Origin of the sequence: Snuella sedimenti, from assembly GCF_016428595.1 — a bacterium.
In the GTDB taxonomy this organism is placed as follows: Bacteria; Bacteroidota; Bacteroidia; order Flavobacteriales; family Flavobacteriaceae; genus Snuella; species Snuella sedimenti.
Window position 1 is genome coordinate 57,672 of record NZ_JAELVQ010000007.1, and the last position, 57,671, is coordinate 115,342.

52 protein-coding genes (2 of these 52 cut by a window edge) are annotated in these 57,671 nt (G+C 35.5%); 47 read left to right on the top strand and 5 right to left on the bottom strand.

Annotated elements, in window-relative coordinates; genetic code table 11:
- The 12 genes from JF259_RS07190 to JF259_RS07245 all read left to right on the top strand — a co-directional run.
- Window positions 1-549 carry the final stretch of a CTP synthase gene (locus tag JF259_RS07190; RefSeq protein WP_199114635.1) on the top strand. 1,092 nt of this gene lie to the left of the window's left edge, so only the last 549 of its 1,641 coding nucleotides appear in the window; its start codon lies beyond the left edge, outside the window; it ends in the stop codon at window positions 547-549.
- A gap of 127 nt (window positions 550-676) precedes the next feature.
- The gene (yidC, locus tag JF259_RS07195) at window positions 677-2,569 is read left to right on the top strand and encodes a membrane protein insertase YidC (RefSeq protein ID WP_199114636.1); all 1,893 of its coding nucleotides are present in this window, start codon (window positions 677-679) and stop codon (window positions 2,567-2,569) included.
- Between the two features lie 92 nt (window positions 2,570-2,661).
- On the top strand, window positions 2,662-3,330 hold the full coding sequence (locus JF259_RS07200; protein WP_199114637.1) for a toxin-antitoxin system YwqK family antitoxin: 669 nt from the start codon (window positions 2,662-2,664) through the stop codon (window positions 3,328-3,330).
- Between the two features lie 282 nt (window positions 3,331-3,612).
- The gene (gene mnmA / locus JF259_RS07205; RefSeq protein WP_199114638.1) at window positions 3,613-4,800 is read left to right on the top strand and encodes a tRNA 2-thiouridine(34) synthase MnmA; all 1,188 of its coding nucleotides are present in this window, start codon (window positions 3,613-3,615) and stop codon (window positions 4,798-4,800) included.
- A 25-nt stretch (window positions 4,801-4,825) separates the two neighbouring features.
- Window positions 4,826-6,472 (top strand): S8 family serine peptidase, encoded by a 1,647-nt coding sequence (locus JF259_RS07210; RefSeq protein WP_317192069.1) that lies wholly within the window; start codon window positions 4,826-4,828, stop codon window positions 6,470-6,472.
- Window positions 6,472-7,413 (top strand): NAD(P)H-dependent flavin oxidoreductase, encoded by a 942-nt coding sequence (locus tag JF259_RS07215; RefSeq protein WP_199114639.1) that lies wholly within the window; start codon window positions 6,472-6,474, stop codon window positions 7,411-7,413. Before JF259_RS07210 ends, JF259_RS07215 begins: the two co-directional genes overlap by 1 nt.
- Window positions 7,414-7,429: 16 nt before the next feature.
- Complete coding sequence (locus JF259_RS07220) at window positions 7,430-7,744, top strand: Dabb family protein (protein WP_199114640.1); 315 nt, start codon at window positions 7,430-7,432, stop codon at window positions 7,742-7,744.
- 299 nt (window positions 7,745-8,043) lie between these two features.
- Window positions 8,044-9,420: an MATE family efflux transporter gene (locus JF259_RS07225; RefSeq protein WP_199114641.1), complete on the top strand. Its 1,377-nt coding sequence runs from the start codon at window positions 8,044-8,046 to the stop codon at window positions 9,418-9,420.
- A gap of 181 nt (window positions 9,421-9,601) precedes the next feature.
- Window positions 9,602-9,766 carry a four helix bundle protein gene (locus JF259_RS07230; RefSeq protein WP_199114642.1) on the top strand — a complete coding sequence of 55 codons (165 nt, stop codon included), beginning with the start codon at window positions 9,602-9,604 and terminating at the stop codon, window positions 9,764-9,766.
- 240 nt (window positions 9,767-10,006) lie between these two features.
- On the top strand, window positions 10,007-10,234 hold the full coding sequence (locus tag JF259_RS07235) for a hypothetical protein (RefSeq protein ID WP_199114643.1): 228 nt from the start codon (window positions 10,007-10,009) through the stop codon (window positions 10,232-10,234).
- A 34-nt stretch (window positions 10,235-10,268) separates the two neighbouring features.
- Window positions 10,269-10,838: a phosphatase PAP2 family protein gene (locus tag JF259_RS07240; protein ID WP_199114644.1), complete on the top strand. Its 570-nt coding sequence runs from the start codon at window positions 10,269-10,271 to the stop codon at window positions 10,836-10,838.
- A 111-nt stretch (window positions 10,839-10,949) separates the two neighbouring features.
- A complete protein-coding gene (locus JF259_RS07245; protein WP_199114645.1) occupies window positions 10,950-11,891 on the top strand; it encodes an NAD-dependent epimerase/dehydratase family protein in 942 nt (313 codons plus the stop codon).
- On the opposite strand, the gene meaB is transcribed toward JF259_RS07245, so the two are convergent.
- Window positions 11,886-12,956: a methylmalonyl Co-A mutase-associated GTPase MeaB gene (gene meaB, locus JF259_RS07250; protein ID WP_199114646.1), complete on the bottom strand. Its 1,071-nt coding sequence runs from the start codon at window positions 12,954-12,956 to the stop codon at window positions 11,886-11,888. The two genes, JF259_RS07245 and meaB, sit on opposite strands and share 6 nt — an antisense overlap.
- Window positions 12,957-13,025: 69 nt before the next feature.
- A complete protein-coding gene (locus JF259_RS07255; protein WP_199114647.1) occupies window positions 13,026-13,580 on the bottom strand; it encodes a DUF2911 domain-containing protein in 555 nt (184 codons plus the stop codon).
- A gap of 1,229 nt (window positions 13,581-14,809) precedes the next feature.
- Between JF259_RS07255 and JF259_RS07260 the strand changes: the two genes are divergently transcribed.
- From JF259_RS07260 to JF259_RS07370, 23 genes are all read left to right on the top strand, one after another.
- Window positions 14,810-15,604, top strand: coding sequence for a polysaccharide biosynthesis/export family protein (locus JF259_RS07260; RefSeq protein ID WP_199114648.1), 795 nt, complete (start codon window positions 14,810-14,812; stop codon window positions 15,602-15,604).
- Window positions 15,605-15,608: 4 nt separating this feature from the next.
- Complete coding sequence (locus JF259_RS07265; RefSeq protein WP_199114649.1) at window positions 15,609-18,083, top strand: exopolysaccharide transport family protein; 2,475 nt, start codon at window positions 15,609-15,611, stop codon at window positions 18,081-18,083.
- Between the two features lie 723 nt (window positions 18,084-18,806).
- Window positions 18,807-19,670, top strand: a complete 864-nt coding sequence (locus tag JF259_RS07270) for an ABC transporter permease (RefSeq protein WP_199114650.1) — start codon at window positions 18,807-18,809, stop codon at window positions 19,668-19,670.
- A 256-nt stretch (window positions 19,671-19,926) separates the two neighbouring features.
- Window positions 19,927-21,186, top strand: coding sequence for an ABC transporter ATP-binding protein (locus JF259_RS07275; RefSeq protein ID WP_199114651.1), 1,260 nt, complete (start codon window positions 19,927-19,929; stop codon window positions 21,184-21,186).
- The gene (locus tag JF259_RS07280) at window positions 21,187-22,260 is read left to right on the top strand and encodes a DegT/DnrJ/EryC1/StrS family aminotransferase (RefSeq protein WP_199114652.1); all 1,074 of its coding nucleotides are present in this window, start codon (window positions 21,187-21,189) and stop codon (window positions 22,258-22,260) included.
- Window positions 22,260-22,964 (top strand): WbqC family protein, encoded by a 705-nt coding sequence (locus JF259_RS07285; protein WP_199114653.1) that lies wholly within the window; start codon window positions 22,260-22,262, stop codon window positions 22,962-22,964. Before JF259_RS07280 ends, JF259_RS07285 begins: the two co-directional genes overlap by 1 nt.
- Window positions 22,965-23,002: 38 nt before the next feature.
- The gene (locus tag JF259_RS07290) at window positions 23,003-23,560 is read left to right on the top strand and encodes a GNAT family N-acetyltransferase (RefSeq protein WP_199114654.1); all 558 of its coding nucleotides are present in this window, start codon (window positions 23,003-23,005) and stop codon (window positions 23,558-23,560) included.
- On the top strand, window positions 23,557-24,507 hold the full coding sequence (locus tag JF259_RS07295) for a glycosyltransferase (RefSeq protein WP_199114655.1): 951 nt from the start codon (window positions 23,557-23,559) through the stop codon (window positions 24,505-24,507). The genes JF259_RS07290 and JF259_RS07295 overlap by 4 nt, the downstream gene beginning before the upstream one ends.
- A gap of 4 nt (window positions 24,508-24,511) precedes the next feature.
- A complete protein-coding gene (locus JF259_RS07300) occupies window positions 24,512-25,720 on the top strand; it encodes a glycosyltransferase family 4 protein (RefSeq protein ID WP_199114656.1) in 1,209 nt (402 codons plus the stop codon).
- The gene (locus JF259_RS07305; protein ID WP_233164151.1) at window positions 25,717-26,652 is read left to right on the top strand and encodes a glycosyltransferase family 2 protein; all 936 of its coding nucleotides are present in this window, start codon (window positions 25,717-25,719) and stop codon (window positions 26,650-26,652) included. The genes JF259_RS07300 and JF259_RS07305 overlap by 4 nt, the downstream gene beginning before the upstream one ends.
- Before the next feature lie 35 nt (window positions 26,653-26,687).
- Complete coding sequence (locus JF259_RS07310) at window positions 26,688-27,593, top strand: glycosyltransferase family 2 protein (protein WP_199114657.1); 906 nt, start codon at window positions 26,688-26,690, stop codon at window positions 27,591-27,593.
- Window positions 27,590-28,348, top strand: coding sequence for a glycosyltransferase domain-containing protein (locus tag JF259_RS07315; protein ID WP_199114658.1), 759 nt, complete (start codon window positions 27,590-27,592; stop codon window positions 28,346-28,348). Before JF259_RS07310 ends, JF259_RS07315 begins: the two co-directional genes overlap by 4 nt.
- On the top strand, window positions 28,345-29,211 hold the full coding sequence (locus JF259_RS07320) for a glycosyltransferase family 2 protein (protein ID WP_199114659.1): 867 nt from the start codon (window positions 28,345-28,347) through the stop codon (window positions 29,209-29,211). The genes JF259_RS07315 and JF259_RS07320 overlap by 4 nt, the downstream gene beginning before the upstream one ends.
- Window positions 29,204-30,121, top strand: a complete 918-nt coding sequence (locus JF259_RS07325) for a glycosyltransferase family 2 protein (protein WP_199114660.1) — start codon at window positions 29,204-29,206, stop codon at window positions 30,119-30,121. The genes JF259_RS07320 and JF259_RS07325 overlap by 8 nt, the downstream gene beginning before the upstream one ends.
- Window positions 30,122-30,145: 24 nt before the next feature.
- Window positions 30,146-31,447, top strand: coding sequence for an RraA family protein (locus JF259_RS07330; protein WP_199114661.1), 1,302 nt, complete (start codon window positions 30,146-30,148; stop codon window positions 31,445-31,447).
- Window positions 31,448-31,509: 62 nt separating this feature from the next.
- A complete protein-coding gene (locus JF259_RS07335) occupies window positions 31,510-32,883 on the top strand; it encodes a hypothetical protein (RefSeq protein ID WP_199114662.1) in 1,374 nt (457 codons plus the stop codon).
- Window positions 32,884-33,161: 278 nt separating this feature from the next.
- Entirely contained in the window at window positions 33,162-34,256 is a 1,095-nt protein-coding gene (locus JF259_RS07340; protein ID WP_199114663.1) for a glycoside hydrolase family 99-like domain-containing protein, read from the top strand.
- Window positions 34,243-35,193 carry a glycosyltransferase family 2 protein gene (locus JF259_RS07345; RefSeq protein WP_199114664.1) on the top strand — a complete coding sequence of 317 codons (951 nt, stop codon included), beginning with the start codon at window positions 34,243-34,245 and terminating at the stop codon, window positions 35,191-35,193. The genes JF259_RS07340 and JF259_RS07345 overlap by 14 nt, the downstream gene beginning before the upstream one ends.
- The gene (locus JF259_RS07350) at window positions 35,162-36,190 is read left to right on the top strand and encodes a glycosyltransferase family 4 protein (protein WP_199114665.1); all 1,029 of its coding nucleotides are present in this window, start codon (window positions 35,162-35,164) and stop codon (window positions 36,188-36,190) included. The genes JF259_RS07345 and JF259_RS07350 overlap by 32 nt, the downstream gene beginning before the upstream one ends.
- Window positions 36,183-37,127: a glycosyltransferase family 2 protein gene (locus JF259_RS07355; protein WP_199114666.1), complete on the top strand. Its 945-nt coding sequence runs from the start codon at window positions 36,183-36,185 to the stop codon at window positions 37,125-37,127. The genes JF259_RS07350 and JF259_RS07355 overlap by 8 nt, the downstream gene beginning before the upstream one ends.
- Window positions 37,128-38,153, top strand: a complete 1,026-nt coding sequence (locus JF259_RS07360; protein ID WP_199114667.1) for a glycosyltransferase family 4 protein — start codon at window positions 37,128-37,130, stop codon at window positions 38,151-38,153.
- A 1-nt stretch (window position 38,154) separates the two neighbouring features.
- Window positions 38,155-40,005 carry an asparagine synthase (glutamine-hydrolyzing) gene (asnB, locus tag JF259_RS07365; RefSeq protein ID WP_199114668.1) on the top strand — a complete coding sequence of 617 codons (1,851 nt, stop codon included), beginning with the start codon at window positions 38,155-38,157 and terminating at the stop codon, window positions 40,003-40,005.
- Window positions 40,006-40,113: 108 nt separating this feature from the next.
- Complete coding sequence (locus JF259_RS07370) at window positions 40,114-41,292, top strand: glycosyltransferase family 4 protein (RefSeq protein ID WP_199114669.1); 1,179 nt, start codon at window positions 40,114-40,116, stop codon at window positions 41,290-41,292.
- 20 nt (window positions 41,293-41,312) lie between these two features.
- On the opposite strand, the gene JF259_RS07375 is transcribed toward JF259_RS07370, so the two are convergent.
- The 3 genes from JF259_RS07375 to JF259_RS17680 all read right to left on the bottom strand — a co-directional run bounded on the left by JF259_RS07375 (window position 41,313) and on the right by JF259_RS17680 (window position 42,685).
- Window positions 41,313-41,468, bottom strand: coding sequence for a hypothetical protein (locus tag JF259_RS07375; RefSeq protein WP_199114670.1), 156 nt, complete (start codon window positions 41,466-41,468; stop codon window positions 41,313-41,315).
- Window positions 41,469-41,660: 192 nt separating this feature from the next.
- Window positions 41,661-42,038, bottom strand: a complete 378-nt coding sequence (locus tag JF259_RS07380) for an endonuclease domain-containing protein (protein ID WP_199114671.1) — start codon at window positions 42,036-42,038, stop codon at window positions 41,661-41,663.
- A 449-nt stretch (window positions 42,039-42,487) separates the two neighbouring features.
- Window positions 42,488-42,685 (bottom strand): DUF559 domain-containing protein, encoded by a 198-nt coding sequence (locus JF259_RS17680; protein WP_262894886.1) that lies wholly within the window; start codon window positions 42,683-42,685, stop codon window positions 42,488-42,490.
- A gap of 31 nt (window positions 42,686-42,716) precedes the next feature.
- Between JF259_RS17680 and JF259_RS07390 the strand changes: the two genes are divergently transcribed.
- From JF259_RS07390 to JF259_RS07440, 12 genes are all read left to right on the top strand, one after another.
- On the top strand, window positions 42,717-44,114 hold the full coding sequence (locus JF259_RS07390) for an asparagine synthase-related protein (RefSeq protein ID WP_199114672.1): 1,398 nt from the start codon (window positions 42,717-42,719) through the stop codon (window positions 44,112-44,114).
- Entirely contained in the window at window positions 44,098-45,204 is a 1,107-nt protein-coding gene (locus JF259_RS07395; protein WP_199114673.1) for a glycosyltransferase, read from the top strand. The genes JF259_RS07390 and JF259_RS07395 overlap by 17 nt, the downstream gene beginning before the upstream one ends.
- A gap of 4 nt (window positions 45,205-45,208) precedes the next feature.
- Window positions 45,209-46,645 (top strand): MBOAT family O-acyltransferase, encoded by a 1,437-nt coding sequence (locus tag JF259_RS07400; protein ID WP_199114674.1) that lies wholly within the window; start codon window positions 45,209-45,211, stop codon window positions 46,643-46,645.
- A gap of 3 nt (window positions 46,646-46,648) precedes the next feature.
- Window positions 46,649-47,605 carry a hypothetical protein gene (locus JF259_RS07405; RefSeq protein ID WP_199114675.1) on the top strand — a complete coding sequence of 319 codons (957 nt, stop codon included), beginning with the start codon at window positions 46,649-46,651 and terminating at the stop codon, window positions 47,603-47,605.
- Window positions 47,606-47,608: 3 nt separating this feature from the next.
- The gene (locus tag JF259_RS07410; RefSeq protein ID WP_199114676.1) at window positions 47,609-48,784 is read left to right on the top strand and encodes a glycosyltransferase family 4 protein; all 1,176 of its coding nucleotides are present in this window, start codon (window positions 47,609-47,611) and stop codon (window positions 48,782-48,784) included.
- Window positions 48,765-49,619, top strand: coding sequence for an FkbM family methyltransferase (locus JF259_RS07415; protein WP_199114677.1), 855 nt, complete (start codon window positions 48,765-48,767; stop codon window positions 49,617-49,619). The genes JF259_RS07410 and JF259_RS07415 overlap by 20 nt, the downstream gene beginning before the upstream one ends.
- A 186-nt stretch (window positions 49,620-49,805) precedes the next feature.
- The gene (locus JF259_RS07420; RefSeq protein WP_199114678.1) at window positions 49,806-51,134 is read left to right on the top strand and encodes a glycosyltransferase family 2 protein; all 1,329 of its coding nucleotides are present in this window, start codon (window positions 49,806-49,808) and stop codon (window positions 51,132-51,134) included.
- A complete protein-coding gene (locus tag JF259_RS07425; RefSeq protein WP_199114679.1) occupies window positions 51,134-52,249 on the top strand; it encodes a glycosyltransferase family 4 protein in 1,116 nt (371 codons plus the stop codon). The genes JF259_RS07420 and JF259_RS07425 overlap by 1 nt, the downstream gene beginning before the upstream one ends.
- 2,970 nt (window positions 52,250-55,219) lie before the next feature.
- A complete protein-coding gene (locus JF259_RS17685) occupies window positions 55,220-55,342 on the top strand; it encodes a hypothetical protein (protein WP_262894887.1) in 123 nt (40 codons plus the stop codon).
- 315 nt (window positions 55,343-55,657) lie between these two features.
- Window positions 55,658-56,209 (top strand): RNA polymerase sigma factor, encoded by a 552-nt coding sequence (locus JF259_RS07430; protein ID WP_199114680.1) that lies wholly within the window; start codon window positions 55,658-55,660, stop codon window positions 56,207-56,209.
- On the top strand, window positions 56,193-56,771 hold the full coding sequence (locus JF259_RS07435) for a hypothetical protein (protein ID WP_199114681.1): 579 nt from the start codon (window positions 56,193-56,195) through the stop codon (window positions 56,769-56,771). The genes JF259_RS07430 and JF259_RS07435 overlap by 17 nt, the downstream gene beginning before the upstream one ends.
- 12 nt (window positions 56,772-56,783) lie before the next feature.
- Window positions 56,784-57,671, top strand: partial view of a hypothetical protein gene (locus JF259_RS07440; RefSeq protein WP_199114682.1) — the 5' portion only. The gene runs 579 nt beyond the window's last position; 888 of the gene's 1,467 nt are visible here — the first part of the coding sequence; the start codon lies at window positions 56,784-56,786; its stop codon lies off the right edge, out of view.

Sequence of the window (57,671 nt, forward strand, 5' to 3'; positions counted from 1 at the left end):
GGTAAAATTGATGCCGTAAAGTATGTACGTGAAAATAACATTCCATTTTTAGGAATTTGTTTAGGAATGCAAATGGCAGTGATTGAATTTTCTCGTAATGTTTTAGGGATTGAAGATGCCTGCTCAACAGAAATGGATGCAACAACTAAAAATCCGGTGATCGATTTAATGGAAGATCAAAAAACAATCACCGATAAAGGCGGAACAATGCGTTTGGGCGCTTGGACTTGCGATTTAAAAGAAGGTAGTAAGGTGCGAGATATTTACAATGCCGAAAGTATTAAAGAGCGTCACCGCCACCGTTACGAATTTAATAGCAATTATAGAGAGCAAATGGAAGCAGCCGGGATGAAGGCTACGGGCTTAAATCCAGAAACTGGTTTGGTTGAGATTGTTGAAATACCATCACACCCTTGGTTTGTGGGGGTGCAATACCACCCAGAGTATAAAAGTACTGTAGCAAATCCGCATCCTTTATTTGTAGCTTTTGTTAAGGCTGCTTTAAGTCACAAAAAAGCTAAAGGTGTCAGTGTGGCAAAAAATCAATAGTGGATAGTTTTTTGATAATCGAAAACGTATCAATAAAAAGTATAAACAAATAAAGTTGTCACATTTTAGTAAAAGAGAGCATCGTATCAAGACGCCAATATTCATTAAGAGAGACATCAATTAGCATATGGAAGAAAAAAAGTTAGATATTAATTCGATAATAGGATTTGTTCTTATTTTCGGAATATTGATGTATATGCTTTGGCAAAACCAGCCAACGCCCGAAGAGTTAGAAGCCCAGAAAAAGGCACAACAAGAGCAGATAAATGCCGAAAAAAGTAAACAAGTACAGGAGCAGACAATAACAACTACAGCCGAAGATTTTTCAATTGGAGCCGAAGTCGACTCTTTAAAGTTACTTGAGTTAAAGAATAAATTAGGAGCGTTTGCCTATTCGGCTACTAAGGTAGCTTCAAAAGAAACGGTAGTTGAAAGTGACGTATTGGCATTAAAGTTTAATAGTAAAGGGGGCTACCTCTCTGAAGTTAAACTTAAAAAGTTTGTGAATTTTAATGACGAACCTATTTACATTGTTAAGGAAAACAATGCAGAATTCAATATTAATTTTGGAACTAACGACAGTAGAATATTAAATACTAAAGACCTGTATTTTGAGCCTACTGTAACAAAAAATGGGGGTAATATCGTCGTTTCAATGAAACTGAAGGTATCCGAGAATCAGTTTTTAGAATACCGCTACGAATTGAAAGCAGGTGACTATATGATGGATTTTACCATTCGGTCACAAGGTTTAAGCGGCGTTATAAATAGTTCGCAACCCATTAATTTAGACTGGAATCTTAAAACCTATCGCCATGCCAAAAGTATCACGTACGAAAATAGGTATACCGAATTGGTTTACGAATACGAAGGCGGAAAAGACGATTACCTTGGGCAACGGGAATTATCTGAGGATTCTGGAGAGGACGTAACTTATGTAGCCTTTAAACAACATTTTTTTACCTCTATTTTATTGGCCGATTCGCCGTTTAAAACAGGAGCGTTTACATCTGAGAATTTAGTTAGGGATGAAGAAATAGATACCGTTTTCACCAAAGCATTCACGGCTAAATTACCATTAGAACTTAATGGTGGCGAACTAAATAAAACAATGAATTGGTACTACGGACCGAGTGATTATAAAATCTTAAATGCTTACGATCGTAACCTTGACGAAATTGTGCCACTTGGTTGGGGAATTTTTGGATGGATTAACCGTTATGTGTTCATTCCTTTATTCGGATTTTTAGGCGGTATTTTACCTTATGGTTTTGCAATTATAGTAATGACCATTTTGGTTAGAATAGTCATGTCCCCGGTAACCTATAAGTCGTATTTGTCCCAAGCAAAAATGAAGGTTATAAAGCCTGAGATTACTGAGATATCAGAGAAGTATAAGGATAATGCCATGAAGAAGCAACAGGAAACTATGGCTTTATATAGTAAAGCAGGGGTGAGTCCAATGGCAGGGTGTTTACCAGCTTTAATGCAGTTACCTGTATTTTATGCTTTGTTCCAGTTCTTCCCGTCGGCATTCGATTTGCGTCAAAAAAGTTTCCTTTGGGCAGAAGATTTATCATCCTATGATACTATTGCAGAGTTGCCATTTCACATTCCATTTTATGGTGATCACGTGAGTTTATTTCCTATTTTGGCATCGGTAGCCATATTCTTTTACATGCAAATGACTACTGGTCAGCAAGTAGCGTCGCAACCAACGCAGGAAGGTATGCCAGACATGGGCAAGATGATGAAATATATGATGTATTTCTCGCCGTTAATGATGTTGTTCTTCTTTAACAACTATGCTTCTGGTTTAAGTTTGTATTATTTTATATCAAACTTAATTACCATTGGAATAATGTTGGTTATCAAGAATTTTATCATTGATGAAGATAAGATTCATGCTAAGATTCAAGAGAATAAAAAGAAGCCTAAAAAGCAAAATCGTTTTCAGCAAAAAATGGCTGAAATGATGGAACAGGCAGAAAAGCAAAAGCAAACGCAAAAGCGTAAGTAATAGAAAGCTGCCAAATGGCAGCTTTTTTTTATACAATTAGTTTGTCCGTTTTTCGTTTCATTTAGCACATTTAACCTTATAAATAGTCACTTATGAAATTTGTAATAGTTGCAGCTTTTTTACTAACAAGTACTTTGGTCATTTCACAAGATATTAATCAGTTTGATGAAAATGGGAAACGACACGGTATTTGGAAGAAAAACTTTGAAGGTACCAAGATTACAAGGTACGAGGGTGCATTTGTGCATGGTAAGGAAGTTGGATTGTTTAAATTTTATAAGAAAATAAATAACCAGCCGGTACTTGCTGCTACCAAGCAATTCAATGAAAACGATAACAAAGCAGAAGTTAAGTTTTATTCCTCTCAAGGTAAACTAATTAGTGAAGGGGTAATGGACGGGAAAACTTATATAGGCACTTGGAAATATTATCAAAAGAATTCGGATAAATTAATGACCATTGAGCATTACGACGATTCTGGAAATCTTGTAGGTGAACGGTTAGTATACTATCCAAACGGAGCGGTAGCAGAAGAGCAACATTACAAAAAAGGTAAATTGGATGGTGTTTCAAAATGGTACTCAGAAAAGAAGGTAGTTTTAAAAGAGTTTACATATGTAGATGGTAAATTACACGGCCAGTCCAAATACTATAGCCCTAAAGGAGATTTAGTAGTTGAAGGAGCTTATAAACATGGGAAAAAGCATGGTGTTTGGAAATATTATGAAGAGGGAGTGCTGAGAGAAGAAAAGAGCTTTTAACGGAGCCAGAGTAAATTAATAAGCAACAGATTGGGTTTTTTTATTTGTAAATTTGCAACATAAAATAAGCGTAAATAGACGGCTCCGTATGAACTGGAAATATGGAGCAAATAATTTAAAAAAGTTTGAACGTGTGAAACGAACATTAATAAAATTTAAACATTTTTTCACAAAAGGGAATGTTTAAAATTTTTAATGTGAGAACGAGTGCAACAAGAGCTTACATTCGTTCTTAATTTTATAATTAACATATAGTCAAAATAATTACTAAAATTTAAACGAATGAAAAGAGTAATAATCGGACTTTCAGGAGGGGTAGATTCTAGTGTGGCAGCCTTTTTGTTAAAAGAACAAGGCTACGAAGTGATTGGGCTGTTTATGAAAAACTGGCATGATGATTCTGTGACCATTTCTAACGAATGTCCGTGGTTAGACGATAGTAACGATGCCATGTTGGTTGCTGAGAAACTGGGAATACCATTTCAAACGGTCGATTTGAGCGAACAATATAAAGAGCGTATAGTTGATTATATGTTCCACGAATACGAAAAAGGAAGAACACCAAATCCAGATGTACTTTGTAATAGAGAGATCAAGTTCGATGTCTTTATGAAAATTGCTTTAGAGCTTGGGGCCGATTATGTCGCTACCGGACATTATTGTAGAAAAGGTGTTATAGAAAGGGATGGTAAGGAAATTTATCAGTTATTGGCAGGGGTAGATGGAAATAAAGATCAGTCGTATTTTTTATGTCAGTTGTCACAAGAGCAATTGGCCAAATCCTTATTCCCAATAGGAGAGTTAACAAAACCGGAAGTACGTGATATAGCAACTAAGCTAGATTTAGTAACTGCAGAGAAGAAAGATTCGCAAGGACTATGTTTTATAGGAAAGGTAAAATTACCAGACTTTCTTCAGCAACAATTAAAACCAAAAGAAGGCCTTATTGTAGAAGTACCAAAAGACCAGAATATTTATAAGCAAACAGCGCCTGTTTTTGATTCGGAAGAAGACAAGTTAAAATACTTATCTCGTAAAATAGATTATAAAGTCGATTTAGGTAAGGTTGTAGGGAAACATCAAGGAGCACATTATTTCACGAAGGGACAACGTAAAGGCCTTGCTGTTGGCGGAACAGTAGAGCCACTTTTTGTAATAGATACCGATGTTGAGGATAATGTTATATATACCGGACAGGGTAAAGAACATCCAGGGTTGTTAAAAAAAGCCTTGTTTGTTGCTAACGATGAGTTACACTGGATTCGCGAGGATTTGGCTTTGCAATCTGGTCAGACCATGCAGGTAAAAGCTCGTATTAGATATCGCCAGCCCTTACAAACGGCAACATTGCATAAGGTAGAAGGCGGTTTGTACGTAGCGTTTAATGCCTTTCAATCTGCCATTACCGAAGGACAATTTGTTGCGTGGTACATAGATGACGAGTTAATAGGTTCCGGAGTAATTTCGTAACTTGCCATGACCAAATCTGGTTATAGTGAAACGAGCATTAACAAATTTTAAGGATTTCTTCATAAAACGATTGCTATTTGTTGGTCTGCTGTGCTTTCAGTTTTATGCTTCTGCCCAACAAGATGCTTGGGTGTATATGGTTGATAAAGAAAACGTAACAGCTTCCATTGCCAATCCAATTACAATACTTACCCAGAAGGCCATAGATAGAAAAGCAGTTCATAACGTAGCTATTGATGAGCGGGACGTTCCTGTAAACGAAAGTTATATAGCCCAGTTAAAAAATAGTACAGGTATTACCGTTATGGCCAAATCCAAATGGTTTAATGCAGTACACGTTAGAGGAAGCCAACCAGATATTCAGGCTCTTGAGAACCTAGCATTTGTAGAGCATGTAGATTTTGCAAATAAAAGTTTGAACACTTCAAAAGCAGTTAGAAAAGTAAAGGTTTCGAAGTTTAAAGAAACCTACGCCATGTTCAATTACGGTAATGCCTCCAATCAAATAGAAATGTTTAATGGCGATAAATTGCACGAGGCCGGTTATACAGGAACAGGTATGACCGTTGCTGTTTTAGATGCTGGCTTTCCAAATGTAAATACCATGGTCGCTTTTAAGCGCTTAAGAGATGCAGGTAACCTAAAGGGAGGTTATGACTTTGTGAACAGAGAGGATAATGTGTATGCAAATACAACAAGTAACCATGGCACGTTGGTACTAAGTGATATGGCTGGGTATATCGAAAACCAATTTGTAGGAACCGCACCCGATGCATCCTACTATTTGTTTATAACCGAAGATGCCCTTAGTGAAAACCCAGTAGAAGAAAGTTATTGGGTAGAAGCAGCTGAGCGTGCGGATAGCTTAGGGGTAGATGTTATAAACACTTCCTTGGGATATACAACTTTCGACAATCCGAATTATAACTATACAACATCCAATATGGATGGTAAAACAGCCTTTATAACCCGTGGAGCCAATATAGCTTTCGAAAAAGGCATGTTGCTTGTAAATTCTGCAGGAAACTCTGGAAATGATAGTTGGGGGATAGTAGGGGCTCCTGCCGATGCAGCGGGTGTTTTTACTGTTGGAGCGGTTGATGCTAGCGGAAATTATGCAGCATTCAGTTCCAGGGGTAGTGCTTTGCAACCAACCCATAAGCCAGATGTAGTTGCACAAGGACAAGCAAGTTATGTGATATTTGAAAACGGGGCAATTGGGACAGCAAATGGAACATCGTTTAGTTCTCCTATTATGACAGGAGGTATGGTTTGTTTGTGGCAAGCTTTACCAGATAAAACAAATGCAGAGATTATGCAATTGGCAAGAGCATCGGCATCTCAATATGAAATGCCCGATTATAATTTAGGTTTTGGTATTCCTAATTTGGAATTGGCACTTAATATAGCTCTAGATGAAGCCCCAAAAGATGATTCGGATAACCTGCTCATATATCCAAACCCTGTAGAGGCTTCTTTATTTGTTAAAACAGCATCAGATAATTTTCCAATAACTATTAATCTTTTTGATATACTCGGAAAACAGGTGCTACAATCAACACTTTCAGATCCTGAAGATGTGTTGGATGTGTCTACTTTGGCAAACGGAATATATATAGTTAGCGTATTTGCGGCAGATATTACAAAAACCTTTAAGCTTATAAAAAAATAATGACCAATAGAATAACCAAATTATTTGGTATTGAATATCCCATTATTCAGGCTGGTATGGTATGGAATAGTGGATGGCGTTTGGCTTCGGCTTCCAGTAATTCAGGTATTTTAGGACTTATAGGGGCGGGATCTATGTATCCAGATGTGTTACGTGAGCACATTCAAAAATGTAAAAAAGCAACCAATAAGCCTTTTGGTGTTAATGTACCCATGCTGTATCCCAATATCCAGGAGATTATGGATATTATTGTGGAAGAAGGGGTGAAAATCGTGTTTACCTCTGCCGGAAACCCTAATACATGGACTCGTTGGTTACAGGATCACGGTATAACCGTAGTACATGTGGTTAGTAGTGTTAAGTTTGCCCTAAAGGCGCAAGAAGCTGGTGTTGATGCAGTGGTAGCCGAAGGCTTTGAGGCAGGCGGCCACAATGGTAGGGATGAAACAACAACATTAACCTTAATACCTATGGTTAAAGAACAGGTACATGTGCCTGTTATAGCGGCAGGGGGAATAGCTACAGGAAAAGCAATGTTGGCGGCGATGGTTTTGGGCGCCGATGGCGTACAGGTAGGGAGTCGGTTTGTTGCAAGTGAAGAATCATCAGCCCATAAGAATTTCAAACAAATGGTGGTCGATGCTAAAGAAGGTGATACCCAGCTTACATTAAAAGAGTTAGCACCCGTACGATTGATAAAAAATAAATTCTACAAAGACATTGAGGAATTATACAAAACAGCACCTAGCCCAGATGCATTGAAGCAATTGTTGGGACGGTCTAGAGCCAAACGAGGCATGTTTGAAGGCGATTTGGAAGAAGGTGAATTGGAAATTGGACAGGTATCTGGATTAATTCATGATATTAAGCCAGTAGCCCAAATAGTTCATGATATGGTACAAGAATTTGAAAAAGCGAAACAAAATGTGCTTACATTATAATTAATAAAAACTTAAAATGGGAAATTTTAGACACACGGTCTTTTTCTGGTTGAAAAAACCAGATGATCAGTCAGATAGAAATGCTTTCGAAACTTCTTTAAAAAAGTTTATAGACAGTTCGGTATTTGTAAAAACCAAACATTTGGGAACACCGGCCAACACACCACGTGAGGTAGTCGATAATTCCTTTACCTATTGTTTGGTAGTCGACTTTGTAACCAAAGAGGCTCACGATAAATATCAAGAAGAACCAGCACATAAATTGTTTATAGAAGAATCCAGTAATTTATGGGATAAGGTGTTGGTTTACGATTCAGAAAACATATGGTGATCGATTGATAGTTCTACAGTAAGGTTTTAAAAGGAATAAGGGGAAAATTAATTTTCCCCTTACCATTGAAACCAGAAGCCATAATATTTTTAATCCCTATAAAATAAAAGCTAAATGGTTTTATAATGTTTGTTGCGTATTTGTATGCCTAAAAGGGGAACTTAGGTTTTACAAAGATAGAAAATAAAATACTGTATTACAGTTTGTTGTAGCTGTTTGTTAACATTAAATAAGGTCAATGTATCAAATGCCTAGTTTTAAAATTACTTTAAGCAAATTGTAAAGACTATTTTTGCGCCATGAATTTAAGGGACTACACAAAAGAGTTTAAATACAATTGGCAATTAGCTTCTCCTGTAATGTTGGGTATGCTGGGGCATACCTTTGTTAGTTTTATAGATAATATTATGGTAGGCCAATTGGGAACAGCCGAGCTGGCAGCAGTTTCTTTAGGAAATAGCTTTATGTTCATTGCCATGTCCTTGGGGATTGGGTTCTCAACGGCTATAACACCCTTAATTGCTGAAGCAGATGCCGCTAATAATTATTTAAGGGGAAAATCATCCTTTAAGCATGGTTTGTTTTTATGCACGGTTTTGGGTGTGCTGTTGTTTATCATGATACTATTAGCCAAGCCGTTAATGTATTTAATGAAGCAGCCTGTAGAAGTTGTTGAATTGGCTATTCCATATTTAGATTTGGTAGCTTTTTCGTTAATCCCTTTAATTATTTTTCAAGGTTTTAAGCAATTTAGTGATGGCCTATCTATGACTAGGTTGCCTATGTATGCTACATTATTGGCCAATATCATAAATGTTATTCTTAATTATGTGCTCATTTTTGGAAAGTTTGGTTTTCCGCAACTAGGTATTGTTGGAGCAGCTTATGGCACATTAGTCTCCCGAATTGTTATGGTGTGGTATATATGGTATTTATTAAAAGGGAAGGAGAAGTCTAAAGATTATGTGACTAATATTAAAATTTTTGTCTTAGATAAGCTAATGCTTAAAAAGATTATTAATCTAGGAGCACCCAGTGCCATGCAAATGTTCTTTGAAGTCGCTATTTTTACGGCGGCAGTGTGGTTAAGTGGGCTTTTAGGAAAGAATCCACAAGCAGCAAATCAGATTGCTTTAAACTTGTCTTCGATGACCTTTATGGTAGCTATGGGCTTAAGTGTAGCATCAATGATTCGGGTTGGAAATCAAAAGGGATTACATAATTACACCGATTTGCGAAGGATCGCCTTTTCCTTGTTTATGTTGGGAACCATGTTGGCTTGTTGCTTTGCTATACTATTCTTTGCGTTTCATGAAGAGTTACCTAAGCTATATGTCGATTTTGATGATGCTCATAACCTCGCAGATAATACCGAAGTAGTAAACATTGCGTCAAAGTTGTTAATTGCTGCTGCGATTTTTCAAATTAGCGACAGTATTCAGGTTTTGGTATTAGGCGCTTTGCGCGGACTGCAAGATGTTAAGATACCTACGTTTATTACATTTGTATCCTATTGGCTTGTTGGATTTCCAATTAGTTGGTTCTGTGGTAAGGAATCTGCATTTGGAAGTTTTGGAATTTGGATGGGCTTACTGGCCGGTTTAACGACTGCGGCTATTTTGTTGTATATTCGATTTAATTATTTAACTAAAAAACTTATTGTAGGAAGTGCATAAAGTGCTTAAAGAGGCTAAAATGAGTTAGCACTGAAAAGCTTAAATTTGTTTATGACGGATAAAGAGTTTGTGAAAAAAAATAGAAAAAGAACTTTAGAATTTGCTGTTCAGATGCTAAGAGTGTCCTCAAGCATACCTTAGACTCCAGAAGCAAGGAAGATTTTAAAAATAAAATAAAGATTTGCTTGGAGAAGCTAGTGAAATAGATTATTGGTTAGAGATAATAGAAACATTGAACTGGGGAGATAATACTATTTTAAGCGGTTTAAGAAAAGAGGCTAAAGAACTTTTGGCTATATTTACTCAAAAAGAATTCCTCGACGCTCAGCGTCGGGGTTTCCGTTGAAATTGTCATTCCCGCTAAAACGGGAATCTAAATACAGAATTTCGTTTTTTGACCTTGTGAGGTCAAAATGAAACGAGCGAAACCTGTACTGAGCTTGTCGTAGTATACCCCTATGGCTCTGCCTCGGGGATAGTTCGTTTCAAGAAATTCTTTATTTCAATAGCTAATAAATTATAACTTTGACAAAAATAATTTTTAGTGCAATTTAGGCACTTGAAACTTAAAACTTAAGACTTAAAAATGACACTTCCAAAGTTTATTCTTGGTGATAATACCAATTTTCCAAATGCTATTTTTGTAATTCATACCGAATTTCCACGATTCATTATCAATCTTGAAGATGATGAAATAGAATGGTTTGAAGAATTTAGTAAAGAAGACGAAAAAGAGTTGGTTGCAGAAACAGAAACGATGATAAAATTGGCAACCGACTTTTATGATAGTGAAATAGCTAAATATGAAGAATAATAAAGTATTAATTGAGAATTAACTGTTTTTGGAAATGATCGATACCCTTTTAGAATACGATACAGCGTTATTTTTGTTTTTAAATAATTTAGGTTCTGAGCCTTGGGATAATTTGTGGTTACTAATCACTAATAAGTTAACATTTATTCCTTTATATGCGTTTTTGTTGTTTTTATTATATAAAAAATACGGATTAAAGACGCTTCTTGTGCTTGTGGTGCTTATTGCACTCATGATCACTTTTACCGATCAGATAACCAATGTTTTTAAGCGAGGCTTCGAGCGTGCCAGGCCGTGTAGGGCTGAAGGGGTTATGGATCAAATGCGGTTTATAGCGGTACGATGTGGGAAATACGGTTTTTTCTCGGGGCATTCTTCAAATTCGATGGCAACCGCGGTATTTGCGGGTTTACTGCTAAGACCTTATTATAGAAACCTTATTTTTATATTGTTGTTGTGGAGTGCAATAGTTGCTTATAGTAGAATTTATGTAGGGGTACATTATCCGCTGGATATTATTTGTGGTTTGACTTTCGGTGCACTTTCAGGGTTTTTGTTTTATAAGTTGTTTTTTTATATAAAGAACAGGTTTTTGGATACTTAAGAGTAAAAGTTATGCATAGTTGGGTAATTGTAATTGAGAGCAACGAGAGTTAACATGCGTTTCCGATTTTATAATTAACATAAAATAAGGTAATTATTAAAATTTAAACAAATGAAGATCTTGGTAACCGGTGCAGCAGGTTTTATTGGTTCGCATACCGCAGAGCGTTTAAGTAAAATGGGGCATGAAGTAGTCGGGGTTGATAATTTTTCGCCATACTATGATGTAAAACTTAAACGGTCAAATGAAAATGTACTAAAGGATAGCGGTATATATATTATTAACAAAGATTTAAGGGACAGTGATTTAAGAGAGCACTTGCCCAAAGATGTAAATTACATTTATCATTTTGCTGCGCATCCAGGGATTTCATCTCATTCTTCATTTCATGATTATTTAAGTAATAATATTTTAGGAACTAAGAACCTAGTCGATTATGCTTTGCAATTACCAGACTTAAAACTTTTTGTCAACATAGGAACGTCTTCTGTTTATGGCTTGGAAGCTACTTGTTCTGAAATTAGTGAACCCAAACCGGCATCGTATTACGGTGTTACAAAACTGGCAGCCGAGCAGTTGGTGTTGCAAAAAAGTAGGGAACAGAAACTAAATGCCTGTTCTTTGCGTTTGTATTCTGTTATAGGCCCTAGGGAGCGACCAGAAAAACTATATACAAAGTTAATAGCCTCAGGAATAAAAAAGGAAACATTCCCATTGTTTGAAGGAAGCCAAAATCATATAAGAAGTTTTACTTATGTTGGCGACATTGTTGATGGTGTAGTGGGGGTAATAGGGAAAGAAGCACTTGTAAATACCCAGGTTATTAATTTGGGAACGGAGGCAGAGCATACTACTAAGCAAGGAATAGAAGCAGTAGAAGCTGTTTTAGGAACGTCAATAACCATTAAAACACTACCAAAACGTACTGGCGATCAATTACGTACCAAGGCTAATATAGATAAAGCCAAGGCTTTACTTAATTATAATCCGCAAACCACCCTTGCGGAAGCGGTTAAACAACAAGTAGCCTGGTACAAACACCATATTTTATAAATTCAGTAAATAATCGGCTGCAGCAAATGGTGTTGTTTCATTAGCTTTTATAAGTTCTAATTGTTGCTCTAATTCCTTTTTTATATCCGGTCTGTTAAAAAAATGAGATTTTAATTGTGTTTCAATAGTTTGTATAAGCCAAAATTTATTCTGCTCTTGGCGCTTTTTTTCAAAGTAATGGTTTTTGGAAGTAATGGCAATATAGTCAGAAATTAGCTTCCAAACACTGTCTATGCCTTCATTTTGTAATGCACTGCAAAGCATTACCTTAGGCTTCCATCGGGATGCCTTTATGGGGTATAATTGAAGTGCTTTATTAAACTCAACTTTTGCCAATTGGGCATGTTTTAAGGTGTCTCCATCGGCCTTGTTAATAACGACAGCATCTGCCATTTCCATAATACCGCGCTTAATACCTTGTAGCTCATCGCCAGCACCGGCTAATTTCAGTAGCAAAAAGAAATCGACCATACTGTGAACGGTAGTTTCACTCTGCCCAACGCCAACAGTTTCTATAATAATGACATCAAAACCGGCAGCTTCACATAAAATAATGCTTTCCCTTGTTTTTCTTGCAACACCCCCTAAGGAGTCTCCAGAGGACGAAGGGCGAATAAAAGCGTGTTCATCTTTTACGAGAGCTTCCATACGGGTTTTGTCCCCCAAAATACTTCCTTTACTAAGGGAGCTACTGGGGTCTATGGCCAGTACGGCAACACGTTTGCCTTTTGATGTTAGATATTTGCCAAAAGCTTCAATAAAGGTGCTTTTTCCAACTCCGGGAACCCCCGTAACGCCTATACGGATTGACTGATTCGCATAAGGCAAACAAGCTTTAATAATTGCATTGGCCTGTTTTATGTGCGAAGGGTGATTACTTTCAATTAGTGTAATGGCCCTACTTAAAGCAACTGTATCACTTTTTAAAATAGAAGCAACTAGCGCTTTTGTGTTTAGTTTGGTGTTGCGCTTTGTTCGAATATTTTTAATAGCCCGAGTGTTCGTGTCTTTTGGTTGGGACACGCCTTTGTTTTCATGTAAAGCCGATGTTTTTTCTTTAGCCACAAATACGCATTTCTTTATCTAAGTTACAATTTTAATTTGAGACTTAATACAGCGAATGAATAGTGTAGGTTATTTTAATGGAACAGCTATTTTTGTGTCATCCCATGCCATGGTTAGTGATAGATTGTCGGTAGAATTATCAAAAGCAATAGTAAATTGCTCTATGGATGCATTTAATTTTTCTACTGGAACATCAATATTTAATATGTCATAATTTGGATCCCACATAGGTTTCATTTCATTGTCAACACCCCAAGGATATTGTTTAGAATTAAAAATGACGGTCCAGGTACTATCCTTGGGTACCGTCCACAAAGTGTATTTTCCAGCAGGTAAGGAGTTGCCTTCTATGTTAAGAGGTTTGTTGGTTTTAAATGTGGTGGCTTCATTAGCTCCTGTACGCCATACTTGATTATAGGGAACCAAAGCACCAAAAATTTCACGTCCCTTTTTGTAAGGGCGGTTGTAAAAAACCTCTAATTTTAGATCATTAAGCTTAAATTCAACCTTATCCTTTGGACTTAACCGTGAAGAGAAAATATTCTCAACAAAAACAGAATACATAAAAAGTCCTAAAGCAATGAGTGATAAAATAATCAAAGTGCGCTTCAAAAAGGTGTTCATAAAGTGAATTTTTTTAGTGGGTAAATATACTTTAAAAAGTAATGATTTATAAAATGCAAACGTACATTTCTTTAGCTTTGTTATATAGAGTTGGAAAATAATTTGTATATCCGTAATATGTTATAATGCAAAAAACATTGTTTTGTCATTCCCGATATTTCGGCAAGCTCAACACAGGCTTTAGAGGGATCTCTTTAACAATTAAAATATTCTTCACTTCGGCACGCTCCGTTCTGGATGACAGAAGCGGTTTGTTGGGTAGTAAATAACAATAATCAACAATTAATCGTCAATTCATAGGTTCTAGGTTTCAAGTTAAAAGTTAAAAGTTAAAAGTTATGGAGTTATGAGGTTATGTAGTTATGTAGTTGTGGGGTTATGCAGTTGTCAAGTCTTGAAATTAGAGGTCAAAGGCGAAAAGTGAAAAGATCCAAGTTTCAAGCAAAAAGCAAAAAGCAAAAAGTTAAAAGTGAAAAGTTGTGAACCAACAACCACTAGTCAATAGTCAATAGTCAATACCCAATACCCATTACCCAATAATCAATCGTTAATTCATAGGTTTTGGGTTCTAGGTTTCAAGTTTAAAGTTAAAAGTTTAAAGTTATGAGGTTATGAGGTTATGTTGTTATCTAGTTATGTAGTTATGTAGTTATGTAGTTGTGGGGTTATACAGTTGTCAATTCATGAAATTAGAGGTCAAAGGCAAAAAGCAAAAAGTTAAAAGTTAAAAGTTAAAAGTTAAAAGTGAAAAGTTGGAAGAGGGAAGCTGGAAGTTAGGAGACGGGAGACGGAAGGTTAAAAAGTTTAATGTCATTCAGAGGAAGACTAGCAGCCGACCGAAGAATCTGTTATTTGAGAGTGAGATTCTTCACTGCACTGCGTTACGTTCTGAATGACAATTGGAAGTTAGGGGTTAAAAAGTTTAATGTCATTCAGAGGAAGGCTAGCAGGCGACTGAAGAATCTGTTATTTGAGAGTGAGATTCTTCACTGCACTGCGTTACGTTCTGAATGACAATTGGAAGTTAGGGGTTAAAAAGTTTAATGTCATTCAGAGGAAGACTAGTTACCGACTGAAGCATCTGTTGATTGGGAGTTGGTTTTTTCATTGCGTTGGGCTCTTAAAAACAGAATTTAGCATTTTAACCTTGGTTTTTCACCACGCATCGCCCACTACGCCTAATAAATAAAAAAAATATGTAGCTTTGTGAATAATCAATCAGTCTTCTTATGCAAAGGCCCTTTTTAATTGCTATCCTACTTATTAGTGTGTTTTGTGTATCGTGCATTCCATATAAGGACACGCTGTATTTACAGAATAAAGAGCAGGCAACCGATTCAACAAACGTACTGGTAGAACAACAAAAGCCGTATCGGGTACAGATTAACGATATATTGAACATACGTATTAAGGTGACCGACCAGGACAATGTACAAATATTCAATCCTATTGGGGAAGGAAATTTAAACGCTACAGCCGGCGAACGTGCCTATTTCGATGGGTTTACGGTAGATCTGCACGGGAATATCCGTATTCCGGAATTGGGTAAGCTTAATGTATTGGGGTATACCACCGAGGCTATCGAGCAAAAGATCAAGGAGAAACTCCTGGCAGAGCAGTTCAAGGAAACGGCTAATATTTTTGTGACGGTTAAATTAACGGGCTTACGCTTTACAACCTATGGTGAAATAAATGGTAGGGGAACAAAAACATTGTATCAGGATCGTGTCAATATTTTTGAGGCCATTGCCAATGCCGGTGATATACCCGATACGGGCAACAAAAAAGATGTCTTGATTATTAGGCAGTACCCACAGGGACAAAAGATACACCATATTGACCTAACGGATGTTAATGTTATGCAATCGCCTTATTACTATATCCAGCCTAACGATATGATCTATGTAAAGCCTTTAAAGCAAAAGGCTTGGGGCACGGGTACAACGGCCCTACAAAACATAGGCGCTATAGCGACTGTGTTGTCTTTGGTAACGACCTCTATTTTATTATTTCAACGTATCTAAGCCTATGTCGTATAACGAATTTGAAGATCTCGACCATATAGAATCCAAGGGGATGACCTTCGATTTTAAAGGTTTTTTATTTAAGGTCCTACATTTGTGGAAGCTTATCTTTTTAAGTATTGGGGTGGCACTGGTTATTGCTTATTCCATTAATGTTCGGAAGCAAAATGTGTATCGTTTGGGCGCTTTAATCTCCATAGAAAATGACCAGAATCCCTTTTTTACGGCCAATACCAGTATATCTTTTAATTGGGGCGGTGTGTCAGGAAAAGTAGGAAAGATAATAACGACTTTAGGGACTCGCCGTCATAACGAGCTGGTGGTCGATTCGTTGCAGTATTACATGCAGTACCTGGTACAGGGCAAGTACCGCAAAGAGGATATATACAAACGCGCACCTTTTTATGTAGAACTAGACAAGACCAAAGGCCAATTGTTGGGGATGCCTATTGGAATCCGTTTTTTAAATGACAGTATATATGAGGTGTTTGGCGAATTCGAATCGCCTATGGGAACGGTGCAACGTTATGGAGACAAATCGAAAGATCAGGTGGTGTTACCGGTAGGCGCTTTTAAGCAGCAGTTTCGTGTTGGCGATCTGGTACAACTCCCATTTTTAAACCTTCACTTGTATAAACGCCCTGGGTGTACTATTGTTCCCGAATCTGAGTATTACCTGCAGTTCTTAAATTTTGACGGCATGGTCCATTCGTATTCGCGGGCGGTGAGTGCTGCTCCCAGTTCTAGGACCAGTTCGGTACTTCACTTGGGTATGAATGGAACTAACAAAGCCAAGATTGTCGATTATTTAAATACAACGGTTGCTATACTAAGTCAAACCGAATTGCGGCTTAAGAATTTGTACGCGACCAATACCATTAAATTTATTGATAGTAGTTTGGCGGCAGTGAATGTGAAGTTAAAAGATGTAAACGATGAGATGAATAGTTTTAGGAAGCAAAGCCGGGTATTTGATGTGGATGCGGAAGTTGCAAATGTTTCATCAAAACTTAAGGATTTTGATGTCGATAAGGAAGGCATTCAAAACAAACTCAAATATTTGGATCTTTTAGATAATTATTTGCGTACCAAAACCGATTATAGCCATATTGCAGCGCCTACCTCGGTGGGTATTGAGGAAGGGAATATTCTAGCTAGTGTCGGTAAAATTACTGCGTTAGCAATAGAACGGCAAAATCTAGAAGCGACCACCAAAGAGGGATCCAGTTTGTTTAAGGAATTGGACAGCCGGATCGATGCCGAAAAGAATGTGTTGTTTGAGATTATTGCTGCTACTACAAATACTTTGGGAATTCAGTTACAGACCATCAACCGTCAAATCGCGAAAATGGAAGCTAAACTAAGTGATTTGCCAGAAGAGCAACAGCAATACCTTAAGATTCAACGTAAATTAGATTTAAGTCAGGAAGCTTATAATGTGTATTTGGCCAAGCGCAGTGAAGCGGCTATAGTGAAAGCAGCTAATGTGTCGGATATTTCGATTATCGATGAGGCTAAAGACATAGGTAATCCACCTATTGGGCCGAATAAAAGCTTAAACTATATGTTGGCTTTAATGGTTGGCTTCATGGCGCCATTGGTCCTTATTTTTGTGGTCTTTTTACTGGATACCACCATTCACGGATCCGATGAGGTGGAGCGTTTGTCCAGTATTCCTATTTTAGGGCTGGTAGGGAAGTATAATTACAAGAATAACCTAGTTGTTTTTGAGAAACCCAAGTCTGCGGTTGCAGAATCGTTTCGGGCCATTCGTTCCAGTCTTCAGTTTTTTTATAAAAAACAAGAATATAATAAGGCTTTGGGACGTACCTTAATGATAACCTCTTCGGTGAGTGGGGAAGGGAAAACCTTTTGTTCTATTAATGTTGCCACGGCCTATGCCTTGTCGGGGAAGAAAACCATTTTACTGGGATTGGATTTACGTAAACCCAAGATATTTAATGACTTTAATATCGAAAATGACCATGGGGTCGTAAACTACTTGATGGGCGAAAAAGCGTTTGATGAGGTGTTGAACACTACGCATATATCTAATTTGGACGTGGTTACCTCGGGTCCCATACCACCAAACCCCTCGGAATTGTTAATGGGGAGCGATCTGACGGAATTAATAGACCGGCTACGGGAGTCTTACGATATGATTGTACTGGATACCCCGCCCTTAGGCTTGGTAACGGATGCTTTGGAGTTGTCTAATTACGCCGATACAACGCTTTTTGTGATCCGACTGGATTATACCAAAAAGGGTATGCTGCAACTCGTCAATGCCAAGTACCGTAATGGTGAGCTTAAAAACATTAGTTTTATACTCAACTTCTATAAGCATAAAACGAACCAAAATTATGGCTATGGTTATGGCTACGGCTATGGTTACGGCTATGGGGTATATGGGGAGGCTTACCATCAGTCCGATAAAAAGAAAGGGCTTTTGGCCAGGTTGCGTAAATGGGTGTCGTAAGTTAGAAGTTTAGAAAAGTTTCAAGTTTCAAGTTTTAGGTTTTAAGTTTTAAGTTTGGAGGTCTCAAATTTCAAGTTATAAATTTAAGAACTAATTAATAATCAATAGACAATAATCAATAGCCAATCACCAACAACCAATAGCCAATCACCAACAACCAACAACCAACAACCAGAAACCAACAACCAGCAACCAGCAACCAATCGTCAATAATCAATCTTAAGTTGTCATTCAGAGGAAGGCTTGCAGCCGACCGAAGAATCTGTTATTTGAGAGTGAGATTCTTCACTGCACTGCGTTACGTTCTGAATGACAGAGGCGGTTTGTCGGGCAGTCTATAACCAACAACCAATAGCCAACAGCCAACAACTAATAGCTAATAGCTAATAGCCAATCACCAACAACCAGCAACCAGCAACCAACAACCAGCAACTAGCAACCAACAACCAACAACCAACAATCAGCAACCAACAACCAACAACCAACAACCAGCAACCAACAACCAGCAACTAGCAACTAGCAACCAACAACCAGCAACTAGCAACCAACAACCGGCAACCAGCAACCAGCAACTAGCAACCAACAACCAGCAACCAACAACCAATCGTCAATCCTCAATCAAAAGAGTATTAATTCTTTAGATATGCATGTTCCGACTTCGGTTTACAGACAAACTTTAAACTATATTGAGTATATTAGCCCTGAACTTAAAACCCCAAAATATTGAACCGTTCCAGTGATGATACTTGGTTGTATACCATCTCTTCAAAGCGTAAGTTGATAGACTTTAATTTTAGAGAACTATGGCGGTATCGGGATTTGCTGTTTTTATTTGTGAAACGCGATGTTGTTACGGTATATAAGCAAACCATATTGGGCCCCTTATGGTATTTAATACAGCCTTTATTTACTGCGCTTACCTTTACTTTAATATTTAATAAGGTAGCCAATATAGAAACGGGAACTGTACCGCCCTTTTTGTTCAATTTGGCAGGGATTTCTGTTTGGAATTATTTTAAGAATTGTTTACAGGCTACTTCTGATACTTTTCGCAGCAATGCGGGTATTTTTAGTAAGGTCTATTTTCCACGCCTTATTTCGCCTTTATCGGTTGTTATTTCAAACCTGATTAAGTTTGGTATTCAATTACTTATTTTTATAGGGTTTTATGTGTATTATTATACACAAGGTGCAGCTGTGTCGCTAAATAGTACTTTGGTATTTTTTCCGGTTTTAATAATTTTAATGGGATTGCTTGGATTGGGGCTTGGTATGGTTATATCGTCGATGGTTACCAAATATAGGGACTTAAAATACCTGCTTAATTTTGGCGTACAGTTGCTTATGTATACATCGGCTGTTATGTATCCGTTGGCATTGATGCGCGAAAAATTACCACGATTTGCCTGGTTGGTAGAGTATAACCCTATGGCTTATGTTATAGAAGCTGCACGGTATATGCTATTGAGTACGGGAACCCTTTCAGTAAATGGTATTGTTTATACAGCAATAGTTACAATGTCAATTTTGTTTATAGGATTGGTTGTTTTTAACAAGACAGAGAAAAGTTTTATAGATACGGTTTGAAAGGTCTGGGAGTTATGGAGTGATGGGGTTAAGGGAGGCTTAGCATGGTAGTGAGGGGCTGAACCCTCCGACTAAATGCTGTGCATTTAGCCACCTCCCTTAGGTTTAAGGGAGGAGTTTTTTGTGTTGGAGGGTTTTCGTGGGGTTGGCCTAATAAAGTGTACCCTTAGGTTTAAGGGAGGAGATTTTTGTGTTGGAGGGTTTTCGTGGGGTTGGCTTAATAAAGTATAATTAAAATAAAATGTAAAGAATAGCGATGGGCGTTATTTTAAAAGCGGAACATATAAGTAAACAATACCGTTTGGGAGTCATTGGAACGGGAAGCTTAAAGGACGACCTTACGCGTTGGTGGTATCGTATACAGGGTAAGGAGGATCCTTTTTTAAAGGTAGGGGCTGTTAATGATCGTAGTACACAAGCCGATAGCGATTATGTATGGGCTTTACAGGATATTAGTTTTGAAGTACAGCAAGGCGAAGTGTTAGGGATTATTGGAAAGAATGGTGCAGGCAAGTCCACGCTTTTAAAAATATTGTCCCGCGTTACCGCTCCTACCACTGGAAGTATTAAGACGAAAGGGCGTATCGCCTCTTTATTGGAAGTAGGTACTGGATTTCATCCGGAATTGACCGGACGCGAGAATATTTACTTGAATGGGGTTATTTTAGGAATGACCAAAGCCGAGATAGCAGGTAAAGAGGCCGAGATTATTGACTTTAGTGGCTGTGCTCGTTATATTGATACACCTGTTAAGCGGTATAGTAGTGGGATGCGGGTGCGATTAGCTTTTGCGGTAGCGGCTTTTTTAGAACCCGATATTTTGGTTATTGATGAGGTGTTGGCGGTAGGAGATGCCGAATTTCAGAAAAAAGCCATTGGTAAAATGCAGGATATAAGCAAAGGTGAGGGGCGTACCGTATTGTTTGTGAGTCATAATATGGCCGCTGTGAAGAGTTTGTGTACCAGAGCGATGGTTTTAGTTAATGGGCATATAGCTTTTGAAGGAAGTACCGATGCCGCTGTTAGCCTTTATTTAAAAGGCGGGGCAGAAATATTTAATAACAAGACTTTTGGAGCAGATTATGATCAAGACATTTTTACCTTGCAAAGTATTTGTGCGAAAAACAAAGTAAAATCTGCTAATGAACCTATTGTAGAGGATGCCGAAATTGAATTACTTACTGATATTTTGATTAAAACTGAAGAAACTGAGCGATATCATATCACTTATCATTTGGTGAATGAATTGGGAGTCCCGATGTTTTCATTTTCGAATACGGATGTCTCTTTAAGAACAGGACGTAATTTGTTAAGCTGTTATTTTCCAAATGGATTTTTACAATCGGGACAATATTTTTTGTCTTTATATATTGTTGAGGATAGGCATCATGCTATTTTTATAGAGAAAGATATTTACAGTTTTGTTGTTGTGGATGCTCCAAGAAGACTTGGAGTTTACATGGGGAGAGAACCCGGATATATTAAGCCTCAATTTACTTGGGAAAACAGAGAATAGATGATTAACGTAACCAAAACTTTTTTACCGCCACAGGAAGAATATCAGGCTATTTTAAAGCGTGCCTGGGATGCCGGGTGGTTGACTAATCGTGGTGTTTTGGTAAGAGAACTGGAGGCCAAATTAAAGGCTTATTTAGGAGTTTCCAATATACTGGCGACTACTAATGGTACACTTCCATTGCAAATCGCTATTAAAGCTTTAGGTTTAAGCGGAGAGATCATCACTACGCCATTTAGCTATGTAGCTACTACGTCCAGTATTGTTTGGGAGGGCTGTACCCCTGTATTTGTAGACATTCACCCTGAGTATTTAACCATCGATGAAACTAAAATTGAAGCTGCTATTACTTCAAAGACTAGTGCTATTTTAGCGACCCATGTATTTGGAAATCCGTGTCATGTTGAGGCCATACAGGTTATAGCCGATAAATACAATTTAAAAGTGATTTATGACGGTGCTCATGCCTTTGGGGTAACTTATAAAGGACAATCGTTATTTAATTATGGAGATATAAGTACTTGTAGCTTTCATGCCACAAAAGTGTTTCATACAGGAGAAGGTGGGGCTTTGTTTTGTAAATCTAGTGCTCAATTGAAAAAGTTGCTCTATTGTCATAATTTTGGACATGATGGACCAGAAAATTTTCTGGGCCTTGGTATAAACGCCAAAATTAGTGAATTACAGGGGGCTATGGGCTTGGCAGTATTGCCCTATATGAAAGCTATTTTAGAGGCCAGAAAGGCTGTTGCCGACATGTATGACGATGCTTTTCATGGTAAGGCATTACAAAAGTTGAAATTACGGGACGATACTCAATGGAATTATGGGTATTACCCTGTTGTTTTTAAATCTGAAGCGGCGTTGCTTAAAGTTAAGAAGGCATTAGAGGCTGAGCAAATATTTGCAAGAAGATATTTTTTCCCAGGTTTAAATCATTTACCTTATCTTAAGAAATTGAAATTTGAGGTTTCTGATATTGTTTCAACTCGCATTTTATGTTTACCCATGTTTCATGATTTACAAAAAAAAGAATTAGAAAAAATAACTAGTATAGTTTTGCATATTATTTAATGAAAGTAGCTATCATGCAACCATATTTTTTTCCTTATGTTGGTTATTTTCAACTAATAGATGCTGTTGATACCTTTGTTTTTTATGATGATGTGAATTTTATCAAGAAAGGGTTTATAAATAGAAATTCAATTCTATTAGATGGACGAGCTTATAAATTTATGATACCCTGTAAGAAGTTAAGTCAGAATAAAATGATAAAGGAGACGTATATTGATTTAAGTGATTCAATAATAAAAAAGATGCTAAAAACATTTAAGCATGCATATCATGATGCTCCATTTTATAATCAAACAATTGAAATAATCAAAAGAGTATTTTTTAGCAATTGCAAATCAGTTTCAGAGATAGCCATTTTAAGCGTAAAATCTATTTGTGATTATTTGGAAATTGATAAAAATTGGAAAATAAGTTCATTGCATCATAATGCTTCTATTGGGTTAGAACGTGAAGCAAGAATTATTGATATCACTAAAAAAGAATTTGGGGATGTTTATATAAATATGGAAAGTGGTAAAGAGTTGTATGATAATAAAATATTTAAGCATAATAATATACGATTAAATTTTCTTTGTCCTAAATTAAAAAATTACAAACAGTCAAGTGAGCAATTCATTCCGAGTTTATCCATTATTGATGTATTAATGTTCAACAAGCCTAAAGTGGTTAAGGAAATGCTTAAAGCATATAGGATAGATTCTTAAAAACTTAAATAAATATTTTAAAAAGATGATAATAACATATGAATATACTAGGTAAAAAAGTGACTTTAAGGGCTATAGAAGAGGAGGATTTAGAATTGTTACATAAATGGTCCAATGATCCAGAAATTTGGTATATGCTAGGAGGATGGCATTTTCCAATAGGAAAAAAAGATCAAAGAAAATGGTACGAAAATTTAGGGCCTAATACTTTAAACCAAAGGTTTGCAATCGATACTGAAGTTCATGGCTTAATAGGTACTGTAAGTTTAGTTGATATTGATTGGAAAAACAAGCATGCTTTTGCTGGTCTTCAATTAGGAGATAAAGATACTAGAGGCAAGGGGTATGGTATAGACACATTTATGGCAATTCAAAAATATGCTTTTGAAGAATTGGGATTGGAGCGGCTGGATGGAACCGTTATAGAGTATAATGTTCCAGGATTGGGGTTTATTACAAAACATTGTGGTTGGAAAGAAGAGGGAAGGCAGCGTAATTGGTACTTCAGAAAAAACCGGTTTTGGGATAGAATTATTGTAGGGGTTACAAGGGAAGATTATTTTGAATTAGTAAATAAAAACAAATATTGGGATTGAAAATTGAATCATCTTCTTATTGTTTGATTGACCAAACAGATTCAAATTGTCTAGTTTGTGTGGCAATGCTAGCTTACAATCAGGAGAAGTATATTGTAGAGGCTTTAGAAAGCGTTCTTAGTCAAAATGTAGATTTTCAATATAAAATAATAGTTGCCGATGATGCATCTACAGATGGCACGAGGAATATTTTAAAAACATATCAGGAAAAATACCCTAATTTATTTAAATTATTATTACAAAATGAAAATGTAGGGGTAAGACAAAATAACATTGATTTGTTAAGTAATGTTGAAGGTGAGTATGTTGCAGCGTTAGAAGGAGATGATTATTGGGTAGACTCAAACAAACTTCAAAGACAGGTGAATTTTTTGAAGAATAACTTAGAATATAGTTTTTGCTGGACGAGATTCAAGACTTTACATCAGGATTCGAGAAAGTTTGATTTAGATCATAATATTAAATATTTTAAAATCAATCAAACTGAAATTGATTTTGATTTTGAAAAACTTTATAGGGGATGGCAAATAGGTACTCAGACCTTAGTTTACAGAAGACGAAGTTTTAATATTGGTTTGGCTGGAAAGTATCAGTTGTTTAGAGATATTCATATAATTGTAGAGCTGTTAAATAAAGGAAAGGGAGCTTGTTTAAATTTTATTGGAGCTGTTTATAGGCTACATGACGGAGGAGTGTACTCTTCACTATCCAGATTAGGTAGACATAAAAAAAGCTTTGAATGTTACAAAGAATTGTATTTATCTAATAAATCTAATATTTTTCTAAAAAAAAAATATATCAAATCTTATAAGAATTTTATACAAGCCAATATTATGGAAGCGCATTTTTTGAAAGCGCTAAAATTCAGTGCTAAATTATTATTGATCAATTATTCTATTTTGGACTTTTTAAAGCATATTCGCCGAATCTATAAAGCTATGGGGTAATTTTATGAAAATAGGTGTGGTTACAGGTAGTTTCCCGGAGGTATCAGAAACTTTTGTTGTTAATCAAATAAATTCATTAAAAACATTTGGACATGATGTAAGTGTTTTTTGTTTTAAAATGGATGTAGCTAATTCATGTTTTGATGCTTTTGATTTAATAGAAGAAGCTATTGTGTTGAATTGGAAAAGCTTCATGCCTGCAACTATATTTAAAAAATTTTTTCTTATAAAATTAATTTTAATTAAGGCTTTATTACGCGGTGTGTTTATAGATTTGTTTTTTTCATTATTTTTTAAAAAAGGAAAAATTGTAAATACTCATAATTTTTTTAAACAATATTTTAAGTATTACTTTAAAATACAAAATTACAGCATATTGCATATTCACTTTGGCACTAATGCTGTTAACATGATTGAACAAATAAAAGCTTTTAATAAAAAAACTATAGTAACCTTTCATGGGTATGATGCCCACAATTATAGTGAACATTTTTATAAAACGTTATTTAATCAACCGAATGTTTTTTTTACTGTAAATACGAATTATGTTAAGAAACGCATAGTGGCATTAGGAGCTAGTAATTCTAAAATAAGCATTCTTCCTATGGGTTTAGATACAGATTATTTTAAACCTAAAGTAAAGAAGAACAGTAAAGTTTTTAATCTTTTATTCGTAGGTAGACTTATCCCCTTAAAAGCACCTTTGATGTCTATAAAAATTGTACATAGATTAAAATTAGAACTTCAAAGACAGGTTTGTTTTCATATTGTTGGTGATGGTTCAGAAATGGAAGTGTGTAAAGCATATGTTTCTGATCATAATTTAGAGAGTAATGTTGTTTTCCATGGTTCAAAACCACAAGATTATATAAAGCAATTAATGGAGCAAAGTGATGTATTTCTATTTCCTGGAATTATTGATCAGAATGGCAGGTGTGAGGCACAAGGCCTAGTTATACAAGAAGCTCAGTCTATGAAATTACCTGTGGTAATATCGGACGTTGGAGGTATGAAAGAAGGAGTTGTTGATGGCGAATCAGGGTTTGTAGTTACAGAAAAGAACCTTGAAGAGTTTGTAAAAAAAATAGTGTTTTTAATTGAACATGAAGAGGTGAGAAAAAAAATGGGAGAAATAGGCAGAGAATTTGTTAAACAACATTATGACTCTACTTTTTTACACAAAAAATGGTTAGAAATTTATAGTGAATTATGAGTATGTTGGTTTCCATTATTATACCAACCTATAATAGAGCGGCTTTAATAGGTGAAACATTACTATCAATCCAAAATCAGACTTATGTCCATTGGGAATGTTTGGTCATTGATGATGGTAGTACTGATAATACTGAGCAAGTGGTGCAAGGTTTTCAAATTAGAGATTCCAGAATACAATTTTTCAGAAGACCTCAAAACAAACCCAAAGGAGCTAATGCATGCAGAAATTACGGTTTAAAAATAAGTAAAGGAGAATATATAAATTGGTTTGATAGTGATGATTTAATGCATGAGAATAAGATTGAACTTCAAATTTCAAAGTTGATTGAATCTAAATCTAATTTTTGCATTTGTAAAACGGCAAAATTCAAAAATAATTGTTCTAATGTTATTGGTGTTCTTAGAACTCACCCTACATCAAATGATGTTTTTGAGAAGTTTTTAATGAAAAGAAATATTTGGCTAACTCAAGCTCCACTTTTCAAAAAAGAGTTTTTAATAAATTTTGGATTAAAGTTCGATGAAGATTTGCAAGCCGCTCAAGAATGGGAATTTTTCAGTAGAGTTTTACACTATGATAAAGATTATAGTTTTGTAAATCAAGTATTAGTGTTTTTTAGGAATCATGAAGAAAGTATGTCTTCGCAAAGAAATGCTAATGTGCTTTGGAATTATTTTTTAGCAAGAAAAAAGATATATATTTTATTTGGTAATGGTTTGAGCATTAAAGCGCAAACCTATTTTTTTAATTATTTTACTGAGTCGTATTACAATATGCTCAGTAAAAATGACTATATCAAAGCTAAAGCAGTATATAAATATATCAAGAATCTCTTTAATTTATCATTTATAGAAAAATGTTACCTTAAATTAGCATATGTGTCTTTTAAGTGTTTTGGAAAAGGTTATTTAATTATTAAAAAAATCTAAACGCTTAGTGTAATTCAATCAACATAAGTTTTTTAATGTCAGACAATAATTTAGTATCCATAATAATACCTGCATACAATAGGGCTCATCTTATAAGTAACACGCTAAAGTCTATCCAAAAGCAAACACATACTAATTGGGAGTGTATTGTGATTGATGATGGTTCTTCAGATAATACTTTAGAAATATTAAGAGATTATAATCTAAAGGATTCAAGGTTTGTTGTTTTGTTTAGACCCGAAACCAAACTTAAAGGAGCAAATACTTGCAGAAATTTGGGGCTTCAAAAGGCTAAAGGAGATTATATTATGTTTTTTGATAGTGACGATTTAATGGCTCCAAATCATCTAGAGGTAAAGATAAAAGCTTTACAAAGTGGAGATTATCACTTTGTGGTGGCGCAATCCCGTTATTTAAATAATGAAGAATTAAACAAGACCTTGGCGAACCAGTACCAATTTACCACTAAGGACATCACGCCCATTAATTATATTACCCATAAAATAAATTGGTTAACCTGTGATACACTTATGAAATCAAACCTAGCTAAACAAGTGAGGTTTAATGAAAGTTTAATGTCTGGACAGGAATACAATTATTTTTGTAAAATTATCCTATTGAGGGAAAACGGTATTTTTATTGAAGAAGTGGTTACCTTAATAAGATACCATAAAGCGTCTATTAGGGGAAGGTTACGGGGCAGTAAACGCAAAACTTATTTAGGTTATTTTTTCACCTATTGGAATACGTATTTAGAAGTTAAAGATGAAGCTCCTAAAACAGCAAGAAGCTTTTTAGTTTATCGCTGCTTTAGATTGTTAGGCAAACTCCCCTTAAAAGAAAGATTGTTAGAGAGAGGCATTATTAAAGCTATTTTAATTGAATTTGGAGCTAAAGGATTTTATTATTTAATTATGTTATATTCAAAAAGAATTATATGAAAATAGCAGTTTATACCGCTAATTTTGGAGGTAAGGATGAGCTACTAACGCCTTTAAACTATGTGGATGGTAGTGATATTAGCTTTTACTTATTTACTGATACAGATATAAGTGTTTTTCCATATAAAACTATAATAAAGCCATTAATTTTTAAAGATATTTCAAAGAATGCTTTTTACTACAAGCATATGGGTGACCCTCTATTAAAAGCATATGACGTTCTAATATGGCACGATTCTAACATTCAATTAGTTTTTGATAAATTACCTAACCTAATTGAATTAGCGGAAAATTCTTTTTTAACCATGTATGTGCATCCCGATCGTGATGATTTTTATAGTGAGGCTATGACCAGCATTAGAATAAACAAAGATTTTTCATTGCGCATTTTAAGACAGGCTTTAATATATTTTTTTAACGGTATGCCAGCTCACTTTGGGATGTACGCCTCTGGGATTTTAATTAAAAACCAAAACATTGATTCGGGAAATTTTTATCCGTTTTGGTGGGAGCAGACCTTAAAGTATAGTCGTAGAGATCAGTTATCTATTGTCTATGTTATTCATAAAACAGGTCAAAAGATAAAAAGCATTAAAGGAAATGTTTTTAAGAATATCTATTCTATATATCATTCTCATAAGTACGATTATTACATTGAAAGCAGGGATATAATGAGATATAATTACAGCATTTTAAAAAAATTAGCTTTCTTTGGTGTTAAGCTATTACGTAAATTAAGAAAAATAATGCAATGAAACACCTTGTCTCCATATGCATACCTACTTATAACGGCGAAGCTTATTTAGACCAAGCTTTACATTCTGCTATTGTTCAAACCTATTCAAATATTGAAATTATTGTCTCTGATGATGCTTCGCTGGATGGAACCCTAAAAATTGTTGAAACTTATAAACAAAAGACCAATATTCCTATAAGTGTTTATAATCATAAGCCACAAGGTATTGGGGCTAATTGGAATAATTGTGTAAAGCAAGCAAAAGGCGATTATATTAAATTTTTATTTCAAGACGACATTTTAGAACCTACATGTATAGATAAAATGATGCAATTGGCATTAACAAATCCCAAAATTGGACTGGTATATTGTAAGCGCCGATTTCTATATGATACGCTTACGCCTCAATTAAAAGAATATATTTCTTTTTATGGTAATTTACATAGTTACTGGCAAGATTTAACAGTTGAGCAGGGTGTTATGCCTGGAGTATGTTACCTAAAGGATAAAGAATTTTTAAATAGTCCCAAGAATAAGATAGGCGAACCCACTGTTGTGTTGATAAAAAAAACCGTTTTTGATACCATTGGATTTTTTAATGAAAAGCTAGAGCAAACTTTAGATTGTGATTATTGGTATCGGCTTATGACGTATTACGAGGTTGGATTTATTGATGCTGTGTTGGTGGGGTTTCGGCTGCATGACCAACAAGCAAGTTATTTGAATAAAGCAAGGCAGCTAAATGAAACGTCCTTACTCTATTTTCAATATTACAAACACGTGTTTTGGCAGTTGCATTGGAAGAATCGCTGGAAATTACTTAAATTGTACCAGCCCATCATTAAAGCTTTAGTAGGGATAAAACGTTTATTGTATGCCTAAACCCAAGCCCCTTGTTTCCATTTTATTGCCTGTTTATAATGGGGAGTGTACCTTAAAGGCAACATTGGAAAGTTTGCTTGCTCAAACCCATGGGCATTTTGAACTCTTGATAGGTATTGATGGGACACAGGATGATTCTAAGGTTATAGCGGAGGCCTTTCGGGATAAGCGGATTCGGATCATTGAACATCCTGTTAATTTGGGACTGGCCAATAACCTGAATGCGCTTATGGGGTATATAGCTCCCGAAGCCATCTATATCGCCATGGCGGAACAGGACGATGTGTATGTACCGGAGCGATTGCAATGGCAGCTAGAGGTGATGCGACAACATCCTAAAGTGGGGTTGGTATCGGGAATAGCTGAGTTTGTTAGTGATACACAAGCTAAACAATTCCCTGGTATTTTAGTGTATGGTCAATCGTTTCCGCAAGGAGTCGAATTGTTTAAGTATTTGTACATTAATCAATTAAAGGTAGTTAATACCTGTATGATGTTCCGCAGGGCAACACATGTTAATAATAACCTGAGTTTTAGAAATACTTATGGTAATTTTAATGTGGACTGGGATTATGTTTTGCGATTCGCATTAATCTCCCAGGTGTATGGAATTCCAAAGGTGTTGGTGCATATGGATAGGAGTTCTAAACGAAGCTCGGTAACGACCAACAAATGGGGGCAATTTAGAGCTTCTCGACAATTGATTAGTGATTTTAAAAACGAATTTCCAAAACTAGTTAGCCTTACTGATTATAAAGCCGCTCTAAAGATGTGTCGTAAAATAGAATTGGGGTATCGAAATAAATGGGCTATAGTTTTTTTGGGGTTGTATTATACATTCTTGTATCTTGACTCATATTTTGTGAAATATGTTTATGCAAGATTAAAACAATATGTAAGAAATTATTGAGTTTAATTAAATATTGAATTTTTAATGAAAATAGTTGCTTTTTTACCGGCCAAAGGAAATAGTGATAGGATTGAGAATAAAAATGTTAAAATACTTGATGGGAAACCACTTTTTTTGAGACAACTGGAAAAATTAGTTGCATGTGATTTTATAGATGAAGTATACTTAGATACTGAGTCGGATTTTATAATCGATTTGGCTAGTGAGGTGGATTGTAGGATTCTAAGAAGAGACCCTGCATTAGCTAGTAATGTGATAGATGGTCATAAATTGTTTTATAACGAAGTTAGTCAGGTTGAAGCGGACGTTTATATTCAATTACTAGCTACAAGTCCATTTATTAAAATTGAAACTATTAAGAAGGGGTTGGATATTTTGACTCAAAATGAAAGTTATGATTCTGTTGTCTTAATTAAGAAGGAGAAACAATACACTTGGAATCCTAAAACTTTTAAAACAAACTATGATATTGATAATATTCCCAATAGTTATGAATTACCAGATACAATATTGGAAACAATGGGGTTGTATATGGTAAAGAATAGAACAGCACACACTTTGAAAAAGAGAATTGGTGTTAAACCATTTCTTTTAGAAGCTGAACCTATAGAAGCCATAGACGTTAATTATCCAAAAGATTTTATACTTGCAAATTATATTGCAGCAGGAATTAGAGAAAATGAAAGAAGTTTATTTAGAAATTTATCTCATTTATTGTCATCTCCTATTTTGTCTGATATTTTTGATGATTTAGGTATTGATAACCAAATAATATCTGGTTTAATGACTAATTTGGATGGGCGAAAACTATTAGGAAGGGCAAAAACATTGAAAATAAAAAAGAAAGATGAAGATGATTTAGGTTCAATTTATGATGCATTACTAACTTATGAAACTATTGTTCCAAATGATATAATTGTAGTGGAAAATGAAGTGCCTCAATATGCTTATTTTGGTGAATTAAATGCTAATTTGGCAATTCGTTCAGGGGCAATTGGAGCAATAATTGGAGGTAATACTAGAGATATTGATGAAGTGAAAAAGTTACAATTTCCAGTTTTTTCAAAAGGCTATAATTGTCAGGATATTAAGCATAAAGGAACAGTGAAAGATTTTAATAAGAAAATATGTATTGAAAAAGTTTTTATATGTCCGAATGATTTGATTTTTGCAGATAATCAAGGTATTGTTGTTATCCCTCAAGATTATGAAGATAAAGTTTTAAAAATTGCAATAGATATTCTAAAAAAGGAGAACATAATTGTATCTGAAGTAGCTGAAGGTATAAAAATTAATGAAATTAGAAATAGATATGGGGATTTTTAATGCTCATATAAATTGGAGCTAGCTTAATTTTTATAATTTAACATTTGGTGTAAGAAGTTGATATGATTGTAGGTAAAGGATATAAAAAAAAAGTTAGTGCTATTTGGAAAAAATGGCTAAAAGTGAATCAATCGGGGCTGAATTTTGGAAGAGTAATGGCAAATCAAATTTTTTACGCATGTCATTATGATAATCAATTTTCAACTGTTTCTAAAAACAAAATAATCAAAGTTTTAGCGAAACTTTTAAAAGCGGTTGTTTTTACGAAATTGGAAACACCATTTCATTTTGAAAATACAGGCAAATCAATTTTGTTTTTTCATCAAGAAGATAATAGAAGGGATTATCAACAGCAGTGTAATTATGTCTTAGATCAATTAGTAGTTAATTATGAAATAACTGAAATAACTGTTGATAAAAATAAAAAGAATAAAAATGCGATTAGGATGAAACATTCTTTTAAGAAAATTATTCTTTTATTTAAACTGTTCTTTTATACATACTCGAGTAAAAATTATTATACTTCCAATGGTATTCATAGAAACTTAAATTTTTATGTTATTTCATTGTATTATTACGACTATTATTTTCGTCTTCTAGAGATTTTGAAAGATTATGAAATAAAACTTCTTATTACATTCTGCGATGTAAAAGAGTATGCAAACATATTGACACAGGCTTGTATTAGATTAAATGTTATAACAATAACCCAACAACATGCTTTATATATAAGTGTGAATAAAAATAATTATTCACAAGTAGTTTTAAATTATAAAAACCTGATATCTAGTTATTTGTTGGCTTGGGGAAAAGGTATTAATAAGCAATGGAAAGCTACTAATTTTGATTTTAGTAAAATTGTTTATGCAGGTAGTAACCTTCCGGGTCACATTCGAAGTGTAAAGGTTAAAGGTATAAGTTTACCACTTATAAAAAAGTTTGGAGTTATTTTAAGTGCGGAATATTGGAGGAAAACGAATATGGAAATTTTGAAGATTGCTTACCAATTTTCAATTGAAAGAGAATATAAATTTGAAATTTTATTTCACCCTACTAACGATATTGGGTATTATAGGGATAAACTTGATTTTATTGAGGATAAGCACTATTTTCAAGGTATAAATAATCCGGATAATTTTATTATAGATAAACAGTTTTTAGTTTGTAACACAACAAGTCTTTATTTACGATGTTTAGTGAATAATAGGAAATGTTTTAGGTTTAAGGACGAGAATTTTATTGATATTGGAGGAGTAGATGAAGATATTTTTAAAAATTTAGATGACTTAAAAAAACTTTGTTTCGATGGTATGTTTTTTAAAAATGATGATTATGAAAAAATAAATTCTGTTCTTGCATTTCACTATGGCAATGAGGAAATGGGGTATGAAAAAGCCATAGAAAGAATTTTAAAAAAGGAAAATATTAGTATTTAATTTTTTTAGACCAAATACTAATAAATAATAAGAACTGATAGATTAATTTAAAGTTTTTATAAGACATCGTATAATCTAATGATAGGGATTTTTTATAGAATTTTTTCAACAAAACGGTTTTGTCTATGTTGTAATCAATGTTCTATGTTTATTAACAAAAATTAATGGTAGACAGATTATTTGAGTTTCAGTGATTGTAAATTTGCACAAAGATTTTTAATTGTTTATTTAGAATGGAATATCTCGAAATAATTGTTGCCTAAGAAATTAGATAATTTATGAAAATTAGATCAATAGCATTTGTTTTACCACAGTTTCATCCAATTCCAGAAAATGATTTGTGGTGGGGCAAAGGATTTACGGATTGGACAAATGTTATTAAGGCAGAACCACTTTTTAAAGGACATTATCAACCTCGCATACCTACAATGCTGGGGTATTATGATTTAAGACAAGAAGTTGCTAGGGAAGCTCAAGCTAATTTGGCAAAGAAATATGGTATTTATGGGTTCTGTTACTATCATTATTGGTTTAATAGTAAACGGCTGCTAAATTATCCAATAGATGAAATGTTGAGACTTAAGAAGCCTGATATACCATTTATGTTATGTTGGGCTAATGAAAATTGGACTAGGCGTTGGGACGGAAAAGATCAAGATATCTTAATAAAACAAAATTACAGTTCTGATGATGATAAAGACCATATAAGATGGTTGTGTAAATTTGTTTTTACAGATAAACGTTATATTAAAGTAAATGATTGTCCTGTATTTATTGTTTACAGAGATGAACTATTACCAAATGCAAAAGAAACAGCAAATATTTGGCGAGAAATAGCTGTCAAGGAGTTTGGTTTTAAGGGGTTGTATTTATGCACCACGGAAAGCTTTAGGAATGTTAAGGACCCTTCATTGATAAATTTTGATGCTTCCATTGAGTTCGCTCCTCATCAGTTAATACGACATAAATTAAAAGAGTCATTTTTCAATAAAATATGTTGTAAGTTAAAGATAAAAAAAAGAGAGGTGTTAAATAAACGAGATTATCGCAAAGCAGTTGATTTGAGTTTAAAAAGAAAAATCCCTAGCTATAAACTTTACAGATGTGTGTCTCCGTCATTTGATAATACAGCTAGAAAAAACACAAATGGGGTAATTGTGGTGAAAAGTTCTCCTAGGCAGTACTATAGGTGGCTAAAGGGGATAGTATATAGTTTTCGTAAATATTCAGAAGACGAGAACTTTCTTTTTATAAATGCGATGAATGAATGGGCGGAAGGAAATCATTTGGAACCTTGTAAAAAATATGGGTTAAGTTATTTAAGGTTAACTAACAAAGCTCTAAAAAAAACAGCAGAAGTTGGAAGTAAATAATAATTTGTTATCTGATAATTTAAAATCTTTAAAGTTATCTGTAATTATATTAAATTATAATAGTTCTATTGACACCTTGGAACTTTATAGAAGTTTAACTAGATTTAATTTAAGTTTTCTAAACATTTTTATTATAGATAACAATTCAAAAACAAAAGACCTTTTGTTTTTGAAACAAAACATTCCACAAAAAAATCTTTTACAAAACGATAAAAATTTGGGATATGGCGGCGGTAATAAAATAGGGATAGAAATCGCGCGTCAAAAAAAAATTAATTATGCCCTTTTATTAAATCCTGATATAAGATTAGAAAAGGAAACTTTAATTCATTTATTAAAATTAATTTCTAGTAATGAAGAGATTGCTGCTGTTGGACCAAGAATTTGTTTTCGAGATACTCCAGATATTATTTATTCAGATGGAGGTTTGGTAAATACTGAAAAGGGGTTTGAATCGTCCCATATTAATTATAAAAAGAACAAAAAAGAAGTAAACGTAAAACAAAGGTTTGATATTGATTATGTTAATGGTAGCTGTTTGATGATAAACATAAAAGCATTGCATAAAATTGGGGTTTTATTGGATACTTTTTTTATGTATTACGAGGAGACAGAATGGTGTTTAAGAGCTAAGAGTCTCGGTTATAAGATTTGTGTAGATAGTAAAGTAGAGGCTTTTCATGAAACAAGTCAGAAAAAAAAGAATTATTACTTTTATATGACACGTAACAGAATTTTGATAGCAAAACGATTTAATCATAAGTATTTTAAAACGGTTAAAATTGTTTTAAAGAATCTTTTAAAAGAGTTCAAGAAGACAATCATTGTTAAAGGTTATAAATCACCCTATTTATATTATAAAGTAAAAGGTTTTTTTGCAGGGTTATTATTTAGAATAGAAAAGTATGAAGGTTTTTCTCCCGTTCGGAAAAAATAGTAATAACTATATAGAAGAGATAAATGCTTATTTTAAGGGGGACTTTGTTTATGGAAGTTATAGGGACTATAAACAAGAATATAATATTGTAAATATACACTGGCCTGAAGCTCTATTTGAATGGCAAGATGTTTCGGATAAAGATTTGGTTGAACTGGAAAAAAATATTAAACAATGGAAGCAATATTCCAAGATAGTTTATACCAGGCATAATAGAGAACCTCATAACAAGGGCATAAAAAATATTAAAGCTCTTTATGTAATTATTTTAAAGTATTGTGATGGCATTATCCATTTAGGTGATTTTAGCCTGCGAGAACTTTTAAAGAACTATCCTAAATACAAGGCTAAAATCAATGCAGTTATTCCACACCCGCTGTACCTCAAGAATAAAAAATATATAACCCAAGAACAAGCTAGGGAAAAATTTTCAATAAAAGTAGATGCTAAAGTAGTATTGGTGTTTGGTAATATAAGGACTAAAGAAGAGAAAAAATTGATATTAAAGGCTTTTAATAAGTTAAAAACTGACAATAAATTATTGTTAGTTTCTAGAATGCCTTACTTTTTAGAGGGGGTGCCTTCATGGCGACTTAAGATTTTAATGAAACAGATAGTGAGATTTTATTACGGATTGTTTTCGAAGTATAAGTTTTTTTATGATTTTGTTAAACAGGAAGATATACCGTATTTTGTTAGTGCTGCCGATATAGTTTTTGTTCCAAGAATAAAGCATTTAAATTCAGGAAATGTGTATTTGGGATTTTCTTATAATAAACCGATAGTGGGGCCTGCAGTTGGTAATATAAAAGAAGTTTTAAATAATGATTTTAACTATTTATTTGATCCAAAAAATATTAAATCTGTCACAAATGCTTTGGAAAAAGGGCTTAAAGAAGATATAAGTATTGTCCATGAAAAGGTTTACAAAGAGAATCTTCCCAATTTAGTAGCCAAAAAATATTTTGAATTCTTTTTAAAAGTATTACATGGGTAAAGATTTTTTGGTTTCAGTTATTATTCCAACATACAACAGAGCACATTTGTTGGGTGAAACACTGCAATCTGTTTTAAACCAAAGTTATGAGTTTTGGGAATGTATAATAGTTGATGATGGTAGTACAGATAATACCCGGGAAGAAGTTTTAAAATTTTGTAATTTAGATAATAGATTTAGTTATTATGTAAGGCCAGATAGTTATTTGAAAGGAGCAAATACTTGTAGGAAATATGGTTTTGAACTTAGTAAAGGGCTATATATAAATTGGCTTGATAGTGATGATGTTTTAATAAATGACAAATTAGAGAAGCAGATAAGAGTCTTAGAAAAACAAGATAAAAGTGTTTGCGTATCTAATGCCGAATTTTTTGATCAAATACCAAATGATTGCCCTGAAAATCTCTGGTCTGACAAGCTAATAGTTGACAATGTTAAGGATGCTTTGGTCTTGCAAAAAGTAAGATGGGCAACCGGAGCCCTTTTATGGAAAAGGGATGTAGTGCATATTAATAATTGGAAAGAGGGATTACAAGGTGGTCAGGAATGGCTTTTTAATATATTATCAGCCTTTTATTTACAGGAGTCAGACTTTTGTTTTTTAGATGAGACTGTATTGTTTGTAAGAAATTCCAATGAATCAATAACCCGAGATGCATCGTTGGTGTTTAGGTTTAATAATTATCTATTAGCAAGAATTTTATTGTTGGAACATTTATTTGATGTGAGAAAGCCTGAGTTCTATAAGTATTTTAATAGGACTTATTTGTTTTCACTAAAATATATCAAGTTGTTGGCATCAAAAGGCCGTTTTAAATTTATTTTTCGGTTAAGTCGATTAATTTATAAATATTCTAAGCCGTTTTTTTTAAAATTTTGGTTTGGGCTATTCTTTTATGCGATTTTTAAAAAAGATTATTTTTTAAAAGGAATCTAAATGGGAAACAAGATTTATATTTTATATAAAGAATGGTCTCGTCATGGTAAATATTCAGGCTATCAACGAGTTGTGAGTTATATGAGTTTGAAGGTGAAATGGCCTAGAGTATTTGCATTACCTTATTCTCTAGCTAATTATTTAAAGAAAAAAACAAAACTTGTAAATTATAGAAGCGAGACTATTTTAAAAGAGTTGTTTATTTTATTTAGGATTTTTAACAAAAAAACAGTATTTGTTTTGTATGGCGATATGGATTACTATTTTTTGCATTATTTAAAACAGTTTCCATTTAATCTGAGAAAGAATAAATTAATAGCGACCTTTCATCATCCGCCTTATGAGTTAGAAAAGCGTTTGCAGTATAACAGAAAAGAAGTGCTTGGCGCTTTAGATAAAATAATTGTTATGGGGCCTAATCAAATCCCATTTTTAAAGAAGTATACTGATGCCGATATTAAGTTTATTCCACATGGTATTGATACGCATTTTTTCACACCTGATAATCGTGTAACAAGAAGCAATTCAATTTTGATTTTTGGTGTCTCACACAGGGATCATGTCCGGAATATAGCAGTTATTAAAAAGGTAAATGAATTGAACCTACCGGTTACATTTGTTATAGTGATGCCTAAAGCGGAATCGGAGATATATGCGGATGCAAAGAATACTGAGATTATTTATGATATGATCGATGATGAACAACTCTTGTATTACTACCGTTCTTGTAAGGGCGTTTTGCTATCTCTGATAGATTGTACAGCTTCTAATACTATATTGGAAGCCTTAAGTACGGGATGTCCTTTAATTGTTAACAGGGTGGGAGCTGTCGATAACTATATACCAGAATCGGCTAATATTCCAATGTTTAATACCGGAGATATAGAGGGTACGGCAAGGTATATTAAAAGGTTGATCGATGATGCTGTTTATTTAGAGCGTATTGCCCATTTGCAACGCGTATTGGCTTTAAGGTATGATTGGAAAAATATAGTACAAGAAACCAAAAACTTTATATTTAATTGATATGTGCGGTTTCCTAACAGAGTTTTGTTTTGGCAATAATGGACTTAGCGAGTCTAAGCATTTTGAGGGCCTATTGGCTTTGTCCAAACACCGTGGGCCAGATAGTACGCACGTAGTACAGGGTGTAGATTACCATATGGGGTTTAACCGTTTGGCTGTTTTAGATCTTAGTGAAAATGGTAATCAACCTAAATATAGTCCCAGCAAACGGTACCATGTGGTGTTTAATGGTGAGATTTATAATTATAAAGAACTAGAAAAGCAGTACGGGCTTAAGTGTTTAACATCGACTTCGGATACCGAAATTTTGGTGCATTTACTGGATGTTTTAGGGGTGGCAGAAACATTGACAGTCCTCAATGGTATGTTTGCTATGGCTATTATAGATATCCAGACAAATACGTTTTATCTGGCGCGTGATTTTGCAGGCATTAAACCCTTGTTTTATGGTGTGAGTAAACAAGGCATTGTGGCAGCGTCGCAGTTTAACCAGATTTTTAAGCACGACTGGTTTAAGGCGCAATTGGAACTTAGGCCTGATGTGGTAAAGGAGTATTTTGGATTTGGGTATATGCCAGCTCCAAATACTATTTATAGGGATATATTTCAGGTTAATCCAGGAACTTATTTAAAGATTTCGGATACGGGGGCTATTTCCTCTTTTGTTTTTAAGGCGTTTTCTAAAGATGGGATGTCTCGTTTTAGTGATGCCAAAGATGAAACAGCGGATGTTATGGATGCTGTTATAGGGGATAGTGTTAGGCAGCAGTTGGTGAGTGATGTTCCTTTGGCTTGCTTTTTAAGTGGTGGGATTGATAGCCCGTTAATTGTAGCAATGGCCAAGCGGAAACAGGAATCTATTAAGGGCTATACCATAGGGGTTAGCGAAGCCGAACTGGACGAGCGAAAAGCGGCGAGTGCTTATGCCAAGCATTTGGATTTGGAACAGCATATCCATACAATTGAAGCTAAGGACTTGCTGGCAAGTATTGATGTGCATTTTGGGTTGCTTTCGGAGCCTTTTGGGGATTATTCGAGTGTGCCTACTTACCTTATTTCTAAAATAGCGAAACAGGGCAATACGGTAATGTTGTCGGGTGATGGGGGTGATGAATTGTTTTTTGGTTACCCGAGAATGTTGGACGTCATTAAAAAAAGATGGTGGTTTGTTATACCTTTTGGAATTAGAAAGCCTTTGGTACGGTTGTTTAATAAGTTGGGGATTATACGAACTTGGGCTCCTTATCACTATAAAAGCTTGGCGGATTTTATTAAAAGTAAACAGCAGTATGTTTTTAAGGACGACCTGGATGCTTTTTTTCCTAGTAGTGCATTTTCAAAGGAGCTTGATAGGCTTTATTGTTTTGAAAACTCCATGAATAAAAATCGTTTGTTGCAAGGTTTGCGGTATACGGAATTTTATGGTCATTTACAGCGGGTTCTGGTAAAGGTTGATCGTATGAGCATGGCCAATAGCCTAGAGGTGCGTGTTCCTTTTTTGGGTAAGCAGGTGATTGATAGGGCTTGGCAAATGGATTCGGGTTTGGGGCGTGAGCATGCTATTTTAAAAAAGGTTTTAAGGGACGTTATGCGGCGTTATTATCCTGATACTCTAATTACTTCGGGTAAAAAGGGTTTTGCTGTGCCCATGGACCATTGGTTGCGAAATCAGTTACGCGAGGATGTTGAAACTTTAATTTTTGATATGCCTTTTTACGCTTCGGAATTGATGGATGTTGAGGCTGTTAGGGGGTATGTTAGGCGGTTTTATGATAGGCAACATGGTTCTGCTTGGGGTGTTTGGCATGTTTATGCTTGGCAGAAATGGGCTGTGAGTGAGGGGGTTATTTAACTCCCCTTTCTTCCGCTTTGCGGAATTCATTCCCCTCTTTGGGAAAAGAGGGGAGCTGGTAGTTTTAATAAATGGTTTATCTTTAGGGCTCAAATAAAATACAAACCTTTGAAGATAGCAATTTATTCGGGAGACATTCCGAGTACTACTTTTATCGAGCACTTAATAAAGGGTGTTGCTGAAACGCATGATGTACTGTTGTTTGGAACAAGGAAAGAAGCAATTTTTTATGATAATAGGCGTATTAAAGTTTATGGTGTGTCTAAACATCGTATACTAAGATTAATACAGGTAAAATGGCGTGTATTTCTACTATTATTGCGGTATCCGAGTCGCTTTAAGCGGGCATTAAAAGAGGTTAACAAGCTAGATTCTTATTATAACAAATATAATGCCTTTTGTAAGGTAGTACCTGTATTACTGTATTTGCCAGATGTATTTCATGTTCAGTGGGCAAAGGATCTGGAAAAGTGGTTGTTCTTGAAAACTGCTTTTGGGGTAAAGCTTATTGTGAGCTTACGAGGGGCACATATAAATTATTCCCCTATTGCTGAGCCGCAATTAGCGGATAGCTACCGTAATAATTTTCCTGAGGTTGATGGATTCCATGCCGTGAGTGCGGCTATTGCCAGGGAGGCACAACAATATGGGGCTCCAAAAGATAGTATAGAGGTAATTCATTCCTTAGTGCCTAAAGTTACATTTGAGCAGTTTGCAACTTATAAAAAAAGAGAGGGAAATGTTGTGCGTTTAGTGTCTGTGGGACGGTTTCATTGGAAAAAAGGTTATCGTTATGCACTGGATGCTGTCAAAATGCTAAAGGACAAAGGGCTAAGTGTTAGTTATACTATTATTTCGTCTAATAGTATCACTGAAGATATATTATTTCAGATGCATCAGTTAGATTTAAAGAATGAGGTTACTGTTTTAAATGGATTGCCCCAACAGCAACTTTTTGAAACCATGAAAACTTTTGATTGTTTATTGCTCCCAAGTTTGGAAGAAGGTATAGCCAATGTGGTATTGGAGGCTATGGCCCTTGGTATTCCCGTGGTTTCAACCAATTGTGGTGGGATGGCAGAGGTTGTTGTTCCTAATGAAACGGGTTGGCTGGTGCCGGTTCGGGATCCTGAAACGCTTGCCGAGGCTATACAAACAGTGTGTCAAACTCCGGAAGCAGATTTGCAGCGTATAGTTTTAAATGCGCATGGGTTTGTAAAAACGCATTTTAATGCGGAAGCTGGGATTAAGCAGTTTTTAGGGTTGTATGAAAGTTTGTTTGAATAGATCAAACACTCCGTACGTATTTATGAAACAGGCACTTCTCTTTGGCTTAAGAGGGAGCTGTTATGAACTCCCCTTTCTTCCGCTTCGCGAAATTCATTCCCCTCTTTGGGAAAAGAGGGGAGCTTTAAGTTTTTTTTCTTTTTTGCTTTGCGGAATTCGTTTTCTTTTTTGGGCAAAGGGGGGAGCTGTTAGAGGGGGGCTATTCTTTCGCTTCGCGGAATTCATTCCCCTCTTTGGGAAAAGAGGGGAGGTTTTTTAGTTTGAAATTTAAATATATCTTGTTCCTCCTTTTGGGCAAAGAGGGGCCGCTTTTTAAACATTTAATTTTAATATGTCTTGTTCCTCCCTTTGGGCAAAGGGAGGTGACTTTAGTCGGAGGGTTCCGATTTAAAATTTGAAGCAATCTCATGTAATACAGATGCCAAATACTCAAAAACCAGTTTGTTTTCAAATCGTATGACCTCATAGCTTAAAGATTCTAAAAATATGGTTCGTTTTTGATCGTATTCTTGTGCTGTGGGATTGTTGTGGACTTCACCATCTAATTCTATGATCAGGCGTTCTGAGGCACAATAAAAATCAACGATATAATTTCCTATACTATGTTGTTTTGTGAAACGCTTGCCTTGCAGTTGCCTTGCTTTTAAATGTTTCCAAAGAAAAGCTTCTGCAGGGGTTAGGTTATGGCGTAATTCTTTTCTATAAGCCTGAAGTTCTTTTTTGGTGTGGAGTCTTTGTTTTGACATGTTTATAAAAGTAAGAATATTTTGTAGGAATAGGATTGTTTTTTGATGCTTTTTTTGTGGGGGGAATGAACTCCCCTTTCTTCCGCTTCGCGAAATTCATTCCCCTCTTTGGGAAAAGAGGGGAGCTTTAAGGTTTTTTTCTTTTTTGCTTTGCGGAATTCGTTTTCTTTTTGGGGCAAAGGGGGGAGCTGTTAGAGGGGGGCTATTCTTTCGCTTCGCGAAATTCATTCCTCTCTTTTTGGAAAAAGAGGGGAGTTTTTTAAGTTTTAAATTTGAATATACCTTGTTCCTTCCTTTGGGCAAAGAGGGGCGATTTTTAAACATTTAATTTGCAAATGTCTTGTTCCTTGCCTTAGGCAAAGAGGGGAGCTATTGGAGAAATCTACGGGGTTTTTTAGTCTGAAATTTAAATATATCTTGTTCCTCCCTTTGGGCAAAGGGAGGTGACTTTAGTCGGAGGGTTCCGATTTAAAATTTGAGACAATCTCATGTAATACAGACGCCAAATGTTTAAAGACCAGTTTGTTTTCAAATCGTATGACCTCATAGCTTAAAGATTCTAAAAATCTGGTTCGTTTTCGATCGTATTCCTGAGCTGCAGGATTGTTATTTTTGTTTGTGCTGTATGCTTGATAGGTTTCTTGCAATAACTTAAAGTTGTATATTCGTAAGCATTAAATGAAAACAATAACCATCCCTATAATCCCAACGAATCAAACCTTTGCTAAGGTACATGGTCCTCATGAATTACATTTGGAGGCTATTTGTGTGTTTGCTGCTATTGGTTTTTTCCTGGACGGGGATACGTATTGGAAAGACCAGGTGGTACTACGACCGGCATCAAAGCATACCCTGGATACGGAAGGCAAACTTCTAAGGTCGGAACCTTATTTTAAATGGCATCATTCACCAAAGACCATGTCTTTTGATACGGCTTTGGAAGGTTACATGAGCTTGTTTGAACAGATTATAGCTGATCAGACAGAAGGGAAGCAAATTATTTTGCCCTTGTCGGGTGGATTGGATAGCAGGACACAGGCGGTGGCGTTGCAGGGTAGAAAGGATTGTGTTTTTGCCTATAGTTATGCTTTTGAAAATGGGTATGCTGAAACCAAAATTGCAAGGCAGGTGGCTAAAATTTGTGGTTTCGAGTTTCGTGATTATGTCGTCCCAAAGGGCTATTTGTGGTCGGTTATAGATGATTTGTCTAAAATTAATGGCTGCTATTCTGATTTTACCAGTCCGAGACAGATGGCTGTGGTTAATAGTTTAAAAGATAAAGGAGACGTTTTTTCTTTAGGGCACTGGGGCGATGTATTATTTGACTCTATGGGCTTGCCAAAGTTGTCAAAAAGTGAACAGGTTGATGTCCTGATGGGGAAGCTTTTAAAGCGCGGTGGATTGGAGTTGGCACAAACCCTATGGGAACTTTGGGGATTACAGGGGCATTTTACGGATTACTTCAGGTCTAGAATTACAGATTTGTTATCCAATATTGATATTGAGGATACGAACGCTAAATTGCGGGCTTTTAAAAGTATGTATTGGGCTCCGCGTTGGACTTCGGTAAACTTGGCTGTTTTTGAAGCCAATAAGGCCATAAGCCTTCCGTATTACGACAACCGTATGTGTGAATTTATTTGTGCCTTACCTGAGAAATATTTAAAAGGGCGTAAACTACAAATAGCTTACATTAAACGTAAAGCTCCAGAATTGGCTAAAATTACCTGGCAGGATCAGCGTCCGTTTCATCTGTATAATTATCATTTAAATAGGTTACCGTATAACTTGCCTTATCGTGCATTAAATAAGATACGGCGTACAATTAAAATGTCTGTAGGTGTGCCTTATATTCAGCGTAACTGGGAACTTCAATTTTTAGGGAAACCAAACCAAGCGCATTTATTAAATCGGATGGAATCACCTCGCTTTTATGATCTTGTTCCAAAGGCGATAGTTCGGCAGTATACCCATAAGTTTTATAATGAAAATGCTTTACAATATGCGCATTCTATAAATATGTTGTTGGTGTTGTCTCAGTTTTATAAAAATCAAGTGCATGGGGAAGCGTATTAAGATATTGTTTACTATTCCCAATTTTGATACGGCGGGAAGCGGTAAATCTGTTTATGATATGGTAAGTGGTCTGGATAAAACAGTCTTTAACCCTGAAGTTTGCTGTTTTCATGATAAGGGAGAACTATTTGAAGAAATGGAGAAATTAAATGTAAAAATTCATGTTTTCAAGTTTGCCCGGCCGTATCGCCCTTTTTTTAGTTTGCCGTTTCGTATCCTAAAGATCGCCCGTTTTTTTAAGCAGCATCAATTTGACCTAATTCATTCCTGGCATTGGAGCTCGGATATAACCGAACCCTTAGCTGCCAAGATAGCAGGTATTCCTTACGTATATACCAAAAAAGCCATGGGATGGGGCAATAAGGCCTGGCGGTGGAAGTCAAGATTAAGTACTAAGATAGTATCCGTAAACGAAGAAATACCTGAAAGTTTTTTTCATAACATGCTTGATAAAGTTAAAATAATTCCTCTTTGTGTTGATGTAAGAAGGTTTAGTCCTTTACATAAAAGTTATTCAACTCCTCAAGGGATTAAGTTTGATAAAAATGATTTTGTCATTGTTTCAGTTGCAAATTTAGCTCCGGTCAAAGGGATTGAAATATTAATTGAAGCTGTTTTGAAACTGGAAGATGAAAATATTAAGGTACTTATTGTTGGGGACGATAATAATGATTATGGTGAAAAATTACATCGTGATTATGGGGGGCTAGAAAATATATATTTTTTGGGAAAACATTTAGATGTAAGGCCTTTTTTGGCATTAGCGGATATATTCATTATTCCAACAAAAGATGAAGGAAGAAGAGAAGGTTTACCTATTGCACCTATGGAGGCAATGGCTTGTCAAAGAATCGTATTAGGCTCAAGTATTACAGGGATTAGGGAAGTTCTTAAAGAATTTCCAGATTGTTTGTTTGAACCTGGAAACATTAAAGATTTAATGGGGAAAATTAATGAAATTAAAAACATGCCTATTTCTACAAGGGTAATATTGGCTAATGCTATGAGGCATTATGTCGAAAATAATTTGAATATAGATGTTTTTATTAAAGAGCATGAAGTATTATATAAAAAGCTATTAAAACTATAGATGCATGCTGTTTAATTCTTTAGATTTTGCCCTTTTTTTACCTGTTGTTTTTTTGCTGTATTGGTTTACTGTTCAGCGGCATTTAAAAGTACAAAATGTCTTAATAGTTGTTGCCAGTTACGTGTTTTATGGTTGGTGGGACTGGCGTTTTTTAGGGCTTATAGCCTTTAGCACTATTGTTGATTATACCATTGGTTTGTTGTTAGCAAAACAATCAAGTCCTGTAAAACGGAAAGGACTATTGTGGGCAAGTATTATTATAAATATTGGTTTGCTTGGGGTTTTTAAATACTACAATTTCTTTGTGGCTAATTTTACAGAAGCCTTTTCGTTTTTGGGGTCGAAAATACAAGGAAATACCCTGAACATTATCTTACCGGTAGGGATTAGCTTTTATACTTTTCAAACCTTGAGCTATACTATTGATGTGTACCGGGGTAAGCTTCAGTCTACTAAAGATTTTATTGCTTTTGCAGCTTTTGTGGGTTTTTTTCCGCAGTTGGTGGCTGGGCCAATCGAACGGGCTACGCATTTATTACCTCAATTTTTTAAGCAACGCCGGTTTAATTATAGCAAAGCTGTTGATGGTTTGCGTCAAATATTATGGGGGTTGTTTAAAAAAGTGGTGATAGCCGATAATTGTGCGCAGTTTGCAAATCTTATTTTTGATAATTATACAGATTATTCGGGAAGTACCTTGTTGTTGGGGGCTGTATTTTTTGCTTTTCAGATTTATGGTGATTTTTCAGGTTATTCTGATATTGCTATTGGAACCTCTCGATTGTTTGGATTTGAACTGAAACAGAATTTCGCATTTCCTTATTTTTCCAGAGACATTGCTGAATTCTGGAGGCGATGGCATATTTCCTTATCTACGTGGTTTCGTGATTATATTTACATTCCGTTGGGAGGTTCTAGGGGAGCTGTATGGTTACAAATACGTAACGTATTTGTTATATTTTTAATTAGTGGTTTTTGGCATGGTGCTAATTGGACTTTTATAGTTTGGGGGTTTTTAAATGCACTCTATTTTTTGCCCTTGCTACTTTTAAAAAAGAACCGAGTACATACTAATGTTATAGCAGGTCATAGCAAATTTCCAAGCTTAAAGGAGTTTAGTATGATGCTTGTAACATTTACTATTACCACATTTGCCTGGATCTTTTTTAGAGCTGAGACGGTCGTACAGGCTTTTGATTATGTTTTGCGTTTGTTTAATCTGTCGTTGTTTTCAATGCCAGAGGTGCGTCCACGGTTTTTAATTGTTTTGATAGCTTTTTTTGTGCTTGTTGAATGGTGTGGGAGACACCAGTTATATGCTATTGAAAGGCTTTGGTTAAGGTATCCCAGAGGTATGCGTTGGACTATTTATTACGCGATTGTCATGGTTATATTTTTGTATGGAGGAAAGGAACAAGAGTTTATTTATTTTCAGTTTTAAGTCATGAGGGTTTTCTTAATTAGGCTTATATTGTTTTTGTTATTAGTTGCAGGCTCGGTATTCTTTTTATTTAGTCAGGCCGATGGGTACTCCGACCCTTATTATTTGAAATTTACGAGTCCAAAACAAAGATCCTTAATATTGGGATCTTCTCGTGCAGCCCAGGGGATTCGTCCTGAAATAATAAATAATATTGTAAAGGATTTATCGCTATACAATTATTCGTTTACCATATTGAGTTCGCCATTTGGGAAAGTGTATTATGAAAGTATATTGAAAAAATTGGATACTCTAAGAAACGGTGGCGTTTTTGTTATTGAAGTAAATCCTTGGTCTATTTCGAGTCATGTTCAGCACCTGGATACCATGCATGGGGTTAGGGAAGAATCCTTGCATTTAGGTACAACGCAGTATGTTAATGATTGTCCTAATGTGCTCTATTTATTGAAATCATATAAATCGAGGTATGTTAATATTATACAGAATAAATTTAGGAAAGGGGAGGTAATGGATATGTTTTTGCATGATGATGGTTGGTTAGAGGTCGATATTGCTATGGATAGTGTTTCTGTAAATAGAAGGACATTATCTAAGCTTGATATTTACAGGGGGTATTTGCAAGATTATCGTTTTTCGGACTGGCGCTATATATGGTTACAGTCTACAGTTTCATTGTTAAAAAAATACGGAACGGTTTATTTAATTAGGTTACCGGTACATGAAGAGATGCTTAGGACAGAAGCACAGCTTATACCAGATTTTAATAGTAAAATGGAAAGCTTATCTTTAGCTGCAGGAGTTTATTACGTCGATTATAATGATTTACAGGAATCTTTTAGTTTTACAGATGGAAACCATTTGTCTAAAACATCAGCTAGCAACCTGTCTAAAATGATTGGAGAGCTTATATTGAGTAATAGGAACATATATAACGCAAATGGTGAAATTAGAATTAGATAGTATATGAAAATAGGGTTGGTACTTTCTAAAACACCGGCTTATTCTGAGACCTTTTTTATATCGAAAATTAAAGGGTTACAGGCAAGTGGTATAGAAGTTGTGTTGTTTGTGCAGTATAAGGCAGAAGATTTTGTATTGTGTCCGGTATGGGTAGCTCCTAAGGTGTTTAAACGTAACCTATTACGGCAGTTGTTTTCGTTTTTTTTGGTCTTATGTAAAGTATTAAATCATTACAAGCGATTTCGCTATTTTTTGTTGTTGGAAAAGCGCGCGGGTCGCTCGCTTAAACAGGGGTTAAAAAATGCATATAGTAATGCACATATATTAGAGGCCGATCTGGATTGGTTGCATTTTGGCTTTGCAACGATGGCCTTGCAGAGTGAACATGTTGCTAAAGCCATTGGCGCTAATATGGCAGTAAGTTTTAGGGGGTTCGATTTGGATGTTTATCCTTTAAAATACCCGGGTTGTTACGATCTATTGTGGAAACAGGTTGATAAAGTGCATAGTATATCAATCTATTTATTACAAAAGGCTTATGCGTTTGGGTTGCAGAATTCGGTTCCTTATCAGGTAATAACACCGGCTGTGGATTTGTCTCTTTTTAAGGAAAGGCAATTGGCTACTAGTCGTGTTGTACATTTAGTAACCGTAGCTCGGTTACATTGGATAAAAGGATTGGAGGCTACTTTGGAAGCTTTAGTGCTGCTAAAGGCGCAAGGGTTTGAATTTAAATATACGATTATTGGAAGTGGTCCAGAGTATGAGGCCTTAATGTTTGCCATATACCAACTTGGGTTGACAGCTCACGTTGACTTGGTTGGCAAACTGTCGCATAAAGCTACTTTGGAGCTGCTTTCTAAAGCTGATATTTATATACAGTACAGTTATTCGGAAGGTTTTTGTAATGCGGTACTGGAAGCTCAGGTCATGGGATTGTTATGTGTTGTATCGGATGGCGGTGGCTTGCCTGAAAATGTAATAGATGGAAAAACTGGATGGGTGGTGCCAAGGGGGAATCCTAGGTTGTTGTTTGAATGTATCACTACAATTTTAAAGGCCTCTGAAGATGAGCGATCTGAGATAAGGTGTCGGGCGAAATCAAGGGTATTAAAGGAATTTAACATGCAAAGTCAGCATGTAGCATTTAAAAATTTTTATGAAACATCTATTAGTTAAAATATATACAATGATCCCTGATGCTATCAAGCGGTCCTTAAGCCAAAAAGTTGGATTTAGGCGTTTTAGTTCATTTTTTTTACGGCCGGGTGGTACGTACCGCGAAGTACCCGTTGTTATCAAAAAACAATACGGAGATGAGCAGGTGGTATTTAAATTTTACGCTTCTGTTAAAACAGGAGCAAGAGCACTGCGATCTGGTATTGAAACTAAGCTGATAACTAATTTAATACATTTATTGGCAAATAAGGTTAATAGTGGTCAGGATGTAATAGGATTAGACATTGGTGCTAATTTTGGATATTTGAGTCTGGTGTGGTCGCAAACACTTTGTAAACATGGGGGATGTGTCTACGCATTTGAGCCTAATCCGAAAGTTTTTTCAAGTTTTAGCAAGTCTGTAAGAAGTAATGGACTGGAGGATCGTATTAAGCTTCAAAACAAAGTAGTAGGAGTTAAAAATGGAAAGGTTGAACTGTATTTAAACAATGCCACTTCTAATGTTGTTAATGATGCTGAAACCATGGTAGGGAGTAAGACAGGAAGTATCATGATGGACATGGTTACATTGGATGCCTTTGTAAGAACTCATGGCATTACGACTTGTGATTTTATAAAGATTGATGTGGATGGTATTGAATTGGATATTCTGGAAGGTAGTAAAGTAATCTTAGAAACATTTAAACCCATATTTGTTGTGGAAACGAATGACGATACCCGTATAATAGACTTTTTTAAATTGCATGATTATAAGGTTTTGGATATGAACTTAGTTGAATACCAAATGAAAAACCCTTTGCCTCCTAATGTTTTTTGTGTTCCTAAACAGGTTTAACCGTTTATTTCTAGGTTGGGAACTCCCCTTTCTTCCGCTTCGTGAAATTCATTCCCTCCTTGAGAAAAGAGGGGAGTTTTAAAAAAAAAGTGAATTCGTGATCGTGCGTATATCGCTTTTACTATTTTTAACCGACCATACCACATAGAAAAGAAACACCAATGATTATAAAAATACTTTTGGGAGATGCTGTTTGAGTTTTTAAGATACCTACAACCTACTCATTACTTTGCATTGCAACGGCAGTCAAGTTATTTTGTTTACCCTGATCCGAGTACCTTACCGGAAACGGTCTTAAGTCAATTGGAGTCAGATTCGGACTTTGTGGATAATCGGTCTACCCAATACGATTTAGCCTGGCAGGCTATTCATAAAGGCTATATTGGGGGAGCAAAAACTTTAAGTAATATAGAAGCTGTTCCTTTACAAGATGAGTATCGTTTTATTGGAAAGTATTTTAACCGTGTCTGGGTGGCTTATGTATTGCTAATACGTATCCTTAGCTTTAAGAATCCGGTAAGGGAACTGCGCGCATGGAGAGCATCCCGACATGTAAAACGCAGTACATATTTAAAACAGCCTGTACATTACCCCGATTGGGAGACCTTCGAATCGAAATTATTAGAAAGTGCGCCCAGGGTGTCGGTTATCATTCCTACGTTGAATCGATATACCTGGCTTAAGGATGTGCTGCACGATCTCGAACAACAGGATTATAAAAACTTTGAAGTACTGATAGTGGATCAGTCAGAGCCTTATGATACTTCTTTTTACAAGGACTTTAAATTGAACATAGCAGTGCGTTACCAAAAGGAAAAGGCACTGTGGTTGGCTCGTAATACCGCCATTAAACAAGCACAAGGCGATTGTTTGTTGTTTTTTGATGATGATAGCCGGGTGGCGCCCGACTGGATTGCGATGCATTTAAAATGTTTGGATTTTTTTAAAGCCGATGTGTCTTCGGGGGTGTCCATATCTAAAGTAGGCGCTGAGGTACCTGCGCATTACCGATTCTTTAAGGTAAGCGATCAGCTGGATACAGGTAATGCCTTGGTAAAAAGATATGTGTTTGAACGTGTGGGATTGTTTGATCGCCAGTTCGAAAAACAGCGTATGGGGGATGGTGAATTTGGTTTGCGTGTGTATTTAAACGATTTTTTAAATGTGTCGAATCCCTATGCCAAGCGCTTGCACTTAAAGGTAGATCGTGGTGGTTTAAGGGATATGGGGAGCTGGGATGCTTTTCGTACCAAGGCTTGGTTTGCGCCACGTCCTATACCGAGTGTGCTGTATTTTTTTAGACATTATTTCGGTAAAAAGCGGTCTTGCTATGCTTTATTGCGGAGTGTACCATTTTCTATTATGCCATATCGTTTTAAAAAGAACAAACCTATGTTGGTATTGGGAGCCTTGGTTTGCATAGTTATTTTTCCCTTGGTAGTGTTTCAAGTGTGTAAATCGTGGTACTTGTCGGGTAAAAAACTGAAGATGGGACCACTAATTGAAAGTTTGTAATGCATTTAAAAGACAAACATATTGTTTTGGTGTGTTCGGAGTTCCCTCCGCAACCAGGAGGCATTGGAACGCATGCGCATCAAGTAGCCAATTATTTGTGTCAATCGGGATATCTGGTAACTGTTATTACAGATATGCGCTCGAAGTCTGGGATGGTAGAACGGGATTTTGATGCTGGCTTAGCATTTAAAGTTAAGCGGATTAAGTGGTGCAGGTGGCGCGTATTAATGTATATAGACCGTCTGTTAACAGTTTTTAAGCAGATTGGGAGGGCATCGATTGTGTTGGCTTCTGGTAAGTTCTCCTTGTGGAGCGTAGGGCTTTTTAGTTTGTTTTTTAATAGTAAATACATTGCCGTAGTTCACGGTTCTGAGGTCAACTACAAACCTATTTTATTGAAGCAATCCGTTACTATGGCCTTGCGTCGTTTTAATAGGGTAATAGCGGTATCGCATTTTACGAAGGGACTTATTGCCAAACTTGGGATTGATCATGTTGCCGTAATTCCTAATGGTTATGATCCCCACATGTGGCAGCCTAAAATAGAGCAGTCCATAGCTTTGGTTGGGAGCCCTAAATTAATTACCGTGGGGCGGATATCGGAACGTAAGGGACAGTTGGAGGTGATAAAAAATTTACCTGCGCTATTAGCGTTTTATCCTAATATACATTACCACTGTATTGGGCTTGCTGATGCGAATGCGGAATGTTTGGATATGGTCAAAAAGTTAGGTGTTATGGAGCATGTAACATTTCACGGTGTTTTGGACAAGGCAGTTTTGCCCGCTTATGTGGCTGCTGGTGACATATTTGTGATGTTGAGCACGGAAACAGACCAGGGCGATGTGGAAGGTTTTGGTATTGCCATTATTGAAGCCAATGCCATGGGAGTTCCAGCTATTGGAACCAAGGATAGTGGTGTTGAGGATGCGATTAATGATGGTGTCTCAGGGTTGCTTGTGCCTCAAAAAGATACAGCGAATTTGAGGGAGGCTGTTGATACCATATTACAACATAAAGATCGATTTAGGGATGGTGCTTTGGCTTGGGCTGAGCAACATCAGTGGCATCATGTTATAAGGAGGTATGTTGATGTTGTTGAAGATGGACGTTAGAAAGTTAAAAGTGAACAGTTAAAAGTGAAAAGTTAGAAGGTTTCAAGTTTCAAGTTAAAAAGTTATGTGTTTTTTGTCTAGGGTCTAGGGTCTAGGGTCTAGGGTGTTTGGATTTACTGTTTAGAAATACACTGATTACCAACTCTCACTGTATACTTTTACTGAATACTGAATACTGAATACTGCTAATGGGTCTTGGGTCTTAGGTCTAGGGTAATGGGTTTGGAGTGGTTATTTTAATTGGTATGATGGGTATCTATAATAATCAATAGGCAATAATCAATTGTAAATTAGAAGCTAGTAGTTAGTAGTTAGTAGTTTGAAGATTTTTGTCTAGGGTCTTGATTCTTAAGTTTTAGGTTATTGGTGTTAAGTTATAATTGGTCGTAAGTAGGGTTTTGTCAAAAATCAGAAATAATGAGTGAAGGAATGGAATTGCGAAGCGTAGCTTCAAGCATGGAATTCTGAAACGCATGGTGCTTTAGCAATTTCCTATTTTTGGCTTGATTTTTTGGTTCTTTTGTATCAAGACAAAAGGAACGGCATGGAGTTGTTACTTTACTTTTTTCCATCGCAGGAATGGACTAGAGGCCAGAAGCCAGAAGTTGGAAGTTAAAAGTTGAAGTTTCAAGGTTTTGGGTCTTAGGTGTTGGGAATTTACTGTTTAGAAATGCACTGATTACCAACTCTCACTGTATACTTTTACTGAATACTGAATACTGAATACTGAATACTGCTAATGGGTCTTAGGTCTTGGGTCTAGGGTAATGGGGGTTGGAGTGGTTGTTTTAATTGGTATGATGGGTATTTATAATAATCAATAGGCAATAGTCAATTGTAAATTGGAGGCTAGAAGCCAGAATCTGGAAGTTAAAAGTTGGGAGTGAAAAAAAAATTAGAAGGTTAGAAGATTTTTGCGTCTTTTGTCTAGGGTGTTTGGATTTACTGTTTAGAAATACACTGATTACCAACTCTCACTGTATACTTTTACTGAATACTGAATACTGAATACTGCTAATGGGTCTTAGGTAATGGGGGTTGGAGTGGTTGTTTTAATTGGTATGATGGGTATCTATAATAATCAATAGGCAATAATCAATTGTAAATTGGGGGCTAGAAGCCAGAATCTGGAAGTTAAAAGTTGGGAGTGGAAAAAAATTAGAAGGTTAGAAGATTTTTGCGTCTTTTGTCTAGGGTGTTTGGATTTACTGTTTAGAAACGCACTGATTACCAACTCTCACTGTATACTTTTACTGAATACTGAACACTATTAATGGGTCTAGGGTAATGGGGGTTGGAGTGGTTGTTTTAATTGGTATGATGGGTATTTATAATAATCAATAGGCAATAGTCAATTGTAAATTGGAGGCTAGAAGTTTGTAGTTTGAAGATTTTTGTCTAGGGTCTTGATTCTTAAGTTTTAGGTTATTGGTGTTAAGTTATAATTGGTCGTAAGTAGGGTTTTGTCAAAAATCAGAAATAATGAGTGAAGGAATGGAATTGCGAAGCGTAGCTTTAAGCATGGAATTCTGAAACGCATGGTGCTTTAGCAATTTCCTATTTTAGGCTTGATTTTTTGGTTCTTTTGTATCAAGACAAAAGGAACGGCATGGAGTTGTTACTTTACTTTTTTCCATCGTAGGAATGGACTAGAGGCCAGAAGCCAGAAGTTAAAAGTTGAAGTTTCAAGGTTTTGGGTCTAGGGTGTTTGGATTTACTGTTTAGAAACGCATTGATTACCGACTCTCACTGTATACTTTTACTGAATACTGAATACTGAATACTGAATACTGAATACTGCTAATGGGTCTTAGGTCTTGGGTCTAGGGTAATGGGTTTGGAGTGGTTGTTTTAATTGGTATGATGGGTATCTATAATAATCAATAGGCAATAATCAATTGTAAATTGGAGGCTAGAAGCCAGAAGCTAGAAGCCAGAAGCTAGAAGTTGGGAGTGGAAAAAAAATAGAAGGTTAGAAGATTTTTGCGTCTTTTGTCTAGGGTATTTGGATTTACTGTTTAGAAATGCATTGATTACTAACTCTCACTGTATACTTTTACTGAATACTGAATACTGAATACTGAATACTGCTAATGGGTCTTAGGTCTTGGGTCTAGGGTAATGGGGGTTGGAGTGGTTATTTTGATTAATATGATGGGTATTTATATAATCAATAGACAATAGTCAATTGTAAATTGGAGGCTAGAAGCCAGAAGCCAGAAGCCAGAAGTTGGAAGTTAAAAGTTGAAGTTTCAAGGTTTTGGGTCTTAGGTGTTGGGAATTTACTGTTTAGAAATACACTGATTACCAACTCTCACTGTATACTTTTACTGAATACTGAATACTGAATACTGAATACTGCTAATGGGTCTTAGGTCTTGGGTAGTGGGGTTTGGAGTGGTTGTTTTGATTCGCATGATGGGTATCTATAATAATCAATAGGCAATAATCAATTGTAAATTAGAAGCCAGAAGCCAGAAGTCGGGAGCTAGAAGTTAGGAGTGAAAAAAAATTAGAAGGTTAGAAGATTTTTGCGTCTTTTGTCTAGGGTGTTGGGAATTTACTGTTTAGAAATGCACTAATTACTAACTCTTACTGTATACTTTTACTGAATACTGAATACTGAATACTGTTAATAGGTCTTAGGTAATGGGGTTGGAGTGGTTGTTTTAATTGGTATGATGGGTATTTATAATAATCAATAGGCAATAGTCAATTGTAAATTGGAGGCTAGCAGTTAGTAGTTTGAAGATTTTTGTCTAGGGTCTTGATTCTTAAGTTTTAGGTTATTGGTGTTAAGTTATAATTGGTCGTAAGTAGGGTTTTGTCAAAAATCAGAAATAATGAGTGAAGGAATGGAATTGCGAAGCGTAGCTTCAAGCATGGAATTCTGAAACGCATGGTGCTTTAGCAATTTCCTATTTTTGGCTTGATTTTTTGGTTCTTTTGTATCAAGACAAAAGGAACGGCATGGAGTTGTTACTTTACTTTTTTCCATCGCAGGAATGGACTAGAGGCCAGAAGCCAGAAGTTGAAGGTCTCGGATCTTATGTCTTTAAAGTACTTTTGTTTGTCATTCCTGTCATCGTTTAGCTTAGCAAAGACGAAAGGCAGGAATGACAATACCCCTTTGGGTTTATGATGATAAATATAATTCAAATATAAGAATTTGCTTTCTATATAAAAAGATTACCTGCCTGTCTGCCGACAGGTTCACTGTACTGCGTTATGTTCTGGATGACAGAGCACAGATTATTACTAACAATGGATATTCATTGAAAATAATTTAAATTATAGAATAATTACTTCCCATCATGTTAATTTTAGCTTAAAATACTATGATTTTGCAACACTACATATTTTTTGTCGTCTTTATATATGAACTAACTTAAACCAAAAGTATTTCGCATGTTGCAATCAGATATAATTGAAGAATGCAAACAAAATAATCGAAAAGCACAATTGCAGTTATATAGTCAGTATTGCAATGGTATGTACTGTGTTGCAAAACGTCTTGTAAAAGATGCTAATGATGCTGAAGATGTTGTGCAGGAAGCCTTCATTAAGGCATTTTCTAAATTACATCAATATAAGGCAGAAGTTACTTTTGGGATTTGGTTAAAACGTATTGTAGTTAACAAAAGTATCGATTTCCTGAAATCTAAAAAGCAACAGCTTGTTGCATTAGAAGAGGTGCACCTAAAGGTTATCGATACCGAAGATAACGACAAATGGTTGGTAGACGATGCAATTACATTAAGCGATGTAAAAAAAGCAATTAACGAATTACCCGAAAAATATCAATATGTGGTGATGCTATACCTTATAGAAGGATACGACCATCAAGAAATATCAGAGATATTAGGTATTTCAGAAGTCGCATCACGCACGCAGTTATACAGGGGGAAATTACGATTACAAGAACACTTAGCACTTAAAAATTATGGCACGGGACATTAGGGAACTGTTTAAGGAAGGGGCAATGTCATTAAATGAGACAATGCCAGATAACCATCAGGAACGCTTTCTTGAAAAGTTGAATAAAGCTTTACCAGAAGAAAAAAAATACAACTATTCATGGATTAAGATAGCTGCTAGTATAGTGCTGTTTCTGGGCGTTGGTTTTGGAGCCTATAATTTTTTTCAACCCAATAAGAATATACCAGTTACAGAAGTAGATACAACGACAACGTTAAAAAAAACATTAGGTGATATCTCTCCGGGTCTTAAAAAAGTTGAAGATTATTATTTGGCAAGCATCAATTTAGAATTATCTAAAATAAAGTTTACGGCAGAGAATAAAGAACTCTTCGATGGGTATTTAACACAGTTGGGCGAGCTTGATAAAGAGTATAACCGTTTGTCGGTTGAGCTTACTAAGTCCGGACCAAGTGAACTTACCATTAATGCTTTAATCGACAATCTAAAGTACCGCTTAAATCTGTTGTATCGTTTAAGAGAGCAAGTAAAAGACCTGAACAATACCGAAAATGGTGCTGTATCTCAGGCAGAATCAATCTAAAAAAATCAAAAAATGAACAGAAAAATCATAACATTTAAACTTTTAGTACTATGCCTTTTGATGGCAGTACCCATGGTTGCACAGCAGAAATTAACAAAAGTGTCGCAAGCTATAAAAGTAAATAAGGATATAACTATAGACCTCAATACAAGTTATTGCAATATTGTTTTCGATACCTGGAATAAGGATGTGGTTGAAATAGAAGCTTATATAGAAGGTGAAAATCTCGATGAAACTGCCATGCAAGACGCTTTAAAAACATGGGATGTTGATGTTGATGCCACAGCTAGCGAAATAGCTATTAGTACCAAAGACAAAGGAGATTTCTCCTATATGTGGATTTACGATCACGATAATGATGAATCAACCCATGCTATTTTGGAAGAATTAAAACTGGAGCTGGCAGATATTCCAGAACTGGATATTGACATGGATATTGAGGTTGTGGTTCCTGAGATTCCTGAAATACCCGAATTACCCGAGTTGCCCGAACTGCCTGAGTTACCAGAAGGCGTACATAAGATGCATTTTGATTATGAAGCTTATAAAAAGGATGGAGAAAAGTATCTAAAGGAGTGGGCTAAGAATTTTGAATCCAACTTTGGCAAAGATTATGAAAAAAAAATGAAAGCTTGGGGTGAGAAATTTGGTAAAGAATGGGACGGTAATTATAAAGAAAAAATGAGAGAGTGGGGAGAGCGTTATGCAGAAGAAATGGATCGGGAAAGAGAGCATTTGGAGCGTAAAAGAGAACACATGATTATTATTAAAGAAGCTCATGAGAAAGCCCGTGAAGGTCATGTAAAAGCGCGTGAAAAACATAGGGAAGCTCGGGAAAAATTAGCAAACTCCAGACGGGTAGTAATCGAAAAAATGATAGATCGTAAAGCAGGATCAAAA

What these genes read in the sequence shown, in the direction of transcription:
- JF259_RS17685 (WP_262894887.1), top strand. Translation starts at nt 55,220, where the DNA reads ATGGAGTTGTTACTTTACTTTTTTCCATCGCAGGAATGGACTAGAGGC.
- JF259_RS07320 (WP_199114659.1), top strand. Translation starts at nt 28,345, where the DNA reads ATGAAACACCTTGTCTCCATATGCATACCTACTTATAACGGCGAAGCT.
- JF259_RS07225 (WP_199114641.1), top strand. Translation starts at nt 8,044, where the DNA reads ATGAATTTAAGGGACTACACAAAAGAGTTTAAATACAATTGGCAATTA.
- JF259_RS07435 (WP_199114681.1), top strand. Translation starts at nt 56,193, where the DNA reads ATGGCACGGGACATTAGGGAACTGTTTAAGGAAGGGGCAATGTCATTA.
- JF259_RS07240 (WP_199114644.1), top strand. Translation starts at nt 10,269, where the DNA reads ATGATCGATACCCTTTTAGAATACGATACAGCGTTATTTTTGTTTTTA.
- JF259_RS07290 (WP_199114654.1), top strand. Translation starts at nt 23,003, where the DNA reads ATGAATATACTAGGTAAAAAAGTGACTTTAAGGGCTATAGAAGAGGAG.
- JF259_RS07390 (WP_199114672.1), top strand. Translation starts at nt 42,717, where the DNA reads ATGAAAACAATAACCATCCCTATAATCCCAACGAATCAAACCTTTGCT.
- JF259_RS07430 (WP_199114680.1), top strand. Translation starts at nt 55,658, where the DNA reads ATGTTGCAATCAGATATAATTGAAGAATGCAAACAAAATAATCGAAAA.
- JF259_RS07275 (WP_199114651.1), top strand. Translation starts at nt 19,927, where the DNA reads ATGGGCGTTATTTTAAAAGCGGAACATATAAGTAAACAATACCGTTTG.
- JF259_RS07315 (WP_199114658.1), top strand. Translation starts at nt 27,590, where the DNA reads ATGAAAATAGCAGTTTATACCGCTAATTTTGGAGGTAAGGATGAGCTA.
- JF259_RS07410 (WP_199114676.1), top strand. Translation starts at nt 47,609, where the DNA reads ATGAAAATAGGGTTGGTACTTTCTAAAACACCGGCTTATTCTGAGACC.
- JF259_RS07245 (WP_199114645.1), top strand. Translation starts at nt 10,950, where the DNA reads ATGAAGATCTTGGTAACCGGTGCAGCAGGTTTTATTGGTTCGCATACC.
- JF259_RS07255 (WP_199114647.1), bottom strand. Translation starts at nt 13,580, where the DNA reads ATGAACACCTTTTTGAAGCGCACTTTGATTATTTTATCACTCATTGCT.
- JF259_RS07395 (WP_199114673.1), top strand. Translation starts at nt 44,098, where the DNA reads ATGGGGAAGCGTATTAAGATATTGTTTACTATTCCCAATTTTGATACG.
- JF259_RS07425 (WP_199114679.1), top strand. Translation starts at nt 51,134, where the DNA reads ATGCATTTAAAAGACAAACATATTGTTTTGGTGTGTTCGGAGTTCCCT.
- JF259_RS07380 (WP_199114671.1), bottom strand. Translation starts at nt 42,038, where the DNA reads ATGTCAAAACAAAGACTCCACACCAAAAAAGAACTTCAGGCTTATAGA.
- JF259_RS07415 (WP_199114677.1), top strand. Translation starts at nt 48,765, where the DNA reads ATGAAACATCTATTAGTTAAAATATATACAATGATCCCTGATGCTATC.
- JF259_RS07310 (WP_199114657.1), top strand. Translation starts at nt 26,688, where the DNA reads ATGTCAGACAATAATTTAGTATCCATAATAATACCTGCATACAATAGG.
- JF259_RS07285 (WP_199114653.1), top strand. Translation starts at nt 22,260, where the DNA reads ATGAAAGTAGCTATCATGCAACCATATTTTTTTCCTTATGTTGGTTAT.
- yidC (WP_199114636.1), top strand. Translation starts at nt 677, where the DNA reads ATGGAAGAAAAAAAGTTAGATATTAATTCGATAATAGGATTTGTTCTT.
- JF259_RS07330 (WP_199114661.1), top strand. Translation starts at nt 30,146, where the DNA reads ATGAAAATAGTTGCTTTTTTACCGGCCAAAGGAAATAGTGATAGGATT.
- JF259_RS07265 (WP_199114649.1), top strand. Translation starts at nt 15,609, where the DNA reads ATGTCGTATAACGAATTTGAAGATCTCGACCATATAGAATCCAAGGGG.
- asnB (WP_199114668.1), top strand. Translation starts at nt 38,155, where the DNA reads ATGTGCGGTTTCCTAACAGAGTTTTGTTTTGGCAATAATGGACTTAGC.
- JF259_RS07305 (WP_233164151.1), top strand. Translation starts at nt 25,717, where the DNA reads ATGAGTATGTTGGTTTCCATTATTATACCAACCTATAATAGAGCGGCT.
- JF259_RS07405 (WP_199114675.1), top strand. Translation starts at nt 46,649, where the DNA reads ATGAGGGTTTTCTTAATTAGGCTTATATTGTTTTTGTTATTAGTTGCA.
- JF259_RS07400 (WP_199114674.1), top strand. Translation starts at nt 45,209, where the DNA reads ATGCTGTTTAATTCTTTAGATTTTGCCCTTTTTTTACCTGTTGTTTTT.
- JF259_RS07360 (WP_199114667.1), top strand. Translation starts at nt 37,128, where the DNA reads ATGGGAAACAAGATTTATATTTTATATAAAGAATGGTCTCGTCATGGT.
- JF259_RS07200 (WP_199114637.1), top strand. Translation starts at nt 2,662, where the DNA reads ATGAAATTTGTAATAGTTGCAGCTTTTTTACTAACAAGTACTTTGGTC.
- JF259_RS07280 (WP_199114652.1), top strand. Translation starts at nt 21,187, where the DNA reads ATGATTAACGTAACCAAAACTTTTTTACCGCCACAGGAAGAATATCAG.
- JF259_RS07340 (WP_199114663.1), top strand. Translation starts at nt 33,162, where the DNA reads ATGAAAATTAGATCAATAGCATTTGTTTTACCACAGTTTCATCCAATT.
- JF259_RS07420 (WP_199114678.1), top strand. Translation starts at nt 49,806, where the DNA reads ATGCTGTTTGAGTTTTTAAGATACCTACAACCTACTCATTACTTTGCA.
- JF259_RS07350 (WP_199114665.1), top strand. Translation starts at nt 35,162, where the DNA reads ATGAAGGTTTTTCTCCCGTTCGGAAAAAATAGTAATAACTATATAGAA.
- JF259_RS07300 (WP_199114656.1), top strand. Translation starts at nt 24,512, where the DNA reads ATGAAAATAGGTGTGGTTACAGGTAGTTTCCCGGAGGTATCAGAAACT.
- mnmA (WP_199114638.1), top strand. Translation starts at nt 3,613, where the DNA reads ATGAAAAGAGTAATAATCGGACTTTCAGGAGGGGTAGATTCTAGTGTG.
- JF259_RS07260 (WP_199114648.1), top strand. Translation starts at nt 14,810, where the DNA reads ATGCAAAGGCCCTTTTTAATTGCTATCCTACTTATTAGTGTGTTTTGT.
- JF259_RS07325 (WP_199114660.1), top strand. Translation starts at nt 29,204, where the DNA reads ATGCCTAAACCCAAGCCCCTTGTTTCCATTTTATTGCCTGTTTATAAT.
- JF259_RS07235 (WP_199114643.1), top strand. Translation starts at nt 10,007, where the DNA reads ATGACACTTCCAAAGTTTATTCTTGGTGATAATACCAATTTTCCAAAT.
- JF259_RS07215 (WP_199114639.1), top strand. Translation starts at nt 6,472, where the DNA reads ATGACCAATAGAATAACCAAATTATTTGGTATTGAATATCCCATTATT.
- JF259_RS07220 (WP_199114640.1), top strand. Translation starts at nt 7,430, where the DNA reads ATGGGAAATTTTAGACACACGGTCTTTTTCTGGTTGAAAAAACCAGAT.
- JF259_RS07355 (WP_199114666.1), top strand. Translation starts at nt 36,183, where the DNA reads ATGGGTAAAGATTTTTTGGTTTCAGTTATTATTCCAACATACAACAGA.
- JF259_RS07335 (WP_199114662.1), top strand. Translation starts at nt 31,510, where the DNA reads ATGATTGTAGGTAAAGGATATAAAAAAAAAGTTAGTGCTATTTGGAAA.